The 42,160-nt window shown below is 40.7% G+C and carries 32 protein-coding genes and 1 pseudogene (1 of these 33 cut by a window edge); 24 read left to right on the top strand and 9 right to left on the bottom strand.

Annotated features, from left to right (window positions below; genetic code table 11):
• Positions 1 to 240: 240 nt before the first annotated feature.
• From E4T92_RS05245 to E4T92_RS05220, 6 genes are all read left to right on the top strand, one after another.
• Positions 241 to 1,113 carry an OmpA family protein gene (locus E4T92_RS05245; protein WP_077542963.1) on the top strand — a complete coding sequence of 291 codons (873 nt, stop codon included), beginning with the start codon at positions 241 to 243 and terminating at the stop codon, positions 1,111 to 1,113.
• A 22-nt stretch (positions 1,114 to 1,135) separates the two neighbouring features.
• Complete coding sequence (locus tag E4T92_RS05240; protein ID WP_135093702.1) at positions 1,136 to 6,520, top strand: hypothetical protein; 5,385 nt, start codon at positions 1,136 to 1,138, stop codon at positions 6,518 to 6,520.
• A gap of 598 nt (positions 6,521 to 7,118) precedes the next feature.
• The gene (locus tag E4T92_RS05235; RefSeq protein ID WP_135093701.1) at positions 7,119 to 10,049 is read left to right on the top strand and encodes an Ig-like domain-containing protein; all 2,931 of its coding nucleotides are present in this window, start codon (positions 7,119 to 7,121) and stop codon (positions 10,047 to 10,049) included.
• A 238-nt stretch (positions 10,050 to 10,287) separates the two neighbouring features.
• Positions 10,288 to 11,553: a TolC family protein gene (locus E4T92_RS05230; protein ID WP_135093700.1), complete on the top strand. Its 1,266-nt coding sequence runs from the start codon at positions 10,288 to 10,290 to the stop codon at positions 11,551 to 11,553.
• A 31-nt stretch (positions 11,554 to 11,584) separates the two neighbouring features.
• Positions 11,585 to 13,777 carry a type I secretion system permease/ATPase gene (locus E4T92_RS05225; protein ID WP_135093699.1) on the top strand — a complete coding sequence of 731 codons (2,193 nt, stop codon included), beginning with the start codon at positions 11,585 to 11,587 and terminating at the stop codon, positions 13,775 to 13,777.
• Positions 13,777 to 14,994 carry an HlyD family type I secretion periplasmic adaptor subunit gene (locus tag E4T92_RS05220; protein WP_208605821.1) on the top strand — a complete coding sequence of 406 codons (1,218 nt, stop codon included), beginning with the start codon at positions 13,777 to 13,779 and terminating at the stop codon, positions 14,992 to 14,994. Before E4T92_RS05225 ends, E4T92_RS05220 begins: the two co-directional genes overlap by 1 nt.
• A 91-nt stretch (positions 14,995 to 15,085) precedes the next feature.
• Here E4T92_RS05220 and E4T92_RS05215 read toward each other — a convergent pair whose 3' ends face one another.
• The gene (locus E4T92_RS05215) at positions 15,086 to 15,709 is read right to left on the bottom strand and encodes a DUF1440 domain-containing protein (protein ID WP_077542953.1); all 624 of its coding nucleotides are present in this window, start codon (positions 15,707 to 15,709) and stop codon (positions 15,086 to 15,088) included.
• A gap of 256 nt (positions 15,710 to 15,965) precedes the next feature.
• On the bottom strand, positions 15,966 to 16,919 hold the full coding sequence (gene tal, locus E4T92_RS05210) for a transaldolase (RefSeq protein ID WP_135093698.1): 954 nt from the start codon (positions 16,917 to 16,919) through the stop codon (positions 15,966 to 15,968).
• Positions 16,920 to 17,165: 246 nt separating this feature from the next.
• On the opposite strand from tal, the pseudogene E4T92_RS05205 reads away from it, so the two are divergent.
• From E4T92_RS05205 to E4T92_RS05175, 6 genes and pseudogenes are all read left to right on the top strand, one after another.
• Positions 17,166 to 18,802, top strand: a pseudogene (locus E4T92_RS05205) (ABC transporter substrate-binding protein).
• Positions 18,803 to 18,920: 118 nt separating this feature from the next.
• Positions 18,921 to 19,841: an oligopeptide ABC transporter permease OppB gene (oppB, locus tag E4T92_RS05200; protein WP_135093697.1), complete on the top strand. Its 921-nt coding sequence runs from the start codon at positions 18,921 to 18,923 to the stop codon at positions 19,839 to 19,841.
• A 9-nt stretch (positions 19,842 to 19,850) separates the two neighbouring features.
• Positions 19,851 to 20,774, top strand: a complete 924-nt coding sequence (oppC, locus tag E4T92_RS05195; protein WP_135093696.1) for an oligopeptide ABC transporter permease OppC — start codon at positions 19,851 to 19,853, stop codon at positions 20,772 to 20,774.
• 9 nt (positions 20,775 to 20,783) lie between these two features.
• The gene (locus E4T92_RS05190) at positions 20,784 to 21,785 is read left to right on the top strand and encodes an ABC transporter ATP-binding protein (RefSeq protein WP_135093695.1); all 1,002 of its coding nucleotides are present in this window, start codon (positions 20,784 to 20,786) and stop codon (positions 21,783 to 21,785) included.
• Entirely contained in the window at positions 21,782 to 22,771 is a 990-nt protein-coding gene (gene oppF / locus E4T92_RS05185; protein WP_135093694.1) for a murein tripeptide/oligopeptide ABC transporter ATP binding protein OppF, read from the top strand. The genes E4T92_RS05190 and oppF overlap by 4 nt, the downstream gene beginning before the upstream one ends.
• A gap of 225 nt (positions 22,772 to 22,996) precedes the next feature.
• Complete coding sequence (locus E4T92_RS05175; protein WP_135093693.1) at positions 22,997 to 24,409, top strand: glucose/sorbosone family PQQ-dependent dehydrogenase; 1,413 nt, start codon at positions 22,997 to 22,999, stop codon at positions 24,407 to 24,409.
• A gap of 148 nt (positions 24,410 to 24,557) precedes the next feature.
• Here the strand turns inward: E4T92_RS05175 and E4T92_RS05170 are convergent, their stop codons facing one another.
• The gene (locus tag E4T92_RS05170; RefSeq protein ID WP_135093692.1) at positions 24,558 to 25,400 is read right to left on the bottom strand and encodes a divergent polysaccharide deacetylase family protein; all 843 of its coding nucleotides are present in this window, start codon (positions 25,398 to 25,400) and stop codon (positions 24,558 to 24,560) included.
• Positions 25,400 to 26,632, bottom strand: coding sequence for a murein hydrolase activator EnvC (envC, locus tag E4T92_RS05165; RefSeq protein WP_135093691.1), 1,233 nt, complete (start codon positions 26,630 to 26,632; stop codon positions 25,400 to 25,402). The genes E4T92_RS05170 and envC overlap by 1 nt, the downstream gene beginning before the upstream one ends.
• 175 nt (positions 26,633 to 26,807) lie before the next feature.
• On the opposite strand from envC, the gene E4T92_RS05160 reads away from it, so the two are divergent.
• Both E4T92_RS05160 and E4T92_RS05155 read left to right on the top strand, forming a co-directional pair.
• Positions 26,808 to 27,491 carry a 2,3-diphosphoglycerate-dependent phosphoglycerate mutase gene (locus tag E4T92_RS05160; protein ID WP_077542938.1) on the top strand — a complete coding sequence of 228 codons (684 nt, stop codon included), beginning with the start codon at positions 26,808 to 26,810 and terminating at the stop codon, positions 27,489 to 27,491.
• Positions 27,492 to 27,552: 61 nt separating this feature from the next.
• The gene (locus E4T92_RS05155) at positions 27,553 to 28,200 is read left to right on the top strand and encodes a hypothetical protein (RefSeq protein ID WP_228063555.1); all 648 of its coding nucleotides are present in this window, start codon (positions 27,553 to 27,555) and stop codon (positions 28,198 to 28,200) included.
• A 19-nt stretch (positions 28,201 to 28,219) separates the two neighbouring features.
• Here E4T92_RS05155 and E4T92_RS05150 read toward each other — a convergent pair whose 3' ends face one another.
• Complete coding sequence (locus E4T92_RS05150; protein ID WP_135093689.1) at positions 28,220 to 29,053, bottom strand: LysR family transcriptional regulator; 834 nt, start codon at positions 29,051 to 29,053, stop codon at positions 28,220 to 28,222.
• Between the two features lie 99 nt (positions 29,054 to 29,152).
• On the opposite strand from E4T92_RS05150, the gene E4T92_RS05145 reads away from it, so the two are divergent.
• The 3 genes from E4T92_RS05145 (at position 29,153) to E4T92_RS05135 (ending at position 31,857) form a co-directional block, all read left to right on the top strand.
• Entirely contained in the window at positions 29,153 to 29,845 is a 693-nt protein-coding gene (locus tag E4T92_RS05145) for a DsbA family oxidoreductase (RefSeq protein ID WP_228063554.1), read from the top strand.
• Positions 29,846 to 29,876: 31 nt separating this feature from the next.
• Positions 29,877 to 30,893: an MBL fold metallo-hydrolase gene (locus E4T92_RS05140; protein WP_135093688.1), complete on the top strand. Its 1,017-nt coding sequence runs from the start codon at positions 29,877 to 29,879 to the stop codon at positions 30,891 to 30,893.
• Between the two features lie 67 nt (positions 30,894 to 30,960).
• The gene (locus tag E4T92_RS05135) at positions 30,961 to 31,857 is read left to right on the top strand and encodes a DMT family transporter (RefSeq protein WP_135093687.1); all 897 of its coding nucleotides are present in this window, start codon (positions 30,961 to 30,963) and stop codon (positions 31,855 to 31,857) included.
• Positions 31,858 to 31,904: 47 nt separating this feature from the next.
• Here E4T92_RS05135 and E4T92_RS05130 read toward each other — a convergent pair whose 3' ends face one another.
• The 3 genes from E4T92_RS05130 to E4T92_RS05120 form a co-directional block, all read right to left on the bottom strand.
• Entirely contained in the window at positions 31,905 to 32,585 is a 681-nt protein-coding gene (locus E4T92_RS05130) for a pseudouridine synthase (protein ID WP_135093686.1), read from the bottom strand.
• On the bottom strand, positions 32,585 to 33,139 hold the full coding sequence (locus E4T92_RS05125) for a TIGR00645 family protein (RefSeq protein ID WP_077542944.1): 555 nt from the start codon (positions 33,137 to 33,139) through the stop codon (positions 32,585 to 32,587). The genes E4T92_RS05130 and E4T92_RS05125 overlap by 1 nt, the downstream gene beginning before the upstream one ends.
• Positions 33,140 to 33,220: 81 nt before the next feature.
• Entirely contained in the window at positions 33,221 to 34,825 is a 1,605-nt protein-coding gene (locus E4T92_RS05120) for a DNA recombination protein RmuC (RefSeq protein ID WP_135093685.1), read from the bottom strand.
• 180 nt (positions 34,826 to 35,005) lie between these two features.
• On the opposite strand from E4T92_RS05120, the gene hslV reads away from it, so the two are divergent.
• Entirely contained in the window at positions 35,006 to 35,533 is a 528-nt protein-coding gene (gene hslV / locus E4T92_RS05115; RefSeq protein ID WP_059365982.1) for an ATP-dependent protease subunit HslV, read from the top strand.
• A gap of 10 nt (positions 35,534 to 35,543) precedes the next feature.
• The gene (gene hslU, locus E4T92_RS05110; protein ID WP_135093684.1) at positions 35,544 to 36,878 is read left to right on the top strand and encodes an HslU--HslV peptidase ATPase subunit; all 1,335 of its coding nucleotides are present in this window, start codon (positions 35,544 to 35,546) and stop codon (positions 36,876 to 36,878) included.
• A gap of 47 nt (positions 36,879 to 36,925) precedes the next feature.
• Here the strand turns inward: hslU and E4T92_RS05105 are convergent, their stop codons facing one another.
• Positions 36,926 to 37,756 carry a neutral zinc metallopeptidase gene (locus E4T92_RS05105; RefSeq protein WP_135093683.1) on the bottom strand — a complete coding sequence of 277 codons (831 nt, stop codon included), beginning with the start codon at positions 37,754 to 37,756 and terminating at the stop codon, positions 36,926 to 36,928.
• 168 nt (positions 37,757 to 37,924) lie between these two features.
• Between E4T92_RS05105 and lysM the strand changes: the two genes are divergently transcribed.
• The 5 genes from lysM to secE form a co-directional block, all read left to right on the top strand.
• Positions 37,925 to 38,365, top strand: coding sequence for a peptidoglycan-binding protein LysM (gene lysM, locus E4T92_RS05100; protein ID WP_135093682.1), 441 nt, complete (start codon positions 37,925 to 37,927; stop codon positions 38,363 to 38,365).
• A 216-nt stretch (positions 38,366 to 38,581) separates the two neighbouring features.
• Complete coding sequence (tig, locus tag E4T92_RS05095; RefSeq protein ID WP_135093681.1) at positions 38,582 to 39,880, top strand: trigger factor; 1,299 nt, start codon at positions 38,582 to 38,584, stop codon at positions 39,878 to 39,880.
• 113 nt (positions 39,881 to 39,993) lie between these two features.
• Complete coding sequence (clpP, locus tag E4T92_RS05090; RefSeq protein ID WP_077542583.1) at positions 39,994 to 40,575, top strand: ATP-dependent Clp endopeptidase proteolytic subunit ClpP; 582 nt, start codon at positions 39,994 to 39,996, stop codon at positions 40,573 to 40,575.
• A gap of 9 nt (positions 40,576 to 40,584) precedes the next feature.
• Positions 40,585 to 41,823 (top strand): ATP-dependent protease ATP-binding subunit ClpX, encoded by a 1,239-nt coding sequence (clpX, locus tag E4T92_RS05085; RefSeq protein ID WP_077542582.1) that lies wholly within the window; start codon positions 40,585 to 40,587, stop codon positions 41,821 to 41,823.
• A 142-nt stretch (positions 41,824 to 41,965) separates the two neighbouring features.
• Positions 41,966 to 42,160: the beginning of a preprotein translocase subunit SecE gene (secE, locus tag E4T92_RS05080; protein WP_135093680.1), read on the top strand. The gene runs 219 nt beyond the window's last position; only the first 195 of its 414 coding nucleotides appear in the window; the start codon lies at positions 41,966 to 41,968; its stop codon lies off the right edge, out of view.

The raw sequence follows: 42,160 nt of genomic DNA, 5'->3' as shown, positions 1-42,160 counted from the left end.
TGTCAACTGTCAACTGTCAACTGTCAACTGTCAACTGTCAACTGTCAACTGTCAACTGTCAACTGTCAACTGTCAACTGTCAACTGTCAACTGTCAACTGTCAACTGTCAACTGTCAACTGTCAACTAGGTTTTTCCTTTCCTGATTTCTACACTTTTCTTAAATCTTCTCAGTATGCTTTTAATTGAACATGCTGGGTTGTTTTATTATTGATAACTTAATTATTTAAGAGGTTTTTTTATGAATAAAACATTACTTAGTTTAGGCATTATTTATGCTTTGACTGGTTGTTCACGTGATGGTCAGCCATTAGAAGTATGGAATAACTTCAACGAAAGTAAAATTTCTGCCCAACTGGGTGAGAACCAATCCTTAGCGGTGTTTTATCGCCAGGGAGATCTACAGGGGCCTGCGACCAATATTTATATAGATGGAAACTACCAAGCATCATTGTTACCAAATGCTTACAGTGCAGTGCCGGTATGCGCGGATAAACATTTATTCAGTACATCTTTCAGCATAAATCAAAAATTTGGTAATCGCACACAGGGGGTGAGCTATACGTTGCCTATAGGTGAAGTCGCATATGTTAAGGTATCGCAAGAGGCTAATGGGCAACTTTACTTACAACGTGTAGAGCGTTCAATTGCTGAACAAGAAATTGCAAATTTACCGAAAGAGAATCAAACCTTATCAAGGGTGCCTAATGCAGCTAACTGTCAACCGCCTGTTGTGATCGCAGCGATTGCAGTAGATAGCAGTGCATTATTCGCTTTTGATAAATATAGCTATAAAGATATTCTTCCGGATGGTCGTGAAAAATTAGAACAATTTATGACTCACGTAAAAACCTTAAACGTTTCTCACATTGTTGTGGGAGGGCATTCAGATAACCTGGGCTCGGATAGTTATAACCTCTCCTTGTCAGAGAAACGAGCTAATAGTGTGAAACAGCAGTTACAACAAGTGGGTATTTCCGTACCTGTGAAAGCAATTGGCTATGGTAAGAAAGAACCTGTTGTGACGAACTGTGGTGGATTATCCGGGGCTGCAGAAAAACAATGTAATTTACCGAACCGTCGTGTTGAAGTGACGGTTTACGGAACGAAATAAGTTTAGTATCTAAGGAATTAATATGTCGACTACATTAAAAGTATTAAGTGCAAAAAAAGTGATTGCCTCTCATAAAATTAAGAAAGGGGATGCATTAGTTCTTGAGGCAAGAGATAAATCTAACTACCAATTGATTGACGATCAAACAGGATTTAGCCCACAAAATATTATTGCTAAGCGTGAAGGGAAAGATTTAAAAATCTTTCTAGAAGATGGAGATATGTATTCGGATGTGGTGATTAAGGGTTACTACGGTGATGAGAACTCAGAAAAAGTGACCAATTTGATCGTTGGTCAACACGAAAGTGGTGGCATTTATGCCTATGTTCCTGAATCTGGTGTAAAAGCAGATGCAGTGAGTATGTTGACCGAAGGAAGTGCTGCACCGCAAGCACTAGGGGGAGAAGAGCTTTCTAGTGCTTTCTGGGTATTTAACCCATGGTGGTTATTAGCATTAGTACCATTAGCTGCGGGTATTGCAATTGCTGCTGGTGGAAGTAGTGGAAGTAAAAATACGGCTCCTCAGCCTAAGCCAGAGTCTTCTAAAGGTCCGACGATAACTATTCCGGAAGCGAAAGATGGCATTAATGCGAAAGAGCTTGAGGACGGCATTCAGGTAGAGGTAACGCCACCGTCATCGAATGTGAACCCGGGTGATAAAGTCATAGTGGAATTGAAAGATAAAGAGGGTCATCCGGTATTAGACACAGACGGCAATCCGGTGAAAGTAGAAAAAGTTATTCCGGGAGACTGGACGGCAGGCCAGCCGATAGAGGTCACGATTCCGAAATCGGCTTTCCCGACAGAAGATGGCAAAGTGAAAGACGGTGATTATAAAGTTGTGGGCAGAATTGAAGACCCGGCGGGTAATGTATCGAAAGAAACGGAAGAGCCGATAAGTCTTGACAGCACAGCACCGAGTGCACCTAAGCGCGTAGAAATTGGTAATGGAGATGAGTTTATTACCCCATCAGAGCTAATTGATGATGAGAAGGGTAACAAAAAGGTGCAGGTGAAGGTTGAATTGCCGGATGATGTGAAAGCGGGTGATAAAGTCGTGGTGAGCCCGGAAGGAGGAGAAGCGGTAGAGAAAGTTCTGACACCGGATGATATAACGGCAGGTAAAGTGACGATTGATGTTCCGGCTCCGGAAGAGGGTAAATCACTGAAAGTTGCGGTGAAAATCGTAGATAGAGCGGGTAATGAGGGACCGTCATTGGTAGACGAAGCTATACGTGATACGAAGGTTCCAGGTGATACAGACGGTGATGGTCAAGTTGGTGACAAAGACGATAGCCGGAGAGAAGTTGAGTTACCGATTGATAAAGATGGTGATGGCAATAACGACAAAGTGCCGGCTAATACGGATGGTGCACCGAATATTGTTTTTGGTGAAGATAAAAACAATGACGGTACATTGAATGCCCAAGAAGTTGGTGAAGATGGTCAAACCCCGGTCTTTATTACTATCCCGGATGGTACAGAGGCAGGAGATACGTTGGTATTGAGCGTGAACGGTACAGAGAAACAGGTAGCGGTGACGGAAGCGATGGTGACGAAAGGGTATCACGAGGAAGGTGTTCCGGTGATGCGGGATACGACGGAGATTAGGGTTGTGGCCAAAGTGGTCGATCCGGCAGGTAATGAATCGAATGAAGGTAATGAAGTCGTGAAGGTTGACACTCAAGTGCCGGGAGATAAAGACGGCGACGGTCAATCGGATGAAGGTCCGACGATAACTATTCCGGAAGCGAAAGATGGCATTAATGCGAAAGAGCTTGAGGACGGCATTCAGGTAGAGGTAACGCCACCGTCATCGAATGTGAACCCGGGTGATAAAGTCATAGTGGAATTGAAAGATAAAGAGGGTCATCCGGTATTAGACACAGACGGCAATCCGGTGAAAGTAGAAAAAGTTATTCCGGGAGACTGGACGGCAGGCCAGCCGATAGAGGTCACGATTCCGAAATCGGCTTTCCCGACAGAAGATGGCAAAGTGAAAGACGGTGATTATAAAGTTGTGGGCAGAATTGAAGACCCGGCGGGTAATGTATCGAAAGAAACGGAAGAGCCGATAAGTCTTGACAGCACAGCACCGAGTGCACCTAAGCGCGTAGAAATTGGTAATGGAGATGAGTTTATTACCCCATCAGAGCTAATTGATGATGAGAAGGGTAACAAAAAGGTGCAGGTGAAGGTTGAATTGCCGGATGATGTGAAAGCGGGTGATAAAGTCGTGGTGAGCCCGGAAGGAGGAGAAGCGGTAGAGAAAGTTCTGACACCGGATGATATAACGGCAGGTAATGTGACGATTGATGTTCCGGCTCCGGAAGAGGGTAAATCACTGAAAGTTGCGGTGAAAATCGTAGATAGAGCGGGTAATGAGGGACCGTCATTGGTAGACGAAGCTATACGTGATACGAAGGTTCCAGGTGATACAGACGGTGATGGTCAAGTTGGTGACAAAGACGATAGCCGGAGAGAAGTTGAGTTACCGATTGATAAAGATGGTGATGGCAATAACGACAAAGTGCCGGCTAATACGGATGGTGCACCGAATATTGTTTTTGGTGAAGATAAAAACAATGACGGTACATTGAATGCCCAAGAAGTTGGTGAAGATGGTCAAACCCCGGTCTTTATTACTATCCCGGATGGTACAGAGGCAGGAGATACGTTGGTATTGAGCGTGAACGGTACAGAGAAACAGGTAGCGGTGACGGAAGCGATGGTGACGAAAGGGTATCACGAGGAAGGTGTTCCGGTGATGCGGGATACGACGGAGATTAGGGTTGTGGCCAAAGTGGTCGATCCGGCAGGTAATGAATCGAATGAAGGTAATGAAGTCGTGAAGGTTGACACTCAAGTGCCGGGAGATAAAGACGGCGACGGTCAAGCAGATGATGCAGGCAAACCGATAGTGGCGATTCAAGACGGCGGTGACGATAAAATCCAGAAAGCGGATGTTGATGCCGAAGGTAAAGTGGATGTGAAAGTGACCTTCCCGAACAACGCAGGCTACAGCGTAGGAGACAAGGTAAAAATCACAGACCAAGATGACAATATCATCTTAGAGCGTCCATTAACCCAAGAGGACTTAAATAACGGTATTACCGTGAAGGTTACCCCGGCAGCGGAAGGTGAAACGACGGTAGTGAAAGCCATCGTTACCGATCCGGCAGGAAACAGCTCACTGGAAGGTCAGGATGAGTCTGTCACGGATTTAGTGGTTCCGGGAGATACAAACGGCGATGGTCAAGCAGATGATGCAGGCAAACCGATAGTGGCGATTCAAGATGGCGGTGACGATAAAATCCAGAAAGCGGATGTTGATGCCGAAGGTAAAGTGGATGTGAAAGTGACCTTCCCGAACAACGCAGGCTACAGCGTAGGAGACAAGGTAAAAATCACAGACCAAGATGACAATATCATCTTAGAGCGTCCATTAACCCAAGAGGACTTAAATAACGGTATTACCGTGAAGGTTACCCCGGCAGCGGAAGGTGAAACGACGGTAGTGAAAGCCATCGTTACCGATCCGGCAGGAAACAGCTCACTGGAAGGTCAGGATGAGTCGATGGTAGATTTTGTACGTTCTGTACCAACAGTAATTATTGGTACAGATGTGAATAAACCTTATGGTGATGATGTGGAATACATTATTAAAGGTGAGATTTTGTCTGGAAGTGCGGTAGAAAAAGTGAGTGTTTTTGTATCTATTCCTGAAGATGCGAAAGTAGGAGATATTTTGACACTAACAGCGAATACAGAATCAGATCCGATTAGTTATACCGTTCAGGAAGGTGATGTTGGAAAAACTGTTACACAATCTGTGTTTGCTCCTGCAGATGGTAAAGAGCTTGTCGTGTCAGCAACGATTACTGCGGGATATGATGCGAATCTTGTTAGTTCTACGGGGGAAGCGAAAGCGACTCGTGATACATCAGCTAATATTGAAGTGACGATAGGTGGGCCGGATTATTTTGAAGAGCATCCGGATAGTGAGCCAAATGGTCCTTATTTCCAAATCATTGTTTCTGAGGATAAGAAAAGCATGAGTACTCCGGCTTCTTCTATTACAGATTTTGAGGAAACGCTCTATTCAGGAGAAGTGAATAAAGATGGGGACGTTCGTGTAATCTTTACATTGCCTTCTGATGCTAAAGTAGGTGATACCTTAACCTATAAGGTAGAAGCGGGGGGGACACGAGATCTTGAATTTAATGAGGATTCAATTTCTATTGGTGAATTAACGTCTCCACATACTTATGTACCTGAAGTAGTGAGTAAAGTATTAGATAGTTCTGATATTGAGTTAGGAAAAGTGGAAGTGTTTGTTCCAGCTCCGACTATACAGGGACAGACTATTGATGTGATGGCAACTTTGACGGATAAACTTGGCAACGAAGGCAAAGATGTTCAATATTCCTATAGATTCCGTAGTTCAGCAGGTGATGCTGATACAGAGCTTGCGGGTGACCCGGCAGTACTTGAATTAGGTGTCAGTGCAAATACTGAAACTGAGATTAATGGTAAAAACTTTGTCACAGCTTATGAAGGTGTTGAGGATAGTAAACTCACTTATACCGTTAATTTAAATAAGCCGGCACAGAAAGATTATAAAGTTGCGATTAAGCTTTCAGGAGATGGTATTACGGCAGATGAATATACTGTAGATGGTACAACCTCTCAGTGGTATCCAAACGGCATCAAGAAAGCAGATGGTGCAGGTGTTGATCATGAAGGTTCTACTGTTGTTGTGACGATAGCAAAAGGTGAAGTTTCAGCAAGTTTCACATTAACGCCGAAAGAAGACAGTGTGACAGAAGGTATTGAGGTTGTGAAGGCCACGGTTGAGAAATCTGTATTTGACTTCGGTGTGGCTCAAGGAAAAGTAGGTGGAAATGGTAATTTCTATACTTTGGGCGATAAGGTTGAGGCAGAAGGGGTGATTACTGAGGCAATATTACCAGGTGAAATACTTGGCGGAATAGGAGCTGATAAAGTAACAGTATCTGGTAACTTTGCTAGTACCTTTAATGGTGGTGAAGGTGATGATACCTTGATTATCACTGGTACAGGCAGAACCATTAACTTTAGCAATATTATGAATGTTGAAACCATTGATATTAGCGGTAGTGGTGCAAATACTCTAACGAATGTGAATGCTGACAATGTGAATAAATCCGCAATAGGGTCGATTTACATCAAAGGTGATGCCGATGATAAGGTAAATATCGGTTATCAAAATGTAGTAGGTTCTAATCTGAAAGATTCACTTGAAATCGGGGCAAAAACGTGGTCGAAAGGGGCTGTTATCGATAAGGACGGAGTAGGTTACGATACTTGGTCGCTTAGTGATAGTTCTGCAACGATCTACATTCAGCAAGGTATTGATGTTATCTAGTTTTACTGGGTAGCATTATAAAATGGTCAAAATCCTCCTTAATGAGAATTCGGGAGGATTTTTAAAGTGCGGTTAATTTTAATAGAGTTTTTTACAGGTGAAAGCATACTCACATACCGAATAAAGTGCCTTGAGTTTGTAAAAATTTGTAAATAAACTTGTTGAGTTGTGAATTTTTCTTTAAATTCTAACGCAAATTAGGTAGCACTGACCAATCTGTGCAGGTTTTATACCTGTAATAAAATGATAAATTACGATGAAAGTGGGGCGATATCTTGCGTTGTATATAATTCATTCCCTGTCTTTTTGATAGGGTGAGAGTTGATTTATTGAGAAATAAATATTGCAAAGATATTAGATGGATAAGCCCTGATTATCATTGTGTTTATTTTATGTCATTTTGATTCGTGGAAGTTATGACGGATTAAAACGATAGTGTTCGTACTAAATGATAGAAATAATAGGTTCTCTGGAAATTCAAAGTTTTTTTACCGCTTGTTGAAAGGAAAAGTGTGGGGAGAAATGTAGAGTTTTGGTTTGTCGTGTACCTGTTTAAATTTAGTACATTATTTTAATTTATTTTTTAAGGAATTGTTTAATGACGATCATTTATTCAAGTGATGTGGTTGATCCAACACAAATTGCTCGAGTGACTTTAACGTTTGGAAAGAATGACATTACTCCAGGTTCTCTATTAATTATTCATCCGTATTATGGTGGAACGGGAGCTCGTAATTTAGATAATGAAGGTACTCCTATTAGTCATAGAGTGACAAGAGAAGAGTTGGGTTCCAAACTAGTATTTGGTGTGCCAGCGCCGATTCCTGGAGAGAAAATTTCAATCACTTATGATATTAAAGCTCCAACCGGTTATAACAAAGAGGGTATTTATATTGATACGATTGCCCGTGCAGATAAAGCAAAGCAACCAAGTGCGATTGTAATTGGTAATGGTGATGCTCTCTTAACTTCTGATGAAATTGATGCGGAAGGTAAAGTGACTGTGACGGTGACATTACCTAAAGGGCTTTCAACAACAGATGAATTAGTTGTTCAAACGAATCAGGGAGAAAGTAAGGCAATACGGTTACCGAAAGAGGTACTTGATAAAGGTCAGGTTGAATTGAAGGTCGATGCACCGGAAGGTGGTGAAAATAATGAATTATTGGTATCTGCCTATATTGTGGATAGACACGGTAATAGTTCAGAGGTAAAAGATCATGTTTATCTCTTGGATGTTAGAGAGCCGGAAGCAAGCGTAGAATTAAATAACATTACTGCGGATAATATTATTAATGCTCAAGAAGCGAGAGGTAATATTACCATTAGTGGTAAAGTGAAAGGGGATTTCAAGGAAGGCGATCAAGTTCGTATTTTCCTTGATGCGAATACCTATGCAACACGGAGTGTTGATGCAGAGGGTAATTTCTCGGCAGAGCTATCTGCTCGTTATTTCGTTAATGATGAAGATAAAACAATCAAAGCGGTACTAACTACGCATAAAAATGGTAAGGCTTTTACGTTTGAAGGTGAGAAAGTTTATGCAGTGGATACTACAGCGCCAAATGCAGACAGTACACAGGTAACCTTAGATAATATCACAGCAGATAACGTGATTAATGCTCAAGAGGCACAGGGGACGGTGACGATTTCAGGTCGAGTGAGTGGTGAGTTTAACACAGGTGACCAAGTACGTATTTTCATTGATGAAAATACATTCTATACACGTTATGTAGATGAACAGGGGCGTTTCTCCGCAGATGTGCCTGCACAACAGTTAGTGAATGATGCAGATAAAACTGTTTATGCGGTTTTAACAACAACTGATTCGGCGGGTAACACGGGGATAATTCGTGCTGAAAAACAGTATGAAGTGGATACCACAGCACCAAATGCAGACAGTACACAGGTAATTTTAGACAATATCACTGCAGATAATTTGATCAATAGCGCAGAAGCAAAAGGTGCGGTGACGATTTCAGGTCGAGTGAGCGGTGAGTTTAACACAGGTGACCAGGTACGTATTTTCATTGATGAAAACACATTCTATACACGCTATGTGGATGAGCAGGGTCGTTTCTCCGCAGATGTGTCTGCACAGCAGTTATTAAATGATGCAGATAAAACCGTTTATGCAGTTTTAACAACAACGGATTCAGCAGGTAACACAGGGACAATCCGAGCAGAAAAACAGTATGCCGTTGATACGATGGTTGATGCTCAGGTGCATATTAATCCGATTGGTACGGTGAATAGATACGGTCACTATACTATTTCGGGTAAAGTAACAGGTGAATTTAATCCGGGCGATCAAATTCGTATTTTCTTAGATGAGAAAACTTATTACACTCGTCAGGTAGATGCTGAGGGGAAATTTAGTGCAACTGTTCCAGGTAGCCTGTTATTCAAAGACGCTGATAAGATTGTGTCTGCGGTGTTGACTACAACAGATGCCGTGGGTAATACTGCAGAAATTTCGAATGCTGTGAAATTTAATGCACCAAAGGCGACAGCTGGTTATTTCCACAGCAGAATTGATGGAACATCTCGGGCGATTGATCTTGTTGGTTTAAGTAGTAAAAGGAAAAATAACCCTTCAGAACTTACTACAGATGAAATTGGAAAATTTGTTTATAACAAACTAATTGATACTGTCACTGTTCCGGGTAGTCAGTTAGTTAAGGACATTGATAAGATTGTTGAAGAAGGCAATTCGGTGAAGTTTAATGCACCAAAAGCGACAGCTGGCTATTTCCACAGCAGAATTGATGGTTCATCTCATGCAATTGATCTTGTTGGTTTAAGTAGTAAAGGGAAAAATAAACCTTTGGTTATTACTACAGGGGAAGTTGGAGAAATTGATGCTGTAAGTACCGTAGGTGATAATGTCATCAATATCGGTGGTAGTTTAGTTGATAGTACAATTATTGATTTAGGTAGTGGTAAAGCTGTTTTGAATACTCACCATGATGGCACAGACCGTAGCTTGGGTAATGATAATACATCGGATGTTAATCATTTACGTATTGCGGAAAATGTTGATCTGGGTGCTCAAATTTATGGTGGTAAAGGTAAGGATGTCATTGAAATTGGCGGTCATTTTAACGGTAATAAGATGGAGCTTAGTGCGGGTGATGATCATGTAACTTACGTACAAGGTGTTGGTAGAATCAACGGTGGTTTAGGTCATGATACTGTAAAAATTACAGGTAAAGGTGCAATACTTGAGTTGAAAAACTTTGTTGAAGTGGAAACTATTGATATTTCAGGTTCTGGCAGTAATACATTACGTATTAATTCAGATGCTGCGAGTGCTGATCGTACGACAGTGTTTGTTAAAGGCGATCGTGATGACAAAGTTGACTTTGGCAATGTAAGTCCTAACGCTGCTAACCTTAAAGAAGGGAATAAAGGTAGTTGGTATAAAGTTGGCTCTACGGTAAAAGACGGGGTTCAATATGATGGTTATGAATTTAACCACCAAGACGATACTCTTGTTTATGTTCAAGCCAATATTCAAGTTGTGTAGTGAATACTACTTTTTAATATAAAAAAATCCCCTATCTTGTATGAGGTAGGGGATTAAACATTATAGATAAGGCTTGTTTTCAATTGAAAAAAAAGCAGAAAAGAGTAAGATGTGGCCTTTCGATTTTAAAAATAAATGGTGTAGATCTCCCCTTGTTTTCTATTGTATTCAATAGCTAGGAGATCTAGAGGTTCTTTGAAATCGAGTTACTTGAATGAAAAAATCTGAAAGGAATGTTATGAAATATTTACCTTTTTCTAAATATTCATTGGCACTTACCAGTGCATTTATTTTATTTTCGCCAAATATCTTAGCGAAAACCCCATTAAACGATATATTAAAATATGCGTTTGTAGCAGATCCAACATTGGACGAAGCAAAAGCGAATATTGCTATGGCTGCAAGCCAAACAAAAGTATCTGAGGCAGGGCATTTACCTGTAGTATCCTTAACCGGGACATCGGTATTAAGCCAACAGCACCGTTATACCAGTGAACGTCGTTCGGGACCTGGTGTTGCTGCTAGGGTGAATCTTTATGCCTGGGGAGGTATTGAGGCGGAAATTGAACGTGATAAACATCGTGAAACTTACTATCAACACTCATTAACCGAAACGCAAGAAACCATGGGGTTAGAAATTTCTCAGTTTTATTTGACCGCACTTCGCGCGAAAGAAACGATTGACGTGTACAAAGAAAGTTTGCGTTGGCATGAGAAAACATTAAAGGATTTAGGCGTTATCGCAACATATGATGAAGGGCGTTATTCGGAAGTAAATGAGGCACTTTCCCGTAAGAATCAGGTTGAAACAACGATTTTGATGCAGGAGCGAGTGATGCAATCTGCATTAAATCGTTTAAGTCGATATAATCGTGGACAAGTATTAACTGAGAAAGAGTTGGTGGATCCCTTTAATAATATTGATGTTAAAACTTTTATTAGCCGATATAAAAATGCTGATATCAGACAAAACCCAAGTTATTTAGCACAGCAAGCAGAGTTTAATAGCTCAAAAGCAGCAGTGAAGGCGGCAAAAGCAAGACGTTTACCTGCAATCAATTTAGAAAGTACGGCGAATCGACATGAGCACGAGGTTTATCTGAATATGTCATGGGATATTTATAATCCGGCAACAAAATATGAAGAGCAACAACGTTATTATTCTCAAAAGGCGGCAGAGGCTAAATTACGTGAAATTGAACTTTCTGTGCAAGAAAAATCGTTAACTTCTGAGACAGATATGGTTAGAAACCAAAGACTGGCAGAGGTTGCACGGAAGCAAATAGTATTACAACGTAAAGTAGTTGAAGATAATCAACTTCAATTTGATGTTGCGGCAAAGAGTTTGATGGATCTTTTGAACTCATATCAAGAACTTTCACGTGTGCAGCTTGATGAGGTGACTGCGCGTAATGATTTTCGTGACGCAGCATTAGCCTATTTGGCTTCTCAAGCTCGTATAGCAAATTGGGTTGGGGCAGAAAAATCGCCCACAAAATTTTAAATAGAAATAACAAAAGAAATACGTGAGTTGTATGAAATCAATTATTGAACATTTGGCGTTAGTGACTCAGTTACATGGTACGCCTATTGCACAGGAAGCATTAACCGCACAAGTTATGAGAGATCAGCGGTTGGATGTAAATTTTTCTTCTTTAAGAGAAGTATTAAAAACCTACGGTTTTGAAAATTCTATTTCAAAACGTGCTTTAACCGATATTCCAAGTCTTGCAACTCCGGTTGTTGCGATTTTGAAAGATGAAGAAGCTTTGGTGATTAGCAAAATTGAGGGAACAGGGGTAAACCGTCGTTTTCATATTCGTCAAACCGATAATGTAGAACGAGTATTAGATTATAATGATCTCAAAGATATTTATTTAGGGTATTGTTGGTTTATTAAGCCAAAGGTTACGTCTGATATTCGTTCTGAATTACCGGAGTATCACTTACCAAAGGCTTGGTTTTGGAAAGTGATTTGGCGTTTTAAAGCCTACTATGGACAGGTCATTTTAGCTACCTTTATTATCAACTTCTTGGCACTGGTCAGCTCATTGTATGTGATGAATGTATATGATCGTGTCATTCCAAATAAAACGTATGAGACCTTGTGGGCATTGAGTATCGGGGTTGTATTAGCGATTAGTTTTGAGTTTGCAGCCAAAATGATTCGTGGACATTTAACCGATATTGCCGGTAAAAAAGCGGATTTGATTATTAGCTCCGCTTTATTCCGGCGAGTAATGGCATTGAGGCTCATTGATAAACCTGCTTCTTCAGGCTCTTATGCTAATAACCTACGTGATTTTGAGTCCGTACGTGAATTTATGACCAGTGCTAGTTTACTTGTGTTGGTAGATTTGCCTTTCCTCTTTTTATTCGTCTTTGTTATTTATTTAATTGGTGGGAAATTAGCACTTGTTCCACTCATTATTATTCCGACTGTAATTTTAGTGGGAATTGCGGTACAACCTAAATTGGCGGCAAGAATTAATGAATCGATGCGTGAATCGTCACAACGTCAAGGTTTAATCGTTGAAGCATTAGACGGTATTGAAACATTAAAAGCTAATAATGCTACGAATTGGGCGCAACAACGCTGGGATATGTACACTGCAAAAACCTCGGCTTCACAGATTAAAGTTAAGGATTTAAGTAACTTTGTGGTGAATTTTTCTGTCGGATTACAGCAATTAAATACTGTATTCTTAGTGCTTTTAGGTACCTATTTAATTCATAGTGAAGACGAAGCAAGCCGTATTACGATGGGGGCATTAATTGCCTCGGTGATTTTATCCGGACGAGCATTAGCCCCTCTTGCTCAAATTGCAGGATTAGCAACCCGTTTCCAACAAGCTCGCTTAGCATTAAAAGGGGTGGATGAAATTGTGAACCGTCCAATCGAAAGAGTCGCTGATCGTAAGTACATTACCTTAAAACAAACTCAAGGCAAAATTAGCTTTAATAATGTGAACTTCCAATATAATAAGGAAAGCCCGAATGCCTTATCACAGCTATCGGTTACCATTAATCCGGGTGAAAAAGTCGCTATTTTAGGGCGTGTTGGGAGTGGGAAAAGTACGCTACTTAAATTAGCAGCCGGTTTATATGAGCCTCGTGGAGGTAATGTTACTTTAGATAATGTGGACTTACGTCAAATTGACCCAAATTATCTTCGTAATCAAGTCGCATTGTTCGGGCAATCACCACGTCTTTTCCTCGGTTCATTACGTGAAAACTTGGATATTGCCAGAGCGGATAATTTTGCAGGTGATGTTGAATTGGTTAATGCATTACATCGTTTTGGTTTAGAACATTTGGTGAATAGTCACCCAAGAGGATTGGATATGCCGTTGGGGGAAAATGGGCAAGGCTTATCCGGAGGTCAAAAACAATTGGTAGCGCTTGCTCGTTTAACCATAAAAGATCCACGGGTTGTGTTATTAGATGAACCCACTAGTGATCTTGACCAAGGAACGGAAGAAATGGTTCTACAAGCACTTGCCCGCTGGATGGGAAATCGCACCATGATTATGGTGACCCATCGTCCTCAAGTATTGAAGTTAGTGAATCGTATTATTGTGATGGATAACGGAAAAGTTGCGATTGATGGGCCAAGAGATGCGGTTTTAGAGCATTTAAGAAAAAATGAACAAAAACAAGCGCCTCAAGGACAAGAATCTCAGATACAACAAAAGCCAGCCGCTAATACGACTGAAGGAGCAGAATAGTGAGTGAAAAAATAAAACAATCAGATTTAGCATTAATTAATGATTTGAATGCAGCGTTACAGGTTGAAAAACACAGAGGTATTTTTTCGGTCATCATTCTCTTTTTTATTTTCCTCGTCACTTTTGTGATATGGGCATATTTTAGTCCCCTTGAAGAAGTCACTCGTGGACAAGGTAGTGTGATTCCAAGTAGCCGTGAGCAAATAGTGCAGAGCTTGGATCCCGGGATTATTCAAGATATGAAGGTTAAAGAGGGGGATGTGGTTGAAAAAGGGCAAGTGTTACTTACTCTTGATGATACCCGTAGTTCTGCGATTTTACGTGAAAGTGAAGCAAAAGTGCAAAACTTGCGGGCAGTTGTTGCTCGCTTACAAGCGGAATCTGCCGGTAAGCCATTAGTATTTGCCGATGATATTCCTGGGGATGTTATCTCAAGAGAAACAGCAGCCTATAATGCTCGCCGTAAAGCAATGCTTGATGCCGTGAATGGTTTGACACAAAGTAAAGCACTTTTAGATAAAGAAATTGCAATTACTCAGCCAATGGTAAAAAAAGGGGTAGTATCACAAGTCGAATTGCTCAGAATGCAGAGACAGTCTTCAGACTTTGCTCAACAAATTGCAGAGCGTCGAAATCGTTATTCTGCAGATGCGAATAATGAATTGGTGCAAGCAGAGTCTGAGCTTGCCCAAGCCAGAGAAAATATGGCAATGCGTGCCGATCCGGTAGAACGTTCACAAATTAAAGCGCCTTTACGTGGTGTTGTAAAAAATATCCGTATTAATACCGTGGGTGGGGTGGTGCAGGCTGGACAAGATATTCTTGAAATTGTACCGTTAGATGACACTTTGCTTGTACAAGCTTATATTAGCCCGAAAGATGTAGCATTCATTCGACCTGGGCAACCTGCTTTAGTAAAAATCAGTGCTTACGATTATTCTATTTATGGTGGTCTTGAAGGGAAAGTGACCTTAATAAGTCCGGATACATTACAAGATGAACGTCGTCGTAGTGAGTTAAATTTAAATGCCGATCAAGCTTATTATCGAATTTTGATTGAAACTCAAGGGACATCAATCACTGATAGCAAGGGGCAAAAGCTGGATATTACGCCGGGGATGACGGCAACAGTAGATATTAAAACCGGTGAAAAAACGGTTTTCCAATATCTCATCAAGCCAATTACACGTATGAAACAGGCATTGCAAGAACGTTAGTCTATAGAGTAAAAAGTGTTAAACATGGAAATTTAACGCTTTTTATTTTGAAATAAAAAAGTGCGGTGAAAATTCACCGCACTTTTTTGCTTTATTCAGTCGCTTCTTTTAAAGAAACTTCAGGATCGGGTTGACCGGTGATGCGATTACGTAAATCACGACGAATAATTTCAATTGTCCAGAACCAGAAAATATGACCGACTAATTCGGAAATATGTTCATAGAGTGGCCATTCTGAAACCGGTGGCGTTAAACCTAATGCCGGGAAGGTGATGTAGTGTACACAGATGTTTGCGATAATACCTGCACCGATACCTTGCCAGAATTTGATTTTAGGGAAACGTTCTGCCACTAAGCAGTAACCAATAGCGAAGACCAATGAGAAGGCGATGTGTGTTACACCAATCCAGTTAAAGGCATGATCAGCAAAAGTAAATGCTGCTTCTGTTGGGTCGATACCTAGATAGTCACGTAAGAAAACGTGTGGTGGGTTTAGAAATGCACGTGAACAAACCTGTAATACTTGATCTTGGGTCAATCCCGTGATGTCCACCTTACAAGCTGCAGCGAAGAAATCAATTGGACTACGTGGTGGGAAAGGATGCTCCGCCCCCCATTTTACGAATGCAGAAATAATCCCTGCGATGATACCGACAAAAATCGCCACACCATAACGGCGACGATTTGGCGGAGTTTGAGTAAAAATACCTGACATATTTTGCTCCGAAAGTGTTGGAAAGATTAACCGCACTTTTTATATCGTCAAAGTACGGTACGAAATTTCACCCTTAGTGCGATGATTCATTTGTCTTTTGGAAAAGTGAATGAGCGACAGCTTTAAGGCGAAACAGGTGGCAGATTTTTCATCAATTTATTTATTCCGTCAAGGTTTAATTTGCCTGTTACGCCCAAAAAAAGAGCGGTCGTTATTTATAAAATAACGACCGCAGCTTTATAAAAGCCTGCTAAAATTATAATTTTTCAGCAAGCATTGTTTCCAATTTTTCTTGGTCAATGGCAAATTTACGAATACCTTCAGCCAATTTTTCGACCGCCATGGCATCACTGTTGTGCTGCCAGTAGAATTCCGCTTCAGTTAACGGTTGAGGTTTGGCTTTCACTTCACCTTTATATTCAAGTTTACGCACAAGTGCGGTTGAATTTTCTTGTAATTCTTTGAGTAGCGGTGGTGCAATTGTTAAACGATCACAACCGGCTAATTCAGTGATTTCCCCCACATTGCGGAAGCTTGCTCCCATTACTACGGTATTGTAACCATACTCTTTGTAATAATTGTAAATTTTGGTCACAGAAATCACGCCCGGATCTTCAGCAGGGGCATAGTCTTTCTTGTCACTGTTTGCTTTGTACCAGTCTAAGATACGACCTACGAATGGCGAAATTAAATACACGCCAGCTTCCGCACAGGCACGCGCTTGTGCTTCAGAGAATAATAAGGTGAGGTTACAGTTAATGCTTTCTTTTTCAAGAATTTCTGCCGCACGGATACCCTGCCATGTTGAAGCGATTTTAATCAAAATACGATCATTTGAAATACCGGCTGCATTGTAAAGGGCGATCAGTTTACGGGCTTTTTCAACGGTAGCTTGCGTATTGTAAGAAAGGCGGGCATCGACCTCGGTAGAGATACGTCCCGGGACGATTTTTAAAATCTCTAAACCAATGTTTACTGCTAATTTATCTTCCGCATCAATCAGTTGCTGTGCTTTGTCGCTACTTTGTGCTTTGGCATAGTTTATGGCTTCATCAATAAGAGGGGCATATTGTGGCAGTGCTGAGGCACTTAAAATTAAAGAGGGGTTAGTTGTCGCATCTTGAGGTTGGTATTTTTTGATGGCTTCAATATCGCCGGTATCTGCAACCACAACGGTCATGCTACGAAGTGAATCTAACTGAGTTGTCATTTGTCTTCTCCTTACTCGTTAATTTGATTGTATTACGATAGCATAATTTGAATTTGAAGTGAAAGTGAGAAATGCAATATATTCAATTGTTTTTTAAAGAAAAATTAGAGTTTTCTATTTTTTATTGAAACTGTGATCAATGTCACATTTTTATGAAAATAAAACCTTTACAAATTTTAATATTTAAGATAAATCAATTAGACCAAGGAAGATTTCAATATAATTAACCCTAAGAAAGGAGTGTCTATGCAACATCACTTACTCAGTAAATTTATCTTGTCCTCTCTCACTTTAGTGATCTCAGGTAGCCTTTATGCCGCTCAAGTGCCTGTGGGAACAGAGCTTGCACCGGTACAAAATATCGTGATTAATAATGGATCGGAACCGCAAAGTTTCGATCCGCATAAAACGGAAGGTGTACCGGAATCACAAATAGCCTATCAGCTTTTTGAAGGCTTAGTCAGCACTGATCCAAATGGTGAATTCATTCCGGGCGTTGCCGAAAGCTGGGAAAGCTCGTCGGATTATAAAACTTGGACATTCCATCTCCGCAAAGAGGCGAAATGGTCAAACGGTGATCCAATTACAGCTCAAGATTTTGTGTATTCTTGGCGCCGTTTAGTTAATCCGAACACGGCTTCACCTTATGCCAGCTTTTTAGACTATATGCAGGTGGTGAATGCGCAAGATATTATTGACGGCAAGAAAAACCGGAAGAATTAGGCGTTGAAGCCAAAGACGATTACACCTTTGTGGTTTATTCCTCTAACCCTGTGCCTTATGCTGCCGGCCTAACAACCCACCAATCCTTATTGCCCGTACCGCAAAAAATCATTGAAAAATTTGGTGATGCTTGGGTGAAAAAAGAAAATATTGTGAGCAATGGGGCTTACAAACTAAAAAATCACGTTATCAATGAAAAAATTGAATTTGAACGCAACCCGCTTTATTGGAATGATAAAGAAACGGTAATTAATACGGCGACTTTCTTAGCTATTGAAAATCCAAGTACCGATGTCTCTCGCTATCGTGCCGGCGATTTAGATATTACCAACTACGCACTTCCACCTGAGCAATTCGCCAAGTTGAAAAAAGAATTGCCGGATCAGGTATTTACTGCCCGCACTTTGGCCACTTATATGTATGAAATCAACAATCAGAAAGCGCCTTTTAATGATAAACGGGTACGTCAAGCCTTAAACTATGCCCTTGATCGTAGCGTGATTACAGATAAAGTCATGGCGCAAGGTCAGACCCCGACCTACGTTTTCACACCAACTTATATCGCAGAGGGAGAACTTATTCAGCAACCGTCTTATTCCCAAGAACCAATGACAAAACGTAATGAAGAGGCGATTAAGTTATTGGAAGAAGCCGGTTTCAGTAAATCTAACCCGTTGAAATTCACCATTCTTTACAACACCAATGAAAATCACAAAAAAGTGGCGATTGCCGCCGCCTCTATGTGGAAAGCCAATACCAAAGGCTTAATTGATGTGAAATTAGAAAACCAAGAATGGAAAACCTATATTGATAGCCGTCGTGCCGGTCGTTATGATGTCGCTCGTGCCGGTTGGAGTGCGGATTATAACCAAGCGACAACCTTTGGTAACTATTTCTTATCGACCTCCAGCAACAATACGGCAAAATACGCCAATGCGGAATATGATAAAGCAATGGCGGAATCTTATTTAGCCGGCGATGCGAAAGGACGTGCGCAAGCCTATGCCAAAGCAGAAGCGATTTTGGCGAAAGATTTCGCTATCGTGCCGGTTTATAATTATGTTAACCCACGCTTAGTAAAACCTTATGTGGGTGGCTATACCGGTAAAGATCCGCAAGACCATATTTTCTTGCGCAATCTTTATATCATTAAGCATTAAGAAAAAAGTGCGGTTGGAAAAACACCTGTTTTTTTGACCGCACTTTTATTTTTATCAAATTCTTGCCTCATAAACAGAGAAAGAAAATATCTCAGTCATATTTTAGGGGGGAGTAACCATGTTCAAATTTATTCTTAAACGTGTGTTAGAAGCGATTCCCACATTGTTTATTTTAATTACGTTTTCTTTTTTCCTCATGCGTTTGGCGCCGGGCAGCCCTTTCACTTCCGAACGTGCCTATCCGCCTGAAGTGATGGCAAATATTGAAGCAAAATATCATTTGAACGAACCGCTGCATAAACAATACTTTCTTTATTTAGAAAATCTCTCCAAGGGTGATTTTGGCCCTTCGTTTAAATATAAAGATCAATCTGTGAACGATTTAATCGGCGCGGCATTTCCAGTCTCTCTCAAACTCGGCAGCATTGCTTTTTTGTTTGCCCTCACGCTGGGTATTTCTGTCGGCACAATCGCCGCATTAAAACAAAACAGTCGGTGGGATTACATTTTGATGAGTATGTCGATGACAGGGGTTATTATGCCCAGTTTTGTCTTCGCCCCGCTACTTGTATTGTTTTTTGCCATTTGGCTTGGTTGGTTGCCGGCCGGTGGTTGGAATGAAGGCGCCTTGCCTTATTTAATTTTACCGGTTGCCTCACTCACAATTGCCTATGTGGCGGGAATTGCTCGAATTATGCGGGGTTCAATGATTGAAGTGCTTCATTCCAATTTTATTCGCACCGCCAAAGCCAAAGGGCTTTCTACCCATCGAATTATTTTAAAACACGCACTGCGCCCCGCACTTTTACCTGTTATCACTTATCTCGGCCCCGCATTTGTGGGCATTATCACGGGTTCAATGGTGATCGAAAGCGTGTTCGGTTTACCGGGCATGGGGAAATTATTTGTGAATGGTGCACTGAACCGTGATTATTCTGTAGTATTAAGTTTAACCATTCTGGTTGGCACGCTGACTATTTTGTTTAATATGATTGTCGATATTTTATATGCCGTCATTGACCCGAAAATTCGTTATTAGGAGTGTGCAATGAGCCAACCTATTAATCAAAAAAATACCGAATTTGTAGAACAACTTGCAGAACGTGTGGAGGGAATGCAACTTGAGGGGCGAAGCCTCTGGCAAGATGCGAAACGCCGTTTTTTCCGCAATAAAGCCGCCGTAGTCAGTTTAATTTTTTTAATGCTGATTGTGTTATTTATTACTTTTTCCCCTTTCTTTTTTCCCTTCACTTATGAAGATACGGATTGGAATATGATGGGCGTTGCCCCCACTACGGAGGGATTGCATTTCTTCGGCACGGATTCATCCGGTCGTGATCTACTGGTTCGGGTTGCCATTGGCGGGCGGATTTCCCTGATGGTGGGGATTGCCGGTGCGTTAATTTCGGTGATAATCGGAACAATTTATGGCGCAATTTCCGGCTACTTTGGCGGCAAAGTGGATATGGTGATGATGCGATTCTTAGAAATTCTCAGTTCATTCCCCTTTATGTTTTTTGTGATTTTGCTGGTCACCCTTTTCGGGCAGAATATTTTATTGATCTTCATTGCCATTGGTGCGATTGCTTGGCTGGGTTTGGCAAGGATTGTACGGGGTCAAACCCTGAGCCTCAAAAACAAAGAATTTGTTGAAGCCGCTATTGTATGCGGTGTGCCACGCCGTCAAATAATCCTCAAACATATCATTCCCAATGTATTAGGTTTAGTGGCGGTTTACGCCTCTTTAGAAGTACCGGGATTGATCCTATTTGAATCCTTTTTGAGTTTCTTAGGTTTGGGAACACAAGAGCCGATGAGCAGTTGGGGGGCATTATTAAGTGATGGCGCAGCACAAATGGAAGTCGCTCCTTGGCTTTTAATTTTCCCCGCATTCTTCCTCTGCTTAACACTATTTTGTTTTAACTTTATCGGCGATGGCTTGCGTGATGCCCTTGACCCGAAAGATCGCTAGGAGAGGTTTATGGAAAAACAACAGCAAAATCAACCGCACTTATTAGAGGTGCAAAATCTCTACGTCAATTTCCATACCCCCGATGGCATTGTTACGGCAGTGAATGATCTTAATTTCACCTTAGATGCTGGACAAACCCTCGGCATTGTGGGGGAATCCGGTTCCGGTAAATCCCAAACTGCCTTTGCCTTAATGGGCTTGCTTGCAGCAAACGGGAAAGTTTCCGGTTCAGCCTTATTTAACGGCACACAACTGGTCAATTTACCAACGGCACAACTCAATAAAATCCGCGCAGAGCAAATTGCGATGATTTTCCAAGATCCGATGACCTCCTTGAATCCCTATATGAAGATAGGTGAACAATTAATGGAAGTTTTGATGTTGCACAAAAGTTACGACAAACAAACGGCATTCAATGAATCGGTAAGCATGTTGGACGCAGTGAAAATGCCGGAAGCCAAAAAACGTATGGGGATGTATCCGCACGAATTTTCCGGCGGTATGCGCCAACGTGTGATGATTGCTATGGCATTACTTTGTCGCCCCCAATTACTGATCGCCGATGAACCAACCACCGCACTGGATGTGACGGTACAGGCACAAATTATGACCTTATTGAATGAACTCAAACAGGAATTTAACACGGCGATTATTATGATCACGCATGATCTTGGTGTGGTCGCGGGGATTTGTGATCAAGTGCTTGTGATGTATGCCGGTCGGACGATGGAATACGGCACAGCGGAACAAATTTTCTATCACCCGACCCATCCTTATTCCCTCGGGCTGATGGAGGCGATTCCCCGCCTTGGCAGCAAAAATGAAACGCTCGTCACGATTCCGGGAAATCCGCCAAATTTGTTACATTTACCGATAGGCTGTCCGTTTTCACCCCGTTGTCATTATATCGGAGAGCAATGCAAAACTGCACCAAAACTCACCGCACTTTCCCAAGGGCATTTACGCAACTGTTGGATTCCGCCGGAACAATTTGAGGGACAAACCTTATGATTAAAGAGAAAAATCTGTTATTAGAGGTCAAAAATCTGGGCGTATCTTTCAAAATTAAAAATAATAAAGCCCTCTTTTTTGCTAAACCACAAACCTTAAAGGCAGTGAAAAATGTGTCTTTTCAACTTTATGCCGGCGAAACCTTAGGAATCGTAGGGGAATCGGGCTGTGGCAAATCCACTCTTGCCCGTGCCATTATAGGCTTAGTGGAAGCAAACGAAGGCGAAATTGTTTGGTTGGGCAAAGATTTACGTAAACAATCGCCCAAACAATGGCGTGATACACGTAAAGATATCCAAATGATTTTCCAAGATCCCCTTGCTTCCCTCAATCCTCGCATGAATATTGGTGAAATTATTGCGGAGCCGCTCAAAATTTATCAACCTCACTTAAATGCAGAACAAGTGAAGGAAAAAGTGCAAGCGATGATGTTAAAAGTGGGATTATTGCCAAATTTGATTAATCGCTATCCGCACGAATTCTCAGGGGGACAATGTCAGCGTATTGGTATTGCCCGTGCATTAATTATTGAGCCGAAAATGATTATTTGTGATGAGCCAGTTTCCGCATTGGATGTATCTATTCAAGCCCAAGTGGTGAATTTGTTGAAATCATTACAAGAAGAAATGGGACTGTCGCTGATTTTTATTGCCCATGATCTTGCAGTGGTAAAACATATTTCCGACCGTGTATTGGTGATGTATTTAGGCAATGCCATGGAATTGGGTCGTGACGATGAAGTGTATCATCACACTAAACACCCTTATACCAAAGCGCTAATGTCTGCTGTACCGATTCCCGATCCCAAATTGGAACGAAATAAAAATATTCAGCTGTTAGAAGGTGATCTTCCTTCACCGATTAACCCGCCTTCAGGTTGTGTCTTCCGTACAAGATGTCCGTTGGCAGATGAACGTTGTAGTACACAAAAACCGGCATTTAATACTGATAACGGCACTCATTTTGTGGCATGTTTGAAGGTGTAGGGGGGGAATAAAAAGGGAGAGGCAATCCCCTTATTTTGTTTTTTGGCTATGTTCAATATGAATATTTTGGATTTAAAGCGTTATCAGATGTCTATTTGGAAGAGGGCATTCCTCATCTGGATATGGTGAGAAAATGGGAATAACTTGCAAGGGTTGATAACTCTATATTTTCCCTAAATAACTATGTTAGTATTCACCACTTTTTTACAATACATAAGGAATTTTATGAAAAAGACCGCACTTTTCTTAGCTTTAGGACTAATCACTTCGACTTCTTTTGCCAAAGTTGGTGATATATTTAATACTCAGCAGGCGGAGCCGTTTAGCGGTAAAGTCTTAGTGGATGGGTTACAAAGCCCGTGGGATATGGCGATTGACCGGAACGGGCAGCTTTGGGTCACGGAAGTAGGTGGCAATATTTTATTAGTGGATGCGGAAACTGGCAAACACCAAGTGATTCATCATTTTGATGATGTGGTAAACGGTGGACAACAGCAAGGGTTGTTAGGTTTAACGCTCGATCCGAATTTTTTATCAGGCAAAGAGGACAATATACTTTATGCTGCCTATGCGTATAAAGGAAAAGACGGTCAAGAACATACTAAAATCGTCAAACTCACTTTGGATAAAAACGCCCGTAACGTGGAAAAAACGGAGATTGTGTTAGATAACCTGGCTTCTTTCACCGATCACCAAGGTGGTCGCTTGCGTTTAGGACCGGACGGAAAACTTTACTATACTATCGGTAATCAAGGCGCGAACCAATATTCCCGTACTTGCTATGCGGATCGTGCGCAACGCTTACCGACCCAACAAGAGGTGGATAACAAAGATTTTGCTGCTTATGAAGGAAAAACTTTGCGTTTCAATATTGATGGCTCAATTCCCGAAGATAATCCGGTCATTAATGGCGTGAGAAGTCATGTTTATACCTATGGACATCGTAATCCACAGGGCATTGTATTTGTAGGCGATAAGTTATTCCAAGAAGAACAAGGGCCGGGGTCTGATGATGAAGTGAATTTATTAGAAGCCGGTGCGAACTATGGTTGGCCGCATGTGGCAGGTTATCCGGATAATCAAAATTATGTTTATACCAGCTATGCGACAGCAGACAAATGTAATACTTTACCGGAAACCATCGGCGATACGAAATTTGAAACCTCAGGTGGGGAAGCACCAAATAAAATGGTGGCACAAAAAGAGACCGATTTTAGACAGGAAGAAAATTATCGTAATCCGCTAAAAACTTTCTTCACCGTACGTAATGGACATAATATGTTCGACCCGAATTGTCCGGATTCCAGTTATTTATGTTGGCCAACTGCGGCACTTTCAAGCATTGCTTACTATCCGAAAGACGGCAAAGTGAAAGAGTGGCGTAATTCTATTTTAGTATCAGGGCTGAAAAGCGGCGGAATTTATCGTATGCCATTGAATGGTAACAGTGATGATGTTCAAGGCGAACTCTACAAACATTTCACCAGCCCGAATCGCTACCGTAATGTGGAAGTCAACCACGATGGTAGCAAAATCTACGTGATGACTGATACAGCAGGCGCTTCACTTGGATTGGGCAGCAAACAAAACATGCAAATGCAAAACTCAGGCGCAATTTTGGTATTTGAGGCGAAATAAGACAGGTAATCTGCATCTTGAGTGTTGAAGGTGCAGATTTTTATTGGTCAGAGATGAAAGAGGGGTGGAATAGTCTATCTTTGATATAGCAAAATTGTTTATTGATATTACTATCTTTCCCTATTAATAAATCAAGAAAAGTGGTGCTTTACTTGGGTACACCGCGCAATAGTGGTACCGGCTCGTAGGGGGTGGTGGAAGTTGGTGCCGGAATATCGTTAAACAATAAAATAAATGGCTTTGGTGGGACAATGCGTTCATTTCGCCATAAGCTTCCCATTCCAACAAGTTGAATATCTGAGGGGAGATGTTGTAAACCTTGTTTGAGAACGGCTACCGTATTTTTCCGAGGATGCCCGATAGCGATAGCTGTGCCGTGTTTTCTCGCATATTGAATAGCGGCTTGAAACTGGCGCTGTACATCAGAAAATTCATTACTATCATCTAAGAAAATATGACGATCAAGTGAACGTACACCTTGTTCTTTAGCGATTTTTCCGGCAACGGAACGCCCGATTGTTCGGCTATCTAAAAAGAACAAACGTTGTTCATGAAGTGCACTCATAAGGTGGCGCATTAGTGTGCTGTCTGCAGTGGCGGCACTCCCCATGTGGTTATTCATTCCTATCGCATAGTTCACGATATTTTTAGCCGCTTGAACACGTTGTATGACTTGTTCTGCTGACATACCTAAATGTAGTCCGCCTTCTTCAATTTTCGTTTGCCCTATAGGTTGCATAGGCATATGAATCAGAATATCACGCCCTTGATTTTTGGCTTCTTGGTTACGGGCTTTGGCGTAGGGGGCTACAGGGATAATCGCCACAGAGATTTCACGAGGCATTGAAAAAATTGCTGCATCTTCTTTAGGATGGTAGCCCACATCATCAATGACGATGGCGAGTTTGCTTTGCGCAATGGCTAAAGTTGAGAAAAGTGCGGTAGAAAAAAGAGTGAAATTTTTGATCGCATTTTTTAATGAAACATTCATTATTTTATCCACCCTGCCGGATTGACCGGAACACCCTTACGGCTGATACCAAAATACAATGCCGGACGGGAGACTTCACCAGTATTGCCCACCTGTGCAATGGTTTGTCCGGCTGAAACAAGTTGATTTGGTTTAACGAAAACCGCTTGATTGAAACCATATAAACTTAGATCGCTATCCCCGTGTTTGATAATCACCATATATCCGTAGCCGTTAAGTTGACCCGCTAGAATGACCCGACCGTTGGCAATAGCCCGTACGGGCGTACCGTTTGGAGCGCTAATGACCATCCCCTTCCAGCGGGCTTCACCGGCTTGAGTAGAGCCAAATGCGTATAGCGTTGAACCATTTACCGGTTTACTATACTGACGTTTAGCCGAACCTAAACCATTGGTACTATTCATTAGCTGACGCTCTTGTACTGTAGGTTTATAGGGTTTAGCGGTGCGTTTTTCTTCCGCTTGTTTGCGTTGTGCCAAAGCCTCCCGCTCACGTTGTTCTTGTTGGCGGGCTGCTTGTTCTGCACGTTGAATTTCTTGGCGTAATGCCGTTTCATTAGCACGTAAACGTTCTAATTTATTTTGATCCTTATTAATATTTCTATTTATTTCATTTAATGTAGATTGGCGTTCACGTTGAACTTTTTCTAATTCTTGTTGCTGCTTTTTTTGAGTTGATAGTTGACCTTTATGGCTTTGTTGTTGCCCTAAAATAGCTTCTTTTTGTTTTACAATCTGTGCTTGTGTCGCTTGCAGATGATGAATCATCTCAATGCGTGTTTGATTTAAATGCTCATAGTACACCTTCATTCGAGCCGCTTTTTTGGCATCTTCCGATAGCATTCTTTCTAACACGGAGGGATTTAATCCCGAACGATAAATCACATCAATTTGCTTGGCAAGTTTTGCTTTTTGCTCGCGTTCTTGTTTTTCTAATTGTTTGATTTGTTTATCTGCTTCTGAAATTTGTTTACGAATCTCTTTAAGGCTGAGTTCTGTTTCACGCAATTTGCCTACGACAGAATTAATTTGGCTTTCTTGATTTTTTAGGGTGGATTGGAGCTTTGCCTGCTCACGTTTTTGTTCCGCAAGTTTGGATTCTTGTTGTTTGATTTGTTGTTGAATTTGGTTGAGATCGGCACCTTGGCTATTGGCTGAAAACAACAACGCCGCACAATAAAAAAGTGCGGTTAAAATCGATGATGCTTTTGGGCGGAAGAGAAAAAGCGACATAATTCATCCTAATTCACAAAACTGCGCAAATCTTATCATATTTGTTGAAAGGCGAAAAAGTTTCGCTCGGATTTTTTGCGGAAGATCAGGAAATCCTGCCTTTTTGCTTTTAAACAAAGGGATTTTTTGCTATAAAGTGCGCATTCTTTTTTAGTTAAAATATGAGGAGATCCCCATGGAATTAGTATTCATTCGTCACGGTTTTAGTGAATGGAATGCGAAAAATTTATTCACCGGTTGGCGTGATGTTAATTTAACCGAACGTGGTGTGGAAGAGGCTAAAGCGGCAGGTAAAAAATTATTAGATGCAGGCTATGAATTTGATATTGCGTTTACTTCAGTATTAACCCGAGCGATTAAAACTTGTAATATCGTGTTGGAAGAATCGCATCAGTTATGGATTCCTCAAGTGAAAAACTGGCGTTTAAATGAGCGTCATTATGGTGCATTACAAGGTTTGGATAAAAAAGCAACGGCAGAACAATATGGTGATGAACAAGTTCATATTTGGCGCCGTTCTTATGATATTTCCCCGCCGGATTTAGATCCAAAAGATCCAAATTCTGCACACAATGACCGTCGTTATGCAAATCTTCCATCTGATGTGGTGCCAAATGCAGAGAACTTAAAACTTACCTTAGAACGCGCGCTTCCATTCTGGGAAGATCAAATTGCACCGGCAATGCTTTCCGGTAAGCGTGTTTTGGTTGTGGCACATGGTAACTCCCTTCGTGCGTTGGCAAAACATATTATCGGTATTTCTGATGAAGAAATTATGGATTTTGAAATTCCGACCGGTCAGCCGTTAGTATTAAAACTTGACGACAAATTAAACTATGTAGAACATTACTACCTTTAATTTTTAATTTGATTAAAAGTGCGGTTAATTTTAGCCGCACTTTTTGTTTAAGGAGATGTTAATGAACAACTTAATCCGTATTTTTTTGCCTTTATTGGCTTTTGTGACCACGACAGTGATGGCTGTGCCGGCTCATCATACCCCGAAACAAAGGGTTCAGCAGAGTAAAAAATTATCAGTAAAAAATGTAGAGAAAAAAGCCAAGGACAAGAACGTCGCGAGTAAAAAAACTGTACAGAAAAAATCAACCTTAAAATCGGAGAAAAATACGGTTAAAAAGCAAACTATCGCAAATAAAAAAAGTACGAAATCACAAGGACAAAAAACAGCTCAAAAAGAGATAAAGAAATCGAATAAGAACAATAAAACGCAGCAAAGTGTGGTGGAGAAAGATACTAAAAATGAGGTGTCGAAATCTATGCCACTTAGCCAAGCTAAAAAAAACGTCATTGCGCCGAAATGCCAAGATAGTCAGGTGATGAAGGTTCTTTCTGACGCATTTAAACAACAAGGCAAGGCGACAGGCACACCAATGACGGTAAAACAAACGAGTCAGACTCGTGAAACACAATATTATCCACAACAAGGTATTCGTAGTTGCTATGCATTAGTGGAAACCAATGGCAAAAAATATCAAACGAATTACAGCGTAATTTTAAATGAAAATGGATTTTTTGTTCAGGTAGAAAACGCGCAAGCAATGTTTTGATCGTTAAAGAGACAGGGGGTTATTTCCCAAGGATCTCTACTAAAAAATCAGCCACTATCCTCACTTTTTTTGAATGGCGAACATCTTGGTGCATAACCAAATACATAGGGGAATTAAATGAACCTAATTCTTCAATTTGCACAAGATTTGATGTCTTAGCATAGCAATCTGGTAATAATCCAATACCGATTTGTTGGCTAATCGCGGTTTTCATTAATTGGAAATCATTACAAGCAAATATGATTGGTCTATTATATAGCTGGGTTTTTAACCAATTGCTATGCTCTCCACTTAAATTTAAACTAAGATATTGCCATTGGCTTGGCGTGTGATCAGAAAGATATTGAGGATGGGCATACCAATTGTAAACAACGCCATGTAGGCGTTTGGCGACTAAATCATTTTGTTGTGGCTTAGCGATGCGTAAGGCGATATCTGCCTGACGTTGGTGTAAATTACTTATATTTGTCTCGCTTTGTAGAATTAATCGAATATTCTGAAAGCGTTGATAAAATTCCCTCAGTTTTAGACTTAGCACGCCTTTGGCGACAAATGGTGGTGCAGAGACAACCACTTCTCTTAACAGCTGTTTATGATCTTTTGCTGCTTGGGTAAATTGTTGAATATTAAGCTGTAATTTTTTTGCTTCATGATATAGGTGCTTCCCCTCATCTGTCAGCAAATAACGTTTGTTGATGCGATTAAATAAATGTATCTCAAGTTGTTTTTCTAAACGCTCAATTCGACGGGAAACCGTGGAATGTTCTACTTCAAGTACATTTGCCGCTGCGGTTAGAGTCTGTTTTTCAACTAACAGGATGAAATAATGCAGATCGTTCCAGTCTAAGTTCATTTTATTGTGCATAAATAAACAATGTTGTGCATTTTATGTATTTTATTGAACATAAGCAAGAAGTAAACTGCAGCGTGTTTTACAAAACTGGAAGTTAAAATGAAGAAAATCAAAATTGAAGTGTACTCGGATTATGCTTGCCCATTTTGTTATATAGGCAAGCGTTATTTAGAGCAAGCATTAGAGCAATTTGAATATGCAGAAAACGTGGAAATCATCCATAAAGCTTATGAATTATATCCACAAATTGGAAGTGAAGTAACAGGTACAACACAAGAGCGTATTGAATGGAAATACCATAAAACTGCAGAGGAAGCTCTTGAGATGATTCGCAATATTGAGAGTTTAGCAATACGAGCAGGGATTGCGATGAATTATGAAAACACTCAAAACACAAACACGTTTACCGCTCATCGTTTGGCAAAATTTGCTGAAAGAAAAGGTAAAGGTGAGGAAATGCATGAACGCTTGATGAAAGCCTATTTTGTTGAGAATCTTCCCCTCGCAGATTGTGAAAATTTAGTGAGATTGGCGGCTGATATTGGTCTGAACGAAACGGAGGTAATGGAATTTCTAGATGATGATTTACTGTCTGATGAGGTATGCAGCGATGAAGAACAAGCCAAACAAATTGGTGTAGAAGCCGTACCATTTTTTATGATTAACGGTGAAATTTCTGTGCTGGGCTCACAACCACCCGAACAATTCTTATTACTGCTTGAGCAAATATATCAAGCTAATAATACTCAATTTGCTCAAGGGGTAAGTTGTGGGATTGACGGATGTCATTAATATATAAATTTTCAATATGAGGAAAGGACATATGAATAAAAAATTAGTCAGTTTATTCACCGGTACGGTACTTGCCGTGTCTATGAGTGCGGCATTCGCTTCACCAATCTACACGCCCGCTAAAAATATTGTTCCCATGCAATTAACCCAAGTCCCTGGTTACTATCGAGTGATGTTGGGAGATTTTGAAGTAACCGCATTATATGATGGTACCGCTTCTTTAGATTCGGCTTTGTTTGCTAATTATAGCAGACTTAGCCAAGAAGAATTAGAGGCGATGATTAATCATGAGTTTTCCCCTCGTACTTCCACTGGCGGGGTTGATACGGCGATTATTGCTTTTTTAATCAATACCGGAGAGAACTTAATTTTGGTGGATGCGGGTAAAGGTGATGTGCAAGCGCCGATTTTTATTGATGAAAAAGGTATATTGCTTCAAAGTCTTGAAGCTGCTGGATATAAAGCTGAACAGATTGATATCATTCTACCTACTCATATGCACGCTGATCATTTCAGTGGTGTCACGTTAAATGGCAAAATGGTCTTTCCTAATGCAACGATTTATTTATCTAATCAAGAAAAATCTTTTTGGCTGGATACCGCAATGGATAAAATCTCAGAGAATGCCAAGCCTTTTGTACAATGGGCTCGTGATGCCACCGCCCCCTATTTAAAAGCGAATAAGGTGAAATTTTATAATGCCGGTGATGAAGTGATTCCAAATGTGAAATCTGTTCCATTATTTGGCCATACACCAGGGCATAGTGGTTTCATTTTCGAATCAAAAGGCAAAAAAATGCTTGTATGGGGAGATTTAATGCACAACCACGCCATTCAAATGAAACACCCTGAAGTCGCCGTTGATTTTGATGCGGATTCCATTTCAGCACGTAAAAGCCGTATGAATATGCTACCTGAAATTGTGAAAGACAAAATGTTGGTTGCGGGAGCACATTTACCCTTCCCCGGATTAGGACATTTGAAAGCAGAAAGAGAAGGAGGATATCGTTGGATCCCTGTTGAATATCGTATTTTTCGTAAAAATTAACTAAATTTTGACCGCATTTCTGTCATTGAAAAAGGAAAAGTGCGGTCATTTTATGAGGTGTTGTTTTATGCTATTTCACCAATATCGGGGAGAATGGATACTGTTTATAGCAACAATTGCCGCGGCACTGGGTTGGCTATTTTCAAAAAATGCTATTACCGAATTACCTGCCGTTGCCTTTGTGAGTTTGCGTTTTTCCGCTGCTGCATTAATTTTTCTTCCCTTTGCTTGGAAACAATTATGTGGTCTCAATACACAACAATGGAAACAAAGCATGTTAGTCGGATTTTCTTTTAGCTTATATTTATTTTGTTGGGTGCTGGGCATAAAGTTTACTACCGAATTAGGAAAAGGGGCATTTCTATTAAGCTTGGCAATGCTTGCTGCCCCATTGATTGCATGGGGTATTTACAAACAACGTCCCATCATACAATTTTGGTTTGCATTACCTGTTGCGGTCATAGGAATGTATTTCTTAGCGTCGGGTGGGGGCGATTCTAGCGAAAGTGTTCAACTTGATACGCTATTCTTTTTGCTCACAGCACTTTGGGCGGCTATTCAATTTGTGCTTAATCGCCACTACGCTCAATTTATTCCGATATTAGCACTGACAACAATTCAGCTCAGTATGGTTGGTGCTTTTTGTGGCATCTATTCATTCATGGTTGAATCAATTCCAACACAAATTAGCTCAAACACTTGGATATGGCTAGGCTTAAGTATTTTGATTGGTACAAATCTTCGTTTTTTCCTTCAAACCTTAGGGCAAAAGCTGAGTGATATGGGTAACGGTGCATTAATCATGATTCTAGAACCTGTATGGACAATGTTGCTTAGTGTGATTTTTATGGCAGAAGTGATGAGTATATCTAAAATTATCGGCTGTATTTTTATTTTAATGGCATTAGTTCTATATCGATTGAATATTAATGGCATTCGACAATTAATCAATCGTTATAGATAGATTTTTCAATAAGAATACTCTGGAATCCGGGGTTGCTAGCATTGATACTAGCTGAGTTTGAGGCAGAAAAATAATTCCTCAATTTCCCTTTTAGATAATTCTCGATATTTGCCATTTGGTAGCCCTTCAATGGAAAATTTTCCTATGGCGTAACGAACCAAACGCAGTGTTGGGAAACCAATGTGGGCAGTCATTCGTCTCACTTGGCGATTTCGCCCCTCAGTGATTTTTATCTCTAACCAAGAGGTGGGAATGGATTTTCGTTCACGGATAGGTGGCGTGCGAGCCCATAAATTGGGGGCAGGAATCAACCGCACTTTTGCCGGTTTTGTCATGCCATCTTTAAGTTGGATACCCTGACGCAAAGGGATGAGGTCTTGCTCATTGGGTTCACCCTCTACTTGAACCCAGTAGGTTTTTTCGGTTTTGAAATGGGGATCGGCAAGGCGATGTTGTAATTCCCCATTATTGGTGAGAATGAGTAAGCCTTCACTATCTCTATCTAATCGTCCCGCAGCATAAATATGGGGAATTGGAATAAAATGCTTGAGTGTTGCCCGCTCATTCTCATCTGTGAATTGGCTGAGCACATTGAAAGGTTTGTTGAAAAGAATGACTCGGATTTGTGCGATTTTTTTCACGCTTGAGTATTGAGTTTTTGGCAAGGTAAAGGAAACGCCAACGGTCTTTTTGTTGGCGTTTTTACGTGTGCAGATTTTGTTCATCATTAGTGATTTTTGTGGCTAGTGCTGTATAAAATTTTATCGGTATATGCTAAAGCAATGGCTGATACAAGAAAACCAAGATGGAGTAATAATTCCCACATAATCGTTTTTTCCGGAATTTTTGCCGCATTGACAAAAGTTTGAAGCAAATGAATGGATGAAATGCTGATAATTGACATGGAAAGTTTAACTTTGAGCACGGTGGCATTAACATGGCTCATCCATTCAGGTTGATCAGGGTGATTACGGGTTCTTAATTTGGACACAAAAATCTCATAGCCGCCAAGTGTGACCATCACTAATAGATTGGCAATCATCACCACATCAATCAAATTTAAGACCGCTAACATAATAGTTTCGGAATCCATTTCATTAACATGAGTAATCAAGTGCCAAAGGGATTTCATAAATTTATAGGCATAAATTCCCTGTACGACAATGAGCCCTAAATAAATGGGTAATTGTAGCCAACGACTGCTAAAAATCATCTTACCGAGTGTACTGGATTGCTCATTATATTTTGTATAGGGATCGGGTTGAGGTTTTTGTTGTTCCATTTTTCTTTCCTAACATCGTTTATCAATAAATAAAAAGTCGCCAAAAAATAGCAACCATTTTTACAAATGGCAATATAGCGATTATTTTTTTTCTTGAGAGATTAGAGTTAAACGGCTTAAATCTAAGTCATTATTTAATAATTCTACGCTCGGCATGATCTTGTTGGCTTTGGCGGATAAATCCTTAAAGCGCTCCACTTTACCAAATAAGCCTTGCTGTCCGACTAATGCGGTTACAGTACTATTATATTGATTGCTGACAGTTGATAGAGTATTACCTAATTTATTCAAACGTTCTGCGACTAAGCAAATTTGGTTATAAATTTCTCCTGCCTTTTCGGCGATTTCTTTCGCTTCCGCATTGCCTCGCTCAATACGCCATAGGTTGGCGACTGTACGCAGAATTGGCATTAAGGTTGTGTGCGACACCAGAATGACGTTTTTTTCATAACCATAATTAAAGAGGTTGGCATCCAGTTTTAATGCCTCAATATAGGCCGGTTCAACAGCGATAAACATCAGTACAAAATTTGGGCTACGCATACCGATTAAATTATTGTAATCCTTTTTGTTTAGATCATCTATGTGATTTTTTAAGGCTTTAATATGTTCTCGAAGTAAACGCTCACGTTCAAAATCATCCGCAGAATTGACCGCACTTTCATAGGCGATGAGGGACATTTTGCTGTCAATAATGAGGTGTTTTTCATCGGGTAAATTCAGCACAAAATCGGGATAATTACGCCCACCTTGCTCATCTTTAAAATGGGCTTGTGCGCTATAGTGAACGTTTTCAACCAGACCGGCAAGCTGTAATGCTCGCTCTAATTGCACTTCTCCCCAATTGCCAAGGGTTTTCTTCTCACCTTTTAAAGCCGAGGTTAAATTATTTGCCTCTTGAGACATATTTAACCCGATTTCCAGCACTTTTTTGATTTCAGCTTCTAAACCGGCATTGCCTTTCAATGATTCTGAGTGGATTTCATTCACTCGTTTTTGAAAGCCCTCAATTTGTTCACGGAAAGGTTTAAGCAAGGTTTCCAAGGCCGTTTGGTTAGTTTGATTAAAAGACCGACTTTTTTCATCCAAAATACGATTGGCGAGATTTTGAAATTCAATACCAAGTTGCTGTTTCGATTGCTCAATATTTTGCTGCTGTTCAGCAAAATGTTTTTCTTTTTCTGCCAAAGTGGTTTTCAAACCGGTCAGTTCTTGAGAAAGTGCGGTCAATTTTTCCGTTAAATTTTGTTGCTCTTGTTCTTTACGCAAGAGATGGCTCTGGCTTTGTTGTAGTTGGCTTTGTAAACTCTCAACCTGTGCAGAGGCTATACCAAAACGTTCTTTCAATGCAGTGAGCTGCGTGGCGATTTGTTCATTGCGAGCCTGCTCTTCATCTAATTCTTTGGCAAGGTAAGAAATTTTTTCATCACGCTCGTTTAATCGAATTTGTAGCCCTTCGCTTTCTGTTTGGGCTTTCACCGCTCGCTGTTCCAAAAGATTTTTTTGTTGATTGAGCAAATCAAAACGCTCGGCAAGTTGGTTAAAATCATGATTAGTTTTATTCAAATCTTGTTGTAATTCTTGAACATCACGCATACGGCGAGCCAGTAGAAAAAAGAGAATAATAAGAATAAAAAGCGATATGCCAAGAAGTGTAAGAAAAGAGGGGGTTATCCACATTGTCATAAATAAATCTCAAAATTTTTGCGAATTTTACCACAAGGAGACATTTGGGGGGAGGGGCACAGTCAAGCGCAAAGTGCGGTCATTTTTTATCGTATTTTTTGTTCAACGTATATTGGCACTTGAATTTTCCAAATCCTATCGCCATATAACGGGCAAGTTTTTTCAAAAAAGGACAGAAGAATGACAACAATCGTCAGTGTGCGCCGTAATGGGCAAGTGGTGGTAGGGGGAGACGGACAAGTTTCTTTAGGCAATACCGTGATGAAAGGCAATGCACGCAAGGTACGCCGTTTATACAACGGCAAGGTGTTAGCGGGTTTTGCCGGTGGGACGGCAGATGCTTTCACTTTATTTGAATTGTTTGAACGTAAGTTGGAAATGCACCAAGGGCATTTATTGAAAAGTGCGGTGGAATTGGCGAAAGATTGGCGAACGGATCGGGCATTGCGTAAATTAGAAGCGATGTTGATTGTGGCGGATGAAAAAGAAAGCCTGATTATCACCGGAATCGGCGATGTGGTACAACCGGAAGAAGATCAAATTTTGGCGATTGGTTCAGGTGGTAATTATGCCTTATCTGCTGCTCGTGCGTTAGTTGAAAACACGGATCTTTCTGCTCGTGAAATTGTTGAAAAATCATTAAAAATTGCAGGTGATATTTGTGTGTTCACCAACACCAATTTCACTATTGAAGAATTACCGAATTAAGGAAAATATTATGTCTGAAATGACACCTCGAGAAATTGTTTCTGAATTAGATCAACATATTATTGGACAAGCAGATGCCAAAAGAGCGGTCGCTATTGCACTTCGTAATCGTTGGCGTCGTATGCAACTGCAAGAACCGTTACGCCATGAAGTTACGCCTAAAAATATTCTCATGATTGGACCTACCGGTGTGGGTAAAACCGAAATTGCCCGCCGTTTGGCAAAATTAGCCAATGCCCCTTTCATTAAAGTTGAAGCCACTAAATTTACCGAAGTAGGCTATGTAGGAAAGGAAGTCGATTCAATTATTCGTGATTTAACGGATAGCGCAATGAAATTGGTTCGCCAACAAGAAATTGCAAAAAATCGGGCGAAAGCGGAAGATGCGGCGGAAGAACGTATTCTTGATGCGCTGTTACCTCCGGCAAAAAATCAGTGGGGTGAGGTTGAAAACCAAGATAGCAACAGCAGTACGCGTCAGGCATTCCGTAAAAAATTACGTGAAGGTCAGTTAGATGATAAAGAGATTGAAATTGATGTGTCCGCCGGTGTTTCCATGGGGGTAGAAATTATGGCGCCTCCGGGCATGGAGGAAATGACTAATCAGTTGCAATCCATGTTCCAAAATCTGGGTAGCGAAAAAACCAAAAAACGCAAAATGAAAATCAAAGACGCATTAAAAACGTTGATTGATGATGAAGCGGCAAAATTGATTAATCCGGAAGAATTGAAACAAAAAGCTATTGAGGCAGTGGAGCAAAACGGTATCGTATTTATTGATGAGATTGATAAAATCTGCAAAAAAGGTGAATACAGCGGCGCGGATGTTTCCCGTGAAGGGGTACAACGTGATTTGCTCCCGTTGGTGGAAGGCTCAACGGTCAGCACCAAGCATGGTATGGTGAAAACGGATCATATTTTATTTATTGCATCCGGTGCGTTCCAAGTGGCGCGTCCTTCGGATTTAATCCCAGAATTACAAGGACGTTTGCCGATTCGTGTGGAACTTTCCGCCCTAAGTGCGGCTGATTTTGAGCGAATTTTAACAGAGCCTAACGCATCTTTAACCGAGCAATATAAAGCCTTAATGGCAACGGAAGGGGTGAATATTGAATTTACCCAAGATGCGGTGAAAAAAATCGCCGAAGCAGCATTCCGTGTCAATGAGAAAACGGAAAATATCGGTGCTCGTCGTTTACATACGGTGATGGAGCGTTTGATGGATAAAATCTCCTTTAATGCGAGTGATATGAATGGTCAAACCGTGAATATTGATGAAGCCTACGTGGCGGATGCCTTGGGTGAAGTTGTCGAAAACGAAGATTTGAGCCGTTTTATTCTCTAATTAATTTTTAAGAGAAAAAGGTCTAGCAAACGCTAGACCTTTCTTTTTTAATTGAACGTATCACACTGGCTCGGATTGCCCGTTTGTAGCCCTTTTCTAAACCAAGTTAGGCGTTGGGCGGAGGTGCCATGGGTAAAGCTATCCGGAACCACATAGCCTTGTCCGCGTTTTTGTAGGCGATCATCCCCCACCGCTTCCGCCGCATTAAAGGCTTTTTCTTCGTCTCCTCGTTCAAATAAACCACTTTTCACCGCTTGATTTGCCCAAACACCGGCAAAACAATCCGCTTGTAGTTCCAATTTTACTGAAAGTTGATTAGCCGTTTTGCGATCGGTACTTTGTTGTGCGCGGTGAACTTGTCCTAAGACGCCGAGTAAGTTTTGCACATGATGCCCTACCTCGTGAGCAATAACATAGGCAAATGCTGAATCACCGGCCGCGCCCAATTTATTTTTCATATCATTATAAAAAGAGAGATCGAGGTAAACTTTGTGATCATTCGGGCAGTAGAACGGCCCCATTGCCGCTTGTCCCGTACCACAAGCTGTAGAGGTTGCGCCGCTGTATAATACCATTACGGGTTCTTGATATTGATAACCCATTTGTTTGAAGTAATTTCCCCACACGGCTTCGGTATCGGCTAACACGACTTTTGATAAACCGGCAAGTTGTTGTTCCTCTTGGGTTTCTAATCGTTGATAGGATTGACCTGAAAAATCAGGCGTACCGACCAAACCGGATAAATCAACGCCATAATAAGCTCCGACCAATAAAATAATAAATCCTAAAATACCGGTGCCTTTTCCTCCGCCAAAATTACCACCGGAACCCCGTCTGTCTTCAATATTTGAACTCTCTCTTCTACCTTGCCAACGCATAATCGCCTCTTTACCTATGATTAAAAATGAGTGCATTCTACCAAAGTGCGGTCAGCTTTAAAGCCTTTTTGCTGAAAGATTTACAAGTATTTACGCAGTGTTTTATGGACTTCCTCATTATTTTTCAGTATTGTAGGGGACGAAATTCACAACTGAAAAGGAGTAAAAATGGGCTTATTTGATTTTGTTGGCGATATCGGCAGAAAACTTTTTTCTAAAGAGGAAGAAGCATCAAAAGCGGTGACTGAGCACATCGCAGAAGATAATCCCGGTGTAGAAAATCTTTCTGTGACCGTTGAAAATGGAGTGGCAAATATTCAAGGTGTGGCTTCTACTGCCGCTGCTTTGGAAAAAGCGGTGTTAATGGCGGGAAACATTCAGGGGATTACTTCCGTTACCAGCGATGCTACCATCAGTAGTGGTGAAACTTTAGCCTCTGACGATACTTTCTATGTGATTCAAAAAGGTGATACCCTTTGGAAAATTGCAGAAAAAACTTATGGTAACGGGGCAAAATACACCGCGATTGTTGAAGCCAATAAAGAGGTGATTAAAGACGCGGATAAAATTTTCCCAGGGCAAAAAATTCGCTTGCCGAAAGATTTATAAGAACTTAAAAGTGCGGTCAGTTTCCACCGCACTTTTTTATTGCTAAAAATTGTTGATAAATTCGTCAAAATAGGATGGATTTGAGGCGGTTTATTGACTTTCTATCGACTGGTTGATTTTATTTCGTTATAATTCGCCAGTTTTTTATCGCTATTATTTTTTAACAACGTGTTCGGTGAGAGTTTGGCCGAGCGCAAAAATAAATTGAGGTTACAAATGTCATTAAATATTGAAACAACCCAAGGTTTAGAGCGCCGTGTGGCTATCACCGTTCCTGCGGAAACTGTTGAAAAGGCAACACGTGAAGAATTTAAACGTGCGGCAAAAAATGTGCGTGTGGATGGATTCCGTAAAGGTAAAGTGCCTGCGCACATTATTGAACAACGTTTTGGCGCATCAATTCGTCAAGATGTATTAAACGATTTATTACCACGCCATTTCTTTGATGCGGTGATTGCAGAGAAAATTAATATTGCAGGTCGTCCGACTTTTGCAATCGAAACCTTTGAACAAGGCAAAGATTTGGTATTTAACGCTACTTTTGAAGTGTATCCGGAAGTGCAATTAAAAGGTTTAGAAAATATCAAAGTTGAAAAACCAACCGTTGAAATTAAAGATGCAGACATTGATAAAATGGTCGATGTGTTACGTAAACAGCAAGCAACTTGGGCGGAAAGCCAAGATGTGGCAAAAGCAGATGATCGTGTAACAATTGATTTTATCGGTTCTATTGATGGCGAAGAGTTTGAGGGCGGAAAAGCCTCCGATTTCGTTTTATTCATGGGACAAGGTCGTATGATCCCGGGCTTTGAAGAGGGTATCGTAGGTCATAAAGTCGGTGAGCAATTTGATATTGATGTGACTTTTCCTGCGGAATATCATGCGGAGAATTTGAAAGGTAAAGCGGCTAAATTCGCCATTACTCTGAAAAAAGTTGAAAACATGGTATTGCCTGAGTTAACCGATGAATTTGTGGCTAAATTTGGTCCTAATACCAAAACCGTTGAAGATTTACGCGCAGAAATCCGTAAAAATATGGAACGTGAATTGAAAAATGCCTTAGTTTCTCGCGTGAAACAACAAGTTATCAACGGTTTAATTGAACAAAATCCGATTGACGTACCATCTTCCGCTGTTGAAGAAGAAATTAACGTGTTACGTAACCAAGCGGCGCAACGTTTTGGTGGTAATACTCAACAGGCTGCACAATTACCACGTGAATTATTTGAAGCGGATGCGAAGCGCCGTGTTCAAGTCGGTTTATTATTCTCTGAAGTAATCAAATCAAACGAATTGAAAGCTGATGAGGAACGTGTTAAAACCATGATTTCAGATATTGCTTCTGCCTACGAACAACCGGCTGAAGTGGTTGAATATTACAGTAAAAATGAAGAGTTAATGAATAATATTCGCAATGTTGTGTTAGAAGAACAAGCGGTTGATGCGGTTCTTGCAAAAGCACAAGTGACCGAAAAAGCATCTTCATTTGATGAAATTATGAATCCACAAGCTTAATTTTCATTGATTAAAAAGTGCGGTCGTTATTTTTAGAAGAACGGCCGCATTTTTATTTGTAGCGGTTTCAGGTAGAATATTCAGAATTTTTAGACATAATAATAGGTGAGAAAATGGCATTAGTTCCTATGGTCGTAGAACAAACTTCACGTGGCGAGCGTTCTTACGATATTTATTCCCGTTTATTAAAAGAGCGTGTGATTTTTTTAACAGGTGAAGTGGAAGATCGCATGGCAAATTTAATTGTTGCCCAGTTATTGTTTTTAGAGTCGGAAGATCCGACAAAGGACATCAATATTTATATTAATTCCCCTGGAGGCTCTGTAACTGCCGGAATGGCAATTTATGATACGATGCAATTTGTTAAATCAGATATACGTACACTTTGTATCGGTCAGGCGTGTTCTATGGGCGCTTTCTTATTAGCCGGAGGAACGGCCGGTAAACGGGCGGCTTTGCCGAATTCACGAGTGATGATTCATCAGCCTCTAGGTGGATATCGTGGTCAGGCATCGGATATTCAGATTCACGCACAAGAAATTTTGAAAATTAAACATACCTTAAATGATCGTTTAGCATTTCATACAGGACAAAGTATTGAACGAATTGAACGAGACACGGATCGTGATAATTTTATGTCTGCTGAGGAAGCCAAAGCCTATGGCTTAGTGGATGAGGTGTTGATTAAACGTTAAGGATTGAAGATGACAACAGAACATAAAGATTTACATTGCTCTTTTTGTGGCAAAGAAAAAAGCGAAGTTGATAAATTGATTGCCGGAACAGAGGGCTACATCTGTAACGAGTGCATTGAGCTCTGTCATTCAATGTTGGAAGACAATAATGAAGAGGGGAGCGAAAATGTGGTTGAAAATGAGATCAAGCTGCCGACACCTCATGAAATTCGTGCGCATTTAGATGATTATGTGATTGGTCAGGATTATGCGAAGAAAGTGCTTTCTGTGGCGGTGTATAATCACTATAAACGCTTACGCTCCAATCATGAAAATAATGAAGTAGAGTTAGGTAAAAGTAATATTTTACTGATTGGGCCGACAGGGAGTGGTAAAACACTGCTTGCGCAAACTTTGGCTCGTCAATTGAATGTGCCTTTTGCGATGGCTGATGCTACCACTTTGACTGAGGCGGGTTATGTTGGAGAGGATGTTGAAAATGTGCTCCAAAAACTGCTACAAAATTGTGATTACGATACTGAAAAAGCAGAGCAAGGCATCATTTATATTGATGAGATTGATAAAATTAGCCGTAAATCAGAAGGGGCATCAATTACGCGTGATGTGTCGGGTGAAGGCGTACAGCAAGCGTTATTAAAACTGATTGAAGGAACGATAGCATCAGTACCTCCACAAGGGGGGCGTAAACATCCTCAACAAGAAATGTTGAAAGTGGATACGTCAAAAATTTTGTTTATTTGTGGTGGGGCATTTGCAGGATTAGACAAAATTATTTCTAAGCGTACCCAAACTGCAACAAGTATTGGTTTTGATGCAAAAGTGGAGAAAGAGGCAGAAGATCAAGTTTTGTCTGAATTATTCCGTCAAGTGGAGCCGGACGATTTAATGAAATTTGGATTAATTCCTGAATTTATTGGACGTTTACCGGTGATTGCCCCCCTAAGTGAATTAGATGAAGAGGCATTGGTACAAATTCTTACACAGCCTAAAAATGCATTAATCAAGCAGTTCCAAGCATTGTTTGGTTTAGAAAAGGTGGAATTAGAGTTTACCCCTGAAGCATTGAATGCGATGGCTAAAAAAGCACTTGAGCGTAAAACCGGTGCTAGAGGTTTACGTTCAATTGTTGAAACCTTATTACTTGATACAATGTATGATTTGCCTTCTATTGAGAACCTTGAAAAAGTGGTTGTTGATGAAGCTAGTGTGCTTGAAGATCAGGCACCGAAATTGGTTTATCATTCTTAAGGTTTATTTAAGTAAGAAAGTGCGGTTGATTTTTTTATTATTTTGATGTTCTTTATTTTTCAATAGGCAATCTAAAAAGAAAATGCTACAATCGCACGTTCCTAATTCATTCTTAACCCCCTCTTTTTAAACGGATTCAATTATGGCAACTGAAATTGTTGATAAAAAGAAAAAAACAGAAGAGCCGATGGAAGATAAATCAAAAGGTCTAAACACATTGCTTTGGGTCTTAGTGGCTGTTTTCTTCGCCGTCGCGGCGATTGGTAATGTTTATTTCCAAAAAGTTTATTCAGCGCCCGTTCGGGTGATTGGTATGGCGATTGTGCTTGTCTTAGCA

The sequence above is a fragment of the Pasteurella sp. WM03 genome, from assembly GCF_004570945.1.
Taxonomy (GTDB): domain Bacteria; phylum Pseudomonadota; class Gammaproteobacteria; order Enterobacterales; family Pasteurellaceae; genus Rodentibacter.
Note: the sequence above shows the minus strand (reverse complement) of the source record. Positions and strands in the feature narration are given on the sequence as shown.

Excerpts from the sequence above, each read along its gene's own strand:
- E4T92_RS05230 (WP_135093700.1), top strand. The coding sequence starts at position 10,288 with ATGAAATATTTACCTTTTTCTAAATATTCATTGGCACTTACCAGTGCA.
- hslV (WP_059365982.1), top strand. The coding sequence starts at position 35,006 with ATGACAACAATCGTCAGTGTGCGCCGTAATGGGCAAGTGGTGGTAGGG.
- oppF (WP_135093694.1), top strand. The coding sequence starts at position 21,782 with ATGATTAAAGAGAAAAATCTGTTATTAGAGGTCAAAAATCTGGGCGTA.
- clpP (WP_077542583.1), top strand. The coding sequence starts at position 39,994 with ATGGCATTAGTTCCTATGGTCGTAGAACAAACTTCACGTGGCGAGCGT.
- oppC (WP_135093696.1), top strand. The coding sequence starts at position 19,851 with ATGAGCCAACCTATTAATCAAAAAAATACCGAATTTGTAGAACAACTT.
- E4T92_RS05125 (WP_077542944.1), bottom strand. The coding sequence starts at position 33,139 with ATGGAACAACAAAAACCTCAACCCGATCCCTATACAAAATATAATGAG.
- E4T92_RS05175 (WP_135093693.1), top strand. The coding sequence starts at position 22,997 with ATGAAAAAGACCGCACTTTTCTTAGCTTTAGGACTAATCACTTCGACT.
- E4T92_RS05140 (WP_135093688.1), top strand. The coding sequence starts at position 29,877 with ATGAATAAAAAATTAGTCAGTTTATTCACCGGTACGGTACTTGCCGTG.
- E4T92_RS05135 (WP_135093687.1), top strand. The coding sequence starts at position 30,961 with ATGCTATTTCACCAATATCGGGGAGAATGGATACTGTTTATAGCAACA.
- clpX (WP_077542582.1), top strand. The coding sequence starts at position 40,585 with ATGACAACAGAACATAAAGATTTACATTGCTCTTTTTGTGGCAAAGAA.
- E4T92_RS05120 (WP_135093685.1), bottom strand. The coding sequence starts at position 34,825 with ATGACAATGTGGATAACCCCCTCTTTTCTTACACTTCTTGGCATATCG.
- lysM (WP_135093682.1), top strand. The coding sequence starts at position 37,925 with ATGGGCTTATTTGATTTTGTTGGCGATATCGGCAGAAAACTTTTTTCT.
- tig (WP_135093681.1), top strand. The coding sequence starts at position 38,582 with ATGTCATTAAATATTGAAACAACCCAAGGTTTAGAGCGCCGTGTGGCT.
- E4T92_RS05160 (WP_077542938.1), top strand. The coding sequence starts at position 26,808 with ATGGAATTAGTATTCATTCGTCACGGTTTTAGTGAATGGAATGCGAAA.
- E4T92_RS05155 (WP_228063555.1), top strand. The coding sequence starts at position 27,553 with ATGAACAACTTAATCCGTATTTTTTTGCCTTTATTGGCTTTTGTGACC.
- E4T92_RS05130 (WP_135093686.1), bottom strand. The coding sequence starts at position 32,585 with ATGATGAACAAAATCTGCACACGTAAAAACGCCAACAAAAAGACCGTT.
- E4T92_RS05245 (WP_077542963.1), top strand. The coding sequence starts at position 241 with ATGAATAAAACATTACTTAGTTTAGGCATTATTTATGCTTTGACTGGT.
- E4T92_RS05105 (WP_135093683.1), bottom strand. The coding sequence starts at position 37,756 with ATGCGTTGGCAAGGTAGAAGAGAGAGTTCAAATATTGAAGACAGACGG.
- envC (WP_135093691.1), bottom strand. The coding sequence starts at position 26,632 with ATGTCGCTTTTTCTCTTCCGCCCAAAAGCATCATCGATTTTAACCGCA.
- E4T92_RS05235 (WP_135093701.1), top strand. The coding sequence starts at position 7,119 with ATGACGATCATTTATTCAAGTGATGTGGTTGATCCAACACAAATTGCT.
- oppB (WP_135093697.1), top strand. The coding sequence starts at position 18,921 with ATGTTCAAATTTATTCTTAAACGTGTGTTAGAAGCGATTCCCACATTG.
- E4T92_RS05225 (WP_135093699.1), top strand. The coding sequence starts at position 11,585 with ATGAAATCAATTATTGAACATTTGGCGTTAGTGACTCAGTTACATGGT.
- E4T92_RS05150 (WP_135093689.1), bottom strand. The coding sequence starts at position 29,053 with ATGAACTTAGACTGGAACGATCTGCATTATTTCATCCTGTTAGTTGAA.
- E4T92_RS05240 (WP_135093702.1), top strand. The coding sequence starts at position 1,136 with ATGTCGACTACATTAAAAGTATTAAGTGCAAAAAAAGTGATTGCCTCT.
- tal (WP_135093698.1), bottom strand. The coding sequence starts at position 16,919 with ATGACAACTCAGTTAGATTCACTTCGTAGCATGACCGTTGTGGTTGCA.
- E4T92_RS05215 (WP_077542953.1), bottom strand. The coding sequence starts at position 15,709 with ATGTCAGGTATTTTTACTCAAACTCCGCCAAATCGTCGCCGTTATGGT.
- E4T92_RS05145 (WP_228063554.1), top strand. The coding sequence starts at position 29,153 with ATGAAGAAAATCAAAATTGAAGTGTACTCGGATTATGCTTGCCCATTT.
- E4T92_RS05170 (WP_135093692.1), bottom strand. The coding sequence starts at position 25,400 with ATGAATGTTTCATTAAAAAATGCGATCAAAAATTTCACTCTTTTTTCT.
- E4T92_RS05190 (WP_135093695.1), top strand. The coding sequence starts at position 20,784 with ATGGAAAAACAACAGCAAAATCAACCGCACTTATTAGAGGTGCAAAAT.
- hslU (WP_135093684.1), top strand. The coding sequence starts at position 35,544 with ATGTCTGAAATGACACCTCGAGAAATTGTTTCTGAATTAGATCAACAT.